The following is a 55,062-nucleotide window of genomic DNA, read 5'->3' on the forward strand; positions in this document are numbered from 1 at the left end:
AAACTAAATATCAACCACTTTTTATTGTGCGAAAATAAAAAAGGATTACGCTTGTACGGTATAAGATAAAGGATAAGAAAAGATGCTTTAAATGACCACTTCGCTGCAAACTAAATATCAACCACTTTTTATTGTGCGAAAATAAAAAAGGATTACGCTTGTACGGTATAAGATAAAGGATAAGAAAAGATGCTTTAAATGACCACGGAGTTGCAAACTAAATATCAACCACTTTTTATTGTGCGAAAATAAAAAAGGATTACGCTTGTAGGAGATGGGATTAAAATAAAATATAGGAAATATGAAAAATATATTTAAAGGTATCTATATTTGGATATAACTATACTTAGTTAAGATTCGAATAATAAACTTAAAGGAGATGATAGCTTTGAATAAGATTAAGGTTATGACCGTTTTTGGAACGAGGCCAGAGGCTATAAAAATGGCACCTTTAGTAAAAGAACTTGAAAGCAGAAAAGAAATTGAAAGTATTGTATGTGTAACAGCTCAACATAGACAAATGTTAGATCAAGTTTTAGATATATTTAATATAACTCCAGACTTTGATTTGAATTTAATGAAAAAAAATCAGACGCTAACATCTATAACAGTTAGTGCATTAGAAGGAATAGATGAGGTAATAAGAAAATCAAAGCCAGATATAGTTTTGGTACATGGAGATACGACAACAACGTTATCTGCTAGTTTAGCAGCATTTTATAATAAATGTGATGTTGGGCATGTTGAGGCAGGACTTAGAACTTATAATAAATATTCTCCATATCCAGAAGAAATAAATAGACAAGTTACAGGTATTATAGCAGATATGCATTTTACTCCAACTAATAAATCAAAAGAAAATTTAATAAAAGAAGGAAAGTGTAGTGATGACATTTATGTAACTGGAAATACGGCTATAGATGCTTTAAAAACAACAATAAAAAAGATTATAACAATAAAATATTAGATAAAATTAAAAGTGATAGAATGATTTTACTTACTGCTCACAGAAGAGAGAACTTGGGCGAAAATATGGAAAATATATTTAAAGCCATAAATAAGATCGTAAGCGAATTTAATGATGTTCAAGTAGTATATCCTGTACATTTAAATCCTAAAGTTAAAACTACTGCTGATGAGATTTTAGGTAATAATGAGCGAATACATTTAATAGAGCCTTTAAACGTTATAGATTTTCATAATTTTATGAGTAAATCTTATTTAATAATGACTGATAGTGGAGGTATCCAAGAAGAAGCTCCCTCTCTTGGAAGACCAGTTTTAGTTCTTAGAGATACAACGGAAAGACCCGAAGGAGTAGAAGCGGGGACATTGAAATTAGTGGGAACAAATTCGAAAGATATATATGATACAGCAAAGGAATTGTTAATAGACAAAAAAAGTTATGAAAAAATGTCTAAAGCTTCAAATCCATATGGAGATGGTCTTGCAAGTAAGTACATCGTTGATAGCATAATAAAAAATACTTGAATAAATAGGTAAAAGTGAATAAAAATAGTAAGTCCAATAAATAATTATAGTATAGACTAAATTGTTTAATTGGAGGAATTTTATGTATAGAGTTGTATTAAAGCGTATTAATACAGATTATCTGAACGAGAACATGATATTTGATTGTCAGTATATTGATTTTGATAGTTCAAAGTATAAGTTTGAAAATATAGTTATGAATAATTTTGTTATAAAAGACTTTGAAGTTAATAATGAAGATATAGCATTGATAAAAATAATGTAATAAGTGTGTAGTTATAACTACACACTTATTACATTATACGGACAATTTTAATAACAGGATTATAGCCGAAAGCATGTTCTTTTATATGGTATAATTACTTTATAAAGGAAGGGATAGTTTATGAATAGTATAGTAAATGATATTTTAAATGATAGAAAAATTAATGATATTAAGGATAAATATATAGAGTTTGCAAATAAAGATTCATATAAAACAAACAATGTTTTATTATTAGTACCAAACAACAAAATTAAATTTAAATATAATAAGTTAATAAACTTAAACATAAGTGAAGAAATAAATATTTCAACATACAACTCATTTTTAATAAAAGAAGTAGTGAAGTTTTGGCCAATTATACAGCAAAAATATAATAATATAATCAATCATAAAGTAAAACCATCTATTATAAATAGTAGTTTGAGCGATTATATTTTAAATAAAATAGTTAAAGAAAAAAGGAATGTAGAGGGCTTTTTTAACGATATAACTGCATCCAACAGAAATATTGCAAGTAGTATTAGCTTTAATATAAATAAGGGATGTCAAAGTTTAATAGATTTAAATGATATAGGTAATAGAATTTATTACTCTAAACATAACCAAAGTAAGATGGATAGATTTTCATACAGTCAAATGCAAGAAATAATAAATGAGTACCTAGATTTATTATTAAAAATTCAACTATGGATAATTCAATAGCAATTTATTTGTATAATGAATTTTTATTAAAAGATGAGGAATATGTAAATAGCTTGAGAAGAAGAGTGAATTATTTAATAGTAGATAGTTTAGAAAACTGTACAGCAAGTGAAGTTGATTTTATAGATATATTGTTAGACAGTGTAAAAGAGTCATATATGTATATAAATCAGACGAAAGACTATGCGGCTTTTAATAATGTAGATATGAAATATATTAAAGACAAATTATTTAGTAAATGCAAGTTTATTAAAAATAGTGAAATAAGTGAAGTTAATATAAGTGAATTACTTAAATTAAATAAAGACATTGAATTAAATCAAAATATGCAACTATATAGTCAGATGTTAATTGAGGCTAGCAATAAAGTTGTAGAATTAATTAACAAGGGTTATAGAGCAAAGGATATAGCTATTATTTCACCAATAAACAATACTATTACGGAGTATGAAATAAAAAATACATTATTAAAAAATAACATAGGATTTTATAGCACAAAACAAGATAAAAGAATAATTGATTATCCTTATGCACATGCATTAATGGTAGCTTCATGTATATTTTATGAATGTGAAGAACTTTTAAATAATGAAGATTATATTAGCTTTATAAGCCTTTTATTAAATACGAATAAAATTAGATCTAAAAAATATTAAGTAAAAAATTAGAGTCGGATAAATATAATGAAATAATAAATTACATAAGAAGTAAGAAGTTAGATGATGTAAATATTTATGAATTTTTAATTAAATTTTATATTGATAAATTATTACAACTTCCAAAAGGAAAAGAAAATGTGAAGATTTGTAAAAAGATAATTCAAGAAAGTGAGAATTTTACAGAGAATATATCTTTATTAGGAATAAATAATAATAAATCAAAGGAAAAAATATTTATAGAGGCACTAAAATCAAGCATAAAAGATTATTATACTTTACTAGAATTAGAAGATTTTAAAGATGAAGACTTAGTTGTATTGACTACTCCATATACTTACATATCTCATAATATGAAAAGTGATATACAAATTTGGTTGGATATAGGTAGTAACATGTGGAGTATGAAATCTGAAAAAGAAATAAGTAATGTACATGTTTTAAAAAAGTCTTTTATTGAAGGAAACATATATACTGATGATGTTGAAGAATTTTATAAAGAGTATTATTTAAACAATACAATATATAATCTTCTTTTAAATACTGAAAAAGTATATGCATATAAAAGTGAATATACAGTAAATGGGTACATACAAGAAGGAAGTTTGTATGGAGTGATTTTAAAGTTAATAGATAAAGGTGATTTTAATGAAAATAAATTATAGAGAAGATCAAACGCCTATAATAAATTATGAAGGTGGAACTATGGCGGTACCAGCAGTACCAGGAGCTGGAAAAACTTTTATAGTTACAAATTTAGTTGCAAAATTAATAAGTCAAGGCAAGCATAGACCAGGGAAAATACTAATACTTACTTATATGAATAGTGCAGTTAATAATTTTAAAGGTAGAATAGCAAAATTATTAGATGAAAAGGATATAGATGATAAAAATTCATATGAAGTAATGACTATTCATAGTTTGGCAGTAAAAATAATAAAAGAAAAGCCCGAGATTGTAATGTTAAGTGATGAATTTAGCATAGTGGACGACTTAAAGAAAAGTATCATATTAAATGAGAGTATAAATAACTTTAAAAATAATGGAGGAGAAAAAACTTTTAATTTTTTTTGTTAAACAACAGAGAGATGAAGAATGGAGAAATAGATGTTTAGAGTCATGGAACCAAGGTTTTTTTGATTTAGTTACAAACTCTATAAGTGAGTTAAAATACAAGGATATTTCACCAGAAGAACTAGAAAATATAATTTTAAATGGACATAAAGGAATATTAAAATGTATTTTACCTATATACAAAGACTATGAAAGAAAGTTGAAAAATAATGGATTATTAGATTATGATGATATTTTGATATTAGCATATAAAGCACTTAGCAGTGATGAAAATTTAAAAATTAAGTTTCAAAAGCGATATTCATATATATTTGAAGATGAATGTCAGGATTCAAATGAACTTCAAGGAAAAATAATAAAACTATTATCCGAAGATAATAATAATTTAGTTCGTGTTGGAGATGTAAACCAAAGTATAAATGGAACATTCTCATCATCAGATCCAATGTTTTTTAAGCAGTTTATGGAAGAAGCTGATAGTTGTTACAAAATGGATATGTCTAACAGAAGTTCTAAAGACATTATCGAATTATCAAATAGACTAGTAAAATTAATTACAAAAGAATTTTATTTAGAAGAGTGTAAAAGTGCGCTAGAAGATATGGAAATAAAAACAGTGCCAGATGGTAAGGGATATAAAGAAAATCCTAAACCCGATAAATATTTATTGAATGCAAAATGGTATGAAACATGGGAAAAAGAAATAGTACAAACTGTAAAGTTTGTAGAGTATATAAAAGCTAATACTCCAGATAAAAGTATAGGTATATTAGTTCCATTTAATAATCAAGTAAGGGAAGTAGCTCAAGTTTTGGAAACTCATAACTTAGAGTTTGATGAACTAGGACCAAACTCATCACATAAAAGGAAGATAATAAATAACATAGGTTATATAATTGATTTTTTATCTCAGTGTGACAGTACAGAAAAATTAATTAATGTTTAGAAAAAGTGTATATAAATTCTGATGATAAAATAGGTAAAGATGAGTTTTTATGTAAATTAAAAAAATATGAAAGTGAAGATATAATATATGACACAGAAACAGTTATAGAAGATATTGTTATAGATAATAGAGATGAAATATATTTAACCTTTAAAAAAGGGATAGAACGTTTAAAAAATATAATAGAGTATGAATCTATAAAAGTAGATGAACTAATATTGATAATTGGTGAAAATATAGAAATATCAGATGAAGAAAAGGCTATGGTAGAGTATATAGCATTTTATGCTAGATACCTAATACTTGATAATCCAAATACAAGTTTATACGATATATCAAAAATACTTCTAGATGATAGAAATAGAGTATTTAATTACATAAGCGAAATAATATATGAAATAAATGGATATGAACCTAAGCCAGGAGGAATTACTGTTTGTACATACCATAAGTCAAAGGGTATGGAATGGGATGTTGTATTTTTACTTGATTTAACAGAATTTAAATTTCCAGCAGATATAAAACAAAAATTCCAGGGAGAGTTATGGTATTTAAAAGATAAATATAAAAATCCAGTAGCTATAGCAAAATCTGAGGTTGAGTCAATAGTAACTGGTGATGCCCCTAAGGATTTTATGTACAAGCATAAAATAGACATAATAAATGAAAAAATAAGATTATTATATGTGGGGATAACAAGGGCAAAAGAAATGTTGATGTTATCAGGACATAGTTATAAAGATAATACAACAAATAAAAAGCAACAACAAAAACCATCTTTTTATTTTAATAGCTTAGGTAGATTTATAAAAGTTAAGAGAGGTGATATTGTTGAATAAAAAATTAGAGAATTTCTTGTTTAGTCAAAACTCTATAAACACTTATAGAAGTTGCCCATTAAAATTCAAATTTAAATATGTAGACAAATTAAATTGGAAACAAGATGATGAAGGAAGTAGAGATTACTATGAAAATCTTAAATTAGGTTCAGATTTCCACTTAATATGTGAGAGGTATTTTAGTAATATACCAACTGGAATAGAATTTTTAAATAATGAAGAATTCAATATATGGTTAGAAAAAATTAAAAGATTAATACCTATAAAAGATGATAATTTATATCTTCCAGAGTATGAGGTTAGATATAGTTTGAATAATTTTAAAATACAGGCTAAATTTGATTTAGTGGTAGTAGATAAGGATAGTATAAGTATCTGGGATTGGAAAACAGAAAATAGAAAGATAGAATATAAAGATGTAGAAAATAGAGTTCAAACTTTAGTTTATTTATTTTTAGCAAGTGAAACTATTGGTAAAATATATAATTTAGATATAGATTATGAAAATATAAAATTAAGTTATTATCAGCCAGAGTATTATAATGAGCCTATAACAATTACATATAGTAATGAAAAACATAACATAAATAAAAAACAATTAGAAAACTATATAGTAAATATATTAAATACAAATTACAATGAAGAAAAATATAAAAATATTAAACATTGCAAGTTTTGTGAGTTTAATAAATTATGCAATAATGAAGCTGTAAACTATAGCACATTGGAGGAAGAAATATATGAGCCTTAGATTTATATTTGGAAGAGGCGGTAGTGGGAAAACAACATATTGTTTAGAAGAAATTTCTAAGCAAGTTCTTGATGATGGAACATCCCCTATAATACTGCTAGTTCCAGAACAATACACATTTGAAAGTGAAAAAAGACTAAGTAATTATTTAAAAAAAGATCCATACCTTAGAGCTAGAGTACTTAGTTTTAAAACATTAAGTAATATAGTATTTTCTCAGGTTGGAGGATTAACAGATATAAATATAAATGCTAGTGGTAGATCTATGATGATTTATAAAGCGTTAGAAGGGGTTAGTGAAGACCTTGAAATATTTTCAAAGGCAGCATCTCAACCTGGATTTATAGGTACTATAGCTGATATGATATCAGAACTTAAGCAATATAGTATTTCTCATGAATCTTTAGAAAATGTAGCTGGAGAAGTACAAAGTGAAACACTTAAACTAAAGCTTCAGGATATAAGTAAGATATATGCTAATTATGAAAACATATTACATGAAAATTATATAGATTCACAAGATTTATTAGCATCGTTAGCGGACAAGATAGAAAGTTGTAATTACTTTGACAATGCAATAATTTACATTGATGAATTTACAGGTTTTACTCCAAATCAATATAGAGTAATAAAGAGTTTATTGCATAAAGCCGCAGAAGTAAATGTAACTTTGACATTAGATAACAACTTAGTTAAGACTTACAATAAGACAGATGTTTTTTCTCGTACTAAATTTACAGAAGAGAAATTAAAAAAATTATGCTTAGAATCAGGAGTTAGAATTAAGCCTGAAATAAGTTTAAATGCAAGTAAAATAAAAAGATTTGAAGGAAACAAAGAATTAGAACACCTTGAAAGGAATTACTATTCATATCCTTATAAAATATATGAAGAGGAAACAGAAAGTATAGCTATAAAAGAGTTTAGTAACTTATACTCAGAAGTAGAGCAAATAGCTAAAGAAATAGTATTTTTAGTTAGAGATAAAAAAGCAAGATATAGAGATATAACGGTAGTAACTAGAGATTTAAATAGGTATGATTTTTTAGTTCAATCTATATTTAATGAATATGAAATACCTAATTTTATAGATAGTAAAAAAGAAGCTAAAAGTAATCCTATTATAGTTTTGATAATAGCAGCATTAGAAATGCAAAATAGGAGATATAACTATGAAACTATGTTTAGATATTTAAAAAGTGGTCTTTTAGGAATAAGTATAGAAGATATTAGTTTAATAGAAAATTATGTTTTAGCAAATGGAATAAAAGGTAAAAGATGGTTTGAAGAAAAATGGAACTATAGAGTATATCATAAATTAAATGAGGATGAGAATGACTATGAAATAGATATAATAAATAGAGTTAATGAGATTAAAGATTTAATAATAAAACCTATAATTAAATTACAAGAAAAACTAAAAGGAAAAATAAAGCAAAAGATATATGTAAATATATATATGAATTTTTATTAGATATAAATATACCTAACACTATACAAATAATGATTGATAAATTTAAAGAAAATAATGAGATAGATTTAGCGAATCAGTATGCTCAGGTTTGGGAGATTGTTGTTGATATACTAGACCAAATAGTAGAGATTATGGGTGAGGATACGATAAACTTAGATAAATTCATAAAAGTAATAAGTATTGGTTTTGATGAGTATGAATTAGCAACAGTACCCCCAAGTCTAGATCAGGTTTTAGTAAGTAGTGTAGACAGAATGAAAAACCCAAATACAAAGCATTTATATTTAATGGGAACTACAGATGGAATTTTCCACTAATATCAAAAGATGATGGAATATTAAATGACAGTGATAGAAAAAATTTAGGAGATAATGGGATAGAGGTTGATATTGACAGTAAAACTAAAACATTTGAAGAACAATTTTTAGTTTATAGAGCTTTAACCTCAACTAAATGTTCATTAACAGTTACATATCCAATTGCTGATCATGAAGGAAAAACACTAAGACCATCGATAATAGTGTCTAGACTTAAAAAGATATTTCCAAATATAAAAAATACAAGCTATTTAAGTGATGTAAAATATTGTTCAAGTGAAGAAATAGTAGAAAATATAACTACTAAAGCACCTGTATTTAATGAACTTATAAAAGCTATAAAAGAATTTGAAGAAGAAAAATATATAGATTCTGTATGGCTAGATGCATACAAATACTTCATACAAAATGATGACTATTACATTAGAGCAAAAAATATAATAGAAGGTTTAAATTATACAAATCAAGTTAAGCAGATAGAAAGTGAAAAAATAAGAGCATTATATGACAATAAAATATTCAGTGTTTCTAGGCTAGAAAAATATGCTCAATGTCCATTTGCTTATTTTATACAATATGGGCTAAAAGCAAAAGAGAGAAAAGAATTTGAGTTTACTCCTCCTGATTTTGGAACATTTGTACACAATATATTAGATAAGTTTTCAAAACAGTTATCTAAAGATAATTTAGACTGGAGAGAAATCACAGATGAATATATAGTAGAAAAAGTCACTATAATAGTGGATGATTTGATAGCTAAGATACCAGGATATATATTACAAAGTTCAGCAAGATATAAGTACTTGGCATATAGATTAAGAAATATGCTTGTATCAGCTATATCTATTATAAGTAATCAAATTAAAAAAGGATCATTTGATCCTGCAGACTATGAAGTAGAGTTTGGAGGAAAGGGTAAATATCCACCTATTAAAATTGTTTTAGAAAATGGAGAAGAGATAAATTTAATAGGGCAAATAGATAGAGTAGATATGTTTGAAGATGGGCAAGAAAAATATATAAGAATTGTAGATTATAAATCTGGGAATAAAGATATGAGTCTTACGGATGTATATCATGGATTACAGCTACAGTTATTAGTTTATCTAGATGCAATATTAGAAAGTGCTAAATATAATGATGGAGATATAAATCCTGCTGCTATACTCTATTTTAAAATAGATGATCCTATTATTAAATCTAATGAAGATAAAGAAGATGACAGCATAAGAGAAGAAATACTGAAGAAGCTTAAAATGAAAGGTCTTGTATTAAAGGATAGCAATATAATTAGAAAGATGGATAATACATTACCTGAAGGAGAAAAAGCAACATCATTAGTTATACCAGCGTCTATAAACAAAGATGGAACTATTTCAAAAAACACATCAGGTGTAAATGAAGAAGAGTTTTCAATACTTAGAAAATATGTAAAACATACAATTAAAGAGTTAAGCAAAAATATGCTTGAAGGAGATATTGGAATAGCCCCATATAAGACTAAAGAATCAACATCTTGTGATTTTTGTAGTTTTGCAACTATATGTTTATTTGATAGTACATTTAAAGACAACAGCTATAGAATTATAAACAAAAAAAGCCAAGATGAAATAATTAATAAAATGAGAGGAGAGGTTGAATAATGAGTTCTCCTAAGTGGACAGACGAACAACAAGCTGTAATAGATAGCAGAAATTGTAATCTTCTAGTAGCAGCTGCTGCAGGTTCAGGGAAAACAGCGGTACTAGTTGAACGTATTATACAGATAATAACAGATACTAAAAAGCCAGTAGATATAGATAAATTATTAGTAGTTACATTTACAAATGCAGCTGCTTCAGAAATGAGAGAGCGTATAGGAGATGCCATAGCTAAGGCATTAGATAAAAATCCTGAAAATAGACATTTACAAAATCAATTAGTTTTATTAAATAGAGCAAGCATTACAACTATACATTCATTCTGTTTAGATGTAATAAAATCAAATTTTCATAAAATAAATATAGATCCTAACTTTAGAATAGGAGATCAAACAGAATGTTCTCTTTTAAAGCAAGAATGTATAGAAGAAATTTTTGAACAATACTATGAATCAAGAGATAAGGGATTTTTAAATTTAGTGGAAAGCTATGCAGAAAAAGAGGAGATAAAGATTTACAAGATATAATATTATCTATATATAACTTCTCAATGGCATCACCATACCCTAAGAAATGGTTAGAAGATTCAGCTGAATTATTTAATATAAATGATGATTTTGATTTTTCAAATTCAATATGGTCAGAATCAATATTAAGTAATGTAAAAATAGAGATAGATGGAATAGCATCTAGTATGAAAAGTGCCATTGAATACGTAGATGGAATTGACGAATTAGAAACTTATAAGGAAAAATTAAATATAGAGTATTCTCAAATATTAAATATATTAAGTGCTTGTAATGAAGGCTGGGATAAGACATATTACTTTATGAGCAATATGCAATTTGAAAACTTCGCAAAAGGAGTTAAAAGATTAGGAAAAGATACCCCTGACTACATAAAAAAAGCAAGAGAAAATGCTAAATCTATAAGAGATAAAAATAAAAAATCATTAGAGAGCATAATAGGATCAACTTTTTATAAAAGTAATGAACAGATTTGTCATGAAATAAAGTATTTATATCCAGTTGTAACTTCTATTTCAAACCTTATAATAGCTTTTGAAGAAAAGTATCAAGAAAAGAAAAGAGAAAAAGGAATTATAGATTTTAATGATATAGAGCATTTTGCATTAGCTATATTAACAGATGAAGATGAAGATGGAAATATAATACCATCAGATGTAGCTAAGATATATGTAGAAAAATTCTCGGAGATATTTATAGATGAATATCAAGATAGTAACTTGGTTCAAGAAGTTTTATTAAGTACTATCGCTAGTATTGAAAATCCAAATCGATTTATGGTTGGAGATGTAAAACAAAGTATATACAGATTTAGACAAGCAAAACCAGAAATATTTTTAGAAAAATATGCAAATTACGATACAGAAGAAGGTACTAAAAATAGAAAGATAATGCTATATAAGAATTTTAGAAGTAGGAAAGAAGTTGTAGATTGTGCAAACTATATTTTTGAAAATATAATGAGTAAAAATATAGGTGAAATCGAATATAGCGAAAAAGAAAGATTAAATTTAGGCGCAAGCTTTAAAGAGTGTGAAGAAGAAAATGTGTTAGTGGGAGGACCTGCTCAAATACATTTAATACAAAAAAATATTAAATCTAAATATGAATCAGATGAATCTGAGGAGAATGAGGAAGAACAAGAAGAAATAGATAACATACAATTAGAAGCTAGAATGTTAGGAAATATAATCAAAAACTTAATGAAACCCAATGAAGATGGGAAGGTAACAAAAGTTTATGATAAAAAATTGATGGATATAGAAATGTAGAATTTAAAGATATAGTAATACTATTGAGAGCAACATCTAGTTGGGCACCTGTATTTGTTGAAGAGTTAATGAATATGGATATACCTACATATGCAGATACAGGTATTGGATATTTTGACACTATAGAGATAAAAACAATACTAGCATTACTTCAAATAATTGATAATCCAATGCAAGATATTCCTTTAATTGCAGTATTGAAGTCACCTATGTTTGGGTTTACACCAGAAGAGCTAATTGATATAAGAATAGAAGATAGACAGAAAAGTTTTTATGAAGCTTTACAAATAGCAGGTAGTAAAGATGGAGATTTAGGTGAAAAAATAAAATATTTCTTAGATAGATTAGATAATTTTAAAAATAAATCACTTTATATGAGTACTGATGAATTTTTATGGTACATATACATAGAAACTGGTTATTATGCATATGTAGGAGCACTACCAGCAGGAACACAAAGACAAGCTAATTTAAAGGTATTATTTGAAAGAGCTAAGCAATTTGAATCAACAAGCTTTAAAGGGATTTTCAATTTTATAAACTTTGTAAAGAAATTAAAGAGATCGAACTCTGATATGGGAAGTGCTAAAACATTAGGAGAAAATGCAAATGTAGTAAGAATCATGAGTATACATAAGAGCAAAGGGCTAGAGTTTCCTATAGTTATATGTGCAGGAATGGGTAAAAATTTCAATACTCAAGATTTTAGAAAAGACATTCTATATCACCATAGGTTAGGGTTTGGCCCTCAGCTAGTAGATTATGAGAGAAGAATATCATATCCTAGTATAGCGAAAGAAGCATTAAAAACAACTATAAACATGGAAAACTTATCAGAAGAAATGAGAGTTTTATATGTTGCATTTACACGACCTAAAGAGAAGTTAATCATAACAGGTTCGGTAAGAGATATAGAGAGCAGCATAAAAAAATGGTCTGAAGATCTAGATAATGAGGGACCTGTTTCAGAATATCAAATTTTAAAAGGGAAGAACTTTTTAGATTGGATAATGCCTGCAGTTATAAAGCATAAAGATTTAGATAAACTACGCAGTATAATTGAATTAGATGCTAATTACCTAAATAATCATGAATCAAATTGGGAAACTAGAATATGGGAAAGATCAGATATATTAATAGAAAAGACTGCTAATGATGAAGAGGAAAGTATAGATATAATTTTATCTAATTTAGATATTAGCGAAAATAAAAGTGAATTCTATGAAGATATTAAATATAAGCTAGACTATAAATATCCATTCATGGAATCTGTTAATAGAGCAGGAACTATATCTGTTACTGAAATCAAACGATTAGAAAATAAAGAAGAAATTGATTATAGTGCTCAAGAATTAATTGAAAAGCAAACTGAAATAAAAACTCCATTATTTATACAAGAAGATGTAAGTAAGAATAAATTAACTGGAGCTCAAAAAGGTACTATAATGCATTTATTCATGCAGATTGTTGATTTAACTAAAGTAAGCAATTTAAATAAAATTAATGAAGAAATTAATTTAGCTGTAAAAAAGAAAGTATTAACACAAACTCAGGCAGATACTATAAATCCATATAAAGTATTAAAGTTTTTTAAATCTAATTTAGGAAAGAGAATGTTAAGTTCTTATTATTTAAAAAGAGAACAAGCTTTCTATTTACAAATAAGCATGAGTGATATATTCAAAAATGATGATAGAGTAGAAATTATAGAAAATGAAGATAAACTTATGGTAAGAGGGATAATAGATGCTTACTTTGAAGAAAATGATGAACTTGTTATAGTAGATTATAAAACTGACTTTGTAAATGAAGAAAATAAAGATAGTATTACAGAAAAATATACTAAACAGCTTGAAATATACAGTAGGGCGTTGAGTACATTAACAGGCAAGAAAGTTAAAGAAGCATATATATACTTATTTGGAACTGAGGAAGAAGTTTTATATAAGTTTGATTAATAAAAAAGGTGCGATGTTTATTAAATACCATCGCACCTTTTTTATTAGGGGAGAGATATAAAATTATATTTTTCGTATACTATAATTATTTACAAATTTAAGATTTATATACGGAAAAAATAAAAAATTCGCTTCGCTCATGTCGCCAACGACTTCGTACGTTGCTCAAAAATCTTTTTACGCTCAAAAAATATAAGATTGATATAACTAAGTTTCATAAGTTATCCATAGATTTTTAGTAATCATAATTTTAATAAGCGTAAAAAAATCACCTATACAAGGGGGGTATAGGTGATAATGGGGGGATAAAAATTATTTATTTTCCGATCATATTTTAATTATTAACAACCATTTGATTATTATTCATAGTTATTAAGTTTTTTATTAAGAAAGGATATTAACTTCCTTTCTTAATTTTAATATATTCATAAAAAGAATATTTGTTACTATTTTCAACATAAATTAATAAATTTCTTATTATTTAGTTTTTATATTTAGTTAAATTAAAGTTAGCAGCAAATTCTTCAAATCCAACTCTATCTATATATGCTCCCAAACGCTCTTTGTTATTTGCATTGTCTGAATATAAGTTAACTATATCATCTACCAAATCTAATACTTTTTCATCAGGTATACCCATGACAAGTCTATCTCCTAATCTAGGAATTGTACCACCCTTTCCGCCTACAAAAACAGTCCAGCCTTTTGGAGTACCCATTAATCCAATATCTCTAGTATGATTGTCGGCACAACTATTAGGACATCCACTAACACCTATTTTTAACTTATTTGGTAAATTCATTCCATGATATCTATCATCTAATTTTAAACCTATACTTACTGAGTCCTTAAAACCTCTTTTACAAAAAGATGTTCCAGGACATGTTTTAATACTTCTAACACATAAGCCTATAGCAGCTCCAGGTTTCATACCTAAATCTTGCCATACAGAATCAATATCATTCTCTTCAAGTCCAACTAGCGCTATACGTTGAGCAGCTGTTATTTTTATAGCTTGAACATTATACTTATCTGCAACATCAGCAAGTTTTCTAAGTTGGTCAGAAGTTATCAAACCAGCAGGAACATGAGGAGCAATTGCATAAGTTTTTTTTATCTCTTTGAAGGACTGCACCTTTATCTAATAAATCTTTCATAATTACCTCCTAAATATGTATTTAAAAATATTATATGGATATATATAAAAAATATAAGATATATGATATTTTTTAATTTAATGAACAATATATATAAGTGAAGGTTGTTATTTATATTAATGAATGAGCTTATCCTTTATGTAAGTTTTTCCTGGTGAAATTTCCAAATTTTAAAATACTATGATATAATTATTGTAATAAATAAAAAGTATAAATTTAGGAGTGTGGTAAAGATTGGATTCGACCGGTGGTAATACTATTATTCAAATAGTGATGCTAGTAATTTTACTAATAGGATCAGGTTTCTTTTCAGCATCAGAAACAGCTCTGATGTCTCTTAGTAGAATTAGAATTAGACATATGCAAGAAGAAGGAGTAAAGGGAGCAAAATTAGTTGGGAAATTAACTGAAGATTCAGGTAAACTTTTAAGTTCAATATTAGTAGGGAACAATGTTGTTAATATAGCGGCAACATCTATATCAACATCATTATTTATAACTTTACTAGGAACACAGGGGGTTGCTGTAGCAACTGCGTTTATGACTATATTAGTTTTAATTTTTGGAGAGATAACACCAAAGACAATAGCAGCTAATAACTCAGAGAAAATAGCTATATTAGTTTCAAAACCCATAAAAATAATTATATTAATTTTAACGCCAGTAGTATGGGTATTTAACATAATTACAAATATAATTTTTAAATTATTTGGAATTAAGTCTAAATCAGGTCAACCATACATAACAGAAGAAGAATTAAGAACTATGGTAAATGTAAGTCAAGAAGAAGGCGTTTTAGAAATAGAAGAGAGACAAATAATAAACAATGTATTTCAATTTGGGGATATGCAGGCTAAAGAAGCTATGGTTCAAAGACTTGATATGGTGTGTATAAATGCAGACGATGGATACAAGGAAATAATAAGCTTATTCAAAGAAGAACAATTTAGTAGAATGCCTGTATATGAAGAGTCTGCAGATGATATAATTGGAATAGTTAATATAAAAGATATTATATTTTTAGATGAAGATGAAATAGCTAAATTTGATATAAGAAATTATGTAAGAGAAGCATTTTTTACTTACGAATTCAAAAAGATAACAGAGTTACTTGAAGAAATGAAAAAAGATAAAAGTCAAATGGCCATAGTTGTGGATGAATATGGTGGGACTGCAGGACTTATAACAATAGAAGACTTAGTAGAAGAAATTGTTGGTGAAATAGAAGATGAGTACGACGAAGATGAATCGGATATTGAAGTAATAAAAGAAGATGAATATATAATAGATGGTAGTAAAAAATCTCAGAGGTAAATGAACTTATAGGAACAAATTTAGAGTCAGAAGAATTTGATTCTATTGGTGGGTTTATAATTGGACACTTAAAAAGACTTCCAGAGGAACACGAAGTTATTGAAGTTGAGGGTGTTAAACTTTGTATAGAAAGTTTAGATAAAAATAGAATAAAGAAAATAAGAGTATTTACATAAGGTGCTATTTAGGCACCTTATTTTTATATATAAAGAATTTATATACAAATTTAACAATTTATTACAAAGGCTTTATTTGATAAATTTCAAAGAAAGTATTATAATTAAAACGTATTCATTTAATTACAATAGGGTGGATTAAAGAAACGAATTAGAATATATGGAGGGACTTTAAAGTGAAAGAAAAAGTACTTGAAAGATTTTTAAAATATGTGGCATTTGATACAACTGCAGACCCAAAAAACTCAAATTGTCCATCAAGCGAAGGACAAAGAGTATTCGCTAAATATTTAGTTGAAGAATTAAAAGGATTAGGGCTTGAAGATGCAAATGTTGATGAAAATAGCTATGTAATGGCTACATTAAAAGGGAATGTAGAAGGAGTTCCTACTATAGGATTTATATCTCACTTAGATACAGCTCCAGATGTAACTGGAAAAGATGTAAAGCCTAGAATAATAGAAAACTATGATGGAAAAGATATAGTTTTAAATGAAGAATTAAATGTAGTTACATCAACTAAAGATTATCCAGAAATGAAAACTTTAGCTGGACAAGATATAATAGTTACAGATGGTACTACTTTACTAGGAGCAGATGATAAAGCTGGGATAGCTGAAATTGTAACTGCAATAGAATACTTAGTAAATAATCCAGAAATAAAACACGGGGATATAAAAATAGGATTTACTCCAGATGAAGAAGTAGGTAGAGGAGCAGATTTATTTGAAGTTGAAAAATTTGGAGCAAAATATGCATACACTATAGATGGTGGTATACTTGGAGAGCTTCAATATGAAAACTTCAATGCAGCTGCAGCCACTATAACTATACAAGGTAGAAATGTACATCCAGGTAGTGCAAAAAATAAATTAGTTAATGCATTACATATAGCAGCAGAAATATCTGAGATGTTCCCTGCTAGCGAAAGACCAGAAACTACTGAAGGATATGAAGGTTTCTATCATTAAATGATATAAATGGTAATGTTGAAAGTGCTACTATGATATATATAATAAGAGATCATGATAAAGCTAAGTTTGAAGAAAGAAAAGCATTCATGACATCTGCAATAGAGAAAATAAACGAGAAGTATGAAGGAAGAGTAAAATTAGATTTAAATGACCAATACTACAATATGAAAGAAAAAGTAGAACCAGTTAAATTTGTAGTAGATATAGTTGAAGAAGCTATGAAAGAAACTGAAATAGCACCTTTAATAGTACCTATAAGAGGTGGAACTGATGGAGCTAGATTATCATTCATGGGATTACCTTGTCCAAACATATTTACTGGAGGATTAAACTTCCACAGTAAAAATGAATGTATATCAGTTCAAGCTATGGAAAAAGGAGCTAACTTAATAGTTAAGATAGCTGAAAAATACACTGAAGTAAAATAATAAACAATTAATAGAAATGAACTCTATAATAGCATAGAGTTCATTTTTTATTTATTATAAATTTATAATTTCATTTGAATTTATATCAATTAGATTTATATCTAAATCTAATTCATGAGAACTTTCTAGCATATCTATAATTGCAACTGAATGAGAACCATCTTTTGGAATAGAAGTACTTCCAGGATTTATAACTATAAGATTTTCATCAATAAAAAGTTCTTTTACATGAGTATGGCCAAGTATTAAAATATCAGCACCCATAGATTTTGCCTTTTTTATAGTTTCTTCTTTAGAATCTACATATCCATGATTTATTAATATTCTAGCTTCTCCAAACTGACTTAAAACATAAGGTCCTTGTATAGGATGGTTTATAACCATTTGGTCTACATCTGCATCACAATTCCCGCGAGCTATAAGTATATTATCTAATTCATTTATTTTAGATATAACACCCTTAGGGTTGTATCCATCAGGTAAATCATTTCTAGGACCATGGTATAAAACATCTCCAGCATGAAGTATAATATCACATTCAGATAAAGTATCTAAAGCTTTTTCAAAATAAAGTAAGCTACCATGTGTATCGCTCATTACGCCTATTTTCATAAAATTAACCTCCTAAATATTATAAAAATTTTTCAGAGACTCTGCTCCAAAATTCATAGTTATCGAGTCTAACTAATTTAACAAATACGTCTGATGTAGTAATTGATATGCTTGTTATTCTTTCGAATCTATGCTCGACGCCATCAACGACTATTAATAAAGCATCCTCAAATCTATACTCTGGCAAAATTCCAATTAATGCATCATGAGGAAATATAATACTAGAAGTAAAGCACCTATATGCATTAGTATTTATAGGGTGTAGAGGAGTTAATTGCATAAGTTTTAAGCTAGGATCAACTATACTACCACCAGCAGCATAGTTATAAGCTGTTGAACCAGTTGGTGTAGAAATTAATAGCCCATCTCCACTAAAGTTTTGAATATCTTTATTATTGACATTTAAGTTAAGATGTATAGTTCTAGATTTATCTCCTTTTATGACAACATCATTGACCGCAAACATATCTATACAGCTTCCTTTTGTACATATAGTTGCTTGTACAAGAGGTATATCTTGTAGTATAAAGTTACCTTTTTTATAATCATCAATAAATTTATCAATAAAATTAGGATATACATCAGTAAAAAAACCTAGATGACCAGTATTTATACCTAAAATAGGTATTTCAGGAAAATCGAAGTCATGAACAGTTTTTAAAAAAGAACCATCACCACCAATTGATATTATAAGATCAGCAGCACTATCAAAATTATAGCTTACATTAAAGCCAGCACAAATTAGTTTTTCAGTTAGTACATCTCTTGTTTTAATAGATAGATCTAATGAATTTGAGTTTATTATTATCGTTCTTTTCATATCCCCACCTCTTTACATTTGTATTATAACATAATTTAAAAATTAATTGATAACTTAGTAAAATATGTAATGGATAAATAAAAAGTCTTATCTATTCTGCAAAAATAGTATAAAATAGATAATGTTATTATAATTGAAAGTAGGTGTAAATTTGTTCAAAAAAGAAGAACAAAGATATGATGTTATATCTTACACAAGTGAGGAAAATGCAACTTTAAAAGAAATATTATTAGATAAGTTGAACTTCTCAGTAAGATCTTTATCAAAAATGAAAAGAAACCAAAGTGTTTTAGTAAATGGTACGTTTAAAAAGCCAAGTACTACTATAGAAAAAGGTGACCTAATAGAGGTTAAAATAGAAGAAGATATGGCAAATTTTATGCCTCAAGATTTAAATTTGGAAGTAATTTATGATGATTTTGACTTAATAATGGTGAATAAGCCTCCATTTATAGTTGTACACCCAACAAAGAGTCACAATATAAATACAATTGCAAATGGAATTACAGATTATATAATTAAACGAAATGAAAAAGTTAAAATAAGATTTGTAAACAGATTAGATATGAATACATCAGGATTAGTAATAGTAGCTAAAAATGCATATGCTCATTATAATTTATCTAAAGATATGAGTGATGATAAGGTAATAAAAAAATATATAACCATTGTAAAGGGAATTGTAAAAGATGATTTTGGGACTATAAATGAGCCTATATATAAACCTGGTGAAGATAGTATAAAAAGAGTCATTGATGATAGAGGGCAAGAATCAGTGACTCATTATAAAGTTTTAGAAAGATTAAATGATGCCACTGTACTAGAAATTAAACTAGAAACGGGTAGAACTCATCAAATAAGAGTTCATATGAGCCATATTGGTCATGGTATAATTGGAGATGAGCTATATGGATATGTAGATGAAGAATTAATAAATAGACAAGCTTTACACGCTTATAGTCTAGAGTTTAATCAGCCAAGAACAAAAGAAAGTTTAAAATTCAAAGCGGAAATTCCACAAGATATGAAAGAGTTAATAGAAAAATTAAGATAGAGGTGAAATTATGATAATACATAAGTTTATAGTACATGTACTAGATAAAAATAGTGAAGTTCCTATATTAAATGATTTTGAGGGTAAAATTAGTCAAGAAGTTGATAAATTTTTCCAAAAAATAATCAAAAGGGTTAGTAAAGATGATGATTTAAGAAAAGGTATATTTAAAGATTACGAAAACAACATAGTTAAAAATTGTTGTGAGCAAATAATATATGATGAAAATACATTTCTAGAAAATTCAAAAGAGATAGCTGCATATTTATTTGATACAATGAAAATAAATGCAGAGTTAGAGTCATGTGATTTAGCTATATGCTTATATACTGTGAAAGATGAAAAGTATGTAGGTATATTAAAATTAGATTACAAAAGATTATATACTCATTCTATAGAGTTTGTAGATGATAAATTCAATATACAAATGGTTCCAAATGAAATAGGAATACCAGAGACACAAAGACAAAAGCAATGTGCAATAGTAGGCTTAACAGGAATGAATGATGAATATCACTTAAGACTTTTAGATAAGGATGCAGAAAAGGAAGAGTTAGAATCTAAATTTATAAGTGAATTTTTAAATGCTGAGAAAATTGTTGATGATAAACATAAAACTAAGGTATTTAAAAATAGTGCAGAAACGTGGATAACTAATGCACTAGCTAATGATATAAAACAAGCAGAAGACGTAAGAAGTGTATTAAACTATACTTTAAAAGAAAAAGAAGAAATAGATTTAAATGATTTTGTAGAAAAAACAATTGATAATACAGATTTAAAAGAAAGCTTTAAAGAGCATATGGAAGATAAAGGTTTAGAAGAATCTTTTAGTATTGATAAGCAGTGGGTAGAAAAAAATTAAAGAAAAGAAGTATAAAGACTGATACTGGATTTGATGTAAGAGGGGAACTAAGTAATTTTGAAGATCCGATGAAATATAGTATAAAACAAAATCCAGATGGAAGTATTGATATAACGATAAAAAATGTTAAGTTTTATGAGGAAAATAAGTAAAAAACCGAGTTTAAAAACTCGGCTTTTTTTATTTATGCTCTTCTATAAAAGAGCAAATATCACCTATACAAGTGAATTTTTCAGCAGCTTCATCAGGAATTTCTATTCCAAATTCATCTTCTAAAGCCATTATAACTTCAACAGCATCTAAAGAATCAGCCTCCAAATCTTCAGTTAAAGATGTATTTAAAGTGATACTATCTAGATTATCAATACCTAGTTGATCAGCGATTATTTCCCTAACTCTTTCAAACATGATAAACCTCCTAATAAATAAATTCATAATTTAATTGTAGTTTAATATAAGAAGTGAAATTTTTCAATATTAAATTATATAAATTTTAGAATAATATAGTAAAACAAGCATATATATTTTATAAAGAAAACATAGGAGGAATGATTATGAAATATATAGGTTTATTAGCATCATCTGTATGCGTTGTAGTTGTGTTACTAATAAACTCATATTACAGTATCATAAACTTAGATATCCAAAAGATAAGTTCGTATGTAGTAGAAAGTAATATGATTCTAGAAGATATTATAACTAAAGAAGAGCGTGATTTAAAAGATAATAAAGAGTACATAGATAGACTTCAAAATTTAAAAAAATGTATAGAGGACACAAAGACATCTTTTTTACAAGTAAATATAAGGATTATAGAATTAAATCAGTAGAAAATATGATTGAAAGTATATCTAATGATAAGAAAAATAATGAACATTTAAATATGGTGAAAAAATATAATGAACTATCAGAAAAAGAGCTGGATAGTATATTAGAGAAAAATTTTTTCGAAGTAACATACTTATATACCCTAGCATATGAATAATTAAGAGAAACTATAGGTTTCTCAACATTGAAAAGGGGGTAACCATATGTCAAAACTAGATAACCTTTTAAGAAGTTTTGGATGTGGATGCAATTCATCCTTTGGAGGTTCAAGTTTATTAATAATAGCTGTTGTTGTATTCTTATTATTATGTACTGACCTACTTGACAACTTTTTCTGCGATGATAATTCATGGATATGGATAATACTTGTAATACTTTTATTATTCAATTTTGATGATGGATGTTGCTAAAAGAAGCTCCGATGGGAGCTTTTTTTAATTACTAAATATATAAAAAGAAATTTATATAAATAAAATTGTATAGTAACCGTTTTTTTAATTCCCATAGTATAAATTAAGTGCATAATACATTTGAGAAAAGACTTCTGAAACTTTAATATGGGTTAGCTAAAAGGGGATAAAATTTTAGCAATCCAAAAAACAGGGGGTATATATGGGCAGTTTAAGTAGAATATTTGGATCAGGTGGATTCTTTAGTGGAGGCGCATGGTGGATAATAGTATTATTCTTCCTATTTTTAGCTTTCCAAGAATGTTGGGCAGAGATATGCATAACTGACTGGATTCCATTTTTAATATTACTTCTTATTGTTTGTTCATGTGGAATGGATGGATGCGGAGAGGACTTCGACTGTGGTTGTTAATTAAAAGGGGGGAAGGCTACCTATATTAGGTAGCCTTTTTAGTATTTAAAGCAATTAAAAAAATACTAGTAAAAAATTATAAAATTATTATCAAAAAGTAAAGCCTATGCATAGTATATGTTAAGAGCGAAAGCTCAAATAATTAATCAGCAACAGGAGGTAACACAATGTTAGATAGACTATTTGGTGAAGATGGATGTTTTGGAGGAGCATGGTGGATAATCGTACTATTCTTCTTATTCTTAGCATTTGGTGACTGCTGGGAAGAACTAGATATATGTGCATGGATACCATTCTTAATAGTTTTATTAATATTATGTAGTTGTGGTGGATGCTTCTAACTTACACGAAACAAAATAGACAACATTAAAAATAGACAACAGGAGGTAACAAAATGTTAGACAGATTATTTGGAAATGAAGACTTTGGATGTGGATGGATAATAATAGTATTATTCTTCTTATTTTTAGCATTTGGTGATTGTTGGGAAGAATTAGACATATGTGCATGGATACCATTCTTAATAGTTTTATTAATATTATGCTGTTGTGGAGATTTCTTCTAATAATCAACTAAAACAACAAATATACAAAGATAAAAAATAAAAGTAACCAATATAAAGATAAATTCATATTATATAAAATAGCTAGCTAATAAAAATTAACTAGCGATATAACTAAATGAGTTCAATTAGGAGGTAAAATTATGTTAGACAGATTTTTCGGCGGTGAATGTGGAGGTTTCGGCGGAGGAGCATGGTGGATAATAGTATTATTCTTCCTATTCTTAGCATTTGGAGAAACTTGGGCAGAGATAGACGTATGTGCATGGATACCATTCTTAATATTATTATTAATAACTTGTTCATGTGCAGGATTCTTTGAAAATGATGGATGTGGATGCTAATAATTCTTGAGTAATCAAATACAAAAATAACACGCCAGTAATTAACTGGCGTGTTATTTTTTGTCGAAATATATTTAAATTGTTTAAAAGTTATGATAAAATTAATTTTTACAAAGACTTAAGAATAGATTTCATAAAATATAGTAAAAATTAAGATAAGGAGGAATGCTAAATGAAAACTAATGTAACAATAAAAGATGTAGCTAAAAAAGCGGGCGTTTCTATATCTACAGTATCTAGAGTAATAAATGATTCAAAACCAGTTACGGATGAAGTTAAACAAAAAGTATTAGACGTAATAAAAGAGACTGGTTATGTTCCAAATCCGTTGGCTAGAAGTTTAGTGACAAAGAAAAGTCAGTTAATAGGAGTTATCGTACCAGAGGTTTCAGATTCTTTTGTAAGTGAACTGGTAAACGGTATAGAGGAAGTTGCTAAAATGTATGATTATGACATATTATTAGCAAATACATACTCTGATAAAGAACAAGAATTAAAGAGCTTAAATTTATTAAGAGCTAAACAGGTAGAAGGTATCGTTATGATGTCTTGGAAAGTAGATGAAGAGCATTTAGAGTATATACAAAATTGTAGAATGCCTGCTGTATATGTAAGTAAAACTGCTAGAAACTACGATGTATATTCAGTAAGCATAAGTAATACTGATGCAACATATGATATGACTAAATATCTTATAGATAAGGGTCATAAAAATATATCTTTCATAATGACAAGTGAAGATGACACTGTTTTAGAAGCGGAAAGATATTTAGGATTTGAAAAAGCTATGAATGACAATAACATAGAAATAGACAAATCCCTAGTAAAGAATGCTGGAACTACATATAAGTACGGGTATGATAGCATGAAAGAAATACTAGATGAAGGTAAAAAACCTGATGCTGTATTTGTTACAGGGGATGAAGCAGCTATAGGAGCTCTTAACGCAATATGTGATGCAGGATATAAAGTACCTGAAGACATATCTGTTGCAGGATTTAATGATGCAAAAATAGCAGCTATGTATAGACCTAAATTAACTACAGTACATCAACCATTATATGATATGGGTGCTGTTGCAATAAGAATGGTAATAAAAATGATTGATAAGGAACCTTTAGAAAATAAAAAGGTAGAACTTCCATACAGAATAGTTGAAAGAGAAAGTGTAATAGACAGAAACTAATAAAAAAGCATGTTATCTAAAAGATAATATGCTTTTTTATTTTAATGAATTGTATATTATTTTTATTTATAAATACAAAGTAATATATAAATAAAAAATAATATATAATTAAATGAAAGGACTTTTGAAAAATATGTAGAAGCTATTAAATTACAAGACTAAAACCGTATTTCATAATTTTATTATATATATAGGGGGATTTTTGTATGAATAAAATAATTATAGACGGTAGAGACCTTACTATAGAAGATGTAGTAAATGTATCTCGAAATGGATATAAAGTTGAGTTAGGGGAAGAAGCGTTAAAAAAAGTTAAAGTAGCAAGAGCTTTAGTTGATAAATTTGTAGATGAACAAAAGGTTGTATATGGAATAACTACAGGATTTGGAAAATTTTCAGATGTAACCATATCAAAAGAAGAAACTCATAACTTGCAAAGGAATCTAATTATAAGTCATGCTTGTGGAGTAGGAAAACCTTTTGAAGAAGATATAGTAAGAGCTATAATGCTTTTGAGGGTAAATAATTTATCAAAAGGATACTCTGGTGTAAGGATTGAAACTTTAAATACATTAGTAAACATGCTGAACAATAACGTCTGTCCAGTAATTCCTGAAAAAGGATCACTAGGAGCATCTGGAGACTTAGCTCCTTTATCACATATGGTACTTACTATGATAGGTGAGGGAGAGGCATTTTATGAAGGACAAAAAATTCCATCAGCAGAAGCTATGAAACTCGCTGGAGTAGATGTTTTACCGGAGTTATCATCCAAAGAAGGGTTAGCTCTTATAAATGGAACACAAGTTATGACTGCGGTAGGAGCACTTACAACGTATGATGCAATGAACTTATTAAAGCTTTCGGATGTTGCATTATCGTTAACTATGGAATCGTTAAATGGAATTACATGTGCTATGGATGAAAGAGTACATTTAGTAAGAGCGCATAGAGGGCAAATCAACACTGCAAGAAATATACTAGAAATATTAAATGGAAGTGAGATGACAACAAAACAAGGTGATTTAAGAGTTCAAGATGCATATTCGATTAGATGTTCACCTCAAATCCATGGAGCAAGTAAAGATGCAATTGAATACGTAAAAAATAAAATTAATATAGAAATCAATTCAGTAACGGACAACCCAATAATATTCCCAGAACAAGAAGATGTAATATCAGGTGGAAACTTCCATGGGCAACCAATGGCTTTAAGCTTTGACTTCTTGGGAATAGCTTTATCAGAGATAGCTAACATATCAGAACGAAGACTTGAAAGATTAGTAAACCCAGCTTTAAGTAATGGATTACCAGCATTTTTAACTAAAAATGGTGGAGTTAATTCAGGATTTATGATAGTGCAATATAGTGCAGCATCATTAGTTTCAGAAAATAAAGTATTAGCACATCCAGCTAGTGTAGATTCAATACCATCATCAGCAAATCAAGAAGACCATGTTTCTATGGGAACAATAGCAGCGAGAAAAGCAAAAGAAATAATGGAAAATACAAGAAATGTATTAGCTATGGAGTTATTAGCAGCAGCTCAGGCTATAGATTTAAGAGGTAAAAAGAAATTAGGTGTTGGGACAGATGCCGCATATAATGTTATAAGAAATCATACTAAATTTATAGATGAAGATTTAGTTATGTATAAAGAAATAAATAAATGTGAAGATATTATCAAAGAAAACTTAGTAGTAGAAGCTGTAGAAAAAGCTTTAAACAGTGAGCTTTTAATAAATGAAGAGGTTGCTTTAAGTGAAATATAAAACTGTATAAGGGAGTAGATGTTATGGTTACTTTAGAAAAAGTTATGAATGTTACAAATGAAGAAATTAAAGATGCAATGACTATAAAATTAGATTATATACCAAGTGAAATACCACAATTTATAGATGGGATAAGAAGGGCTCCAAAAAGAGAGGCAAAATTATCTCAATCAGATATAAAATTAGCATTAAACAATGCATTAAGATATATACCAGAAGAATATCATGAAAAATTAGCTCCAGAATTTTTAAATGAATTAATGACTACTGGAAGAATTTATGGATATAGATTTAGACCAGAAGGTAACATAAAAGCAAAAACAATAGATGAATATAAAGGAAAATGTACTGAAGCTAGAGCATTCCAAGTAATGATAGACAATAACTTGGACTTTGATATAGCGTTATATCCATATGAGTTAGTTACTTATGGTGAAACAGGTCAAGTATTCCAAAACTGGATGCAGTACAATTTGATTAAAAAATATTTAGAAGTAATGAATCAAGATCAAACACTAGTAATACAGTCAGGGCATCCTGTAGGATTATTTAAATCTAAACCAGATGCACCTAGAGTAATAATAAGTAATGGTTTAATGATAGGAATGTTTGATAATCAAGAGGAATGGAAAAGAGCAGCAGCTATAGGTGTATCTAATTATGGTCAAATGACAGCTGGAGGATGGATGTATATAGGCCCACAAGGTATAGTTCATGGTACTTACTCAACATTATTAAATGCTGGAAGATTAATACTTGGAATACCAGAAAAAGATGATTTAGCTGGAAAGCTATTTGTAACTTCAGGACTTGGAGGAATGAGTGGAGCTCAAGGAAAAGCTGTAGAAATCGCTGGAGGAGTAGGTATAATAGCTGAAGTTGATTATTCAAGAATAGAAACTAGATACACTCAAGGATGGGTAAGTAAAGTTGCTAAAACATGTGAAGAGGCATTTATGTTAGCTAAAGAATGTATAGATAAAAAAGAAGCTTGTGCAATAGCTTATAATGGGAACATAGTGGACTTATTAGAATATGCAGTAGAAAAAGATATACATATAGATTTATTATCAGATCAAACATCTTGTCATGCCGTTTATGATGGAGGCTATTGTCCTCAAGGTATAACTTTTGAAGAAAGAACAAAACTTTTAGCTAAGGATAAAGATAAGTTTGTACAATTAGTAGATGAAACTCTAAAGGCTCACTTTAAAGTTATTCAAAAATTAACAAATAAAGGAAGTTATTTCTTTGATTACGGAAATAGTTTTATGAAAGCTATTTATGATGCTGGATGCCAAGAGATATCTAAAAATGGAGTAGATGAAAAAGATGGATTTATATTCCCATCATATGTTGAAGATATATTAGGGCCTCAACTTTTTGACTATGGATATGGTCCATTTAGATGGGTATGTTTAAGTGGTAAAAAAGAAGATTTAATAAAAACTGATAAGGCGGCTATGGACTGTATAGACCCGAACAGGAGATATCAAGATAGAGATAACTGGATATGGATAAGAGATGCTGAAAAAATGGTTTAGTTGTAGGATCTCAGGCTAGAATACTTTATCAAGATGCTATGGGAAGAACTAATATAGCTCTTAAGTTCAATGAAATGGTAAGAAAAGGAGAGATAGGACCTGTTATGCTAGGTAGAGACCATCATGATGTGTCAGGAACAGATTCTCCATTTAGAGAAACATCTAACATAAAAGATGGAAGTAATATAATGGCAGATATGGCTACTCATTGCTTTGCGGGTAATGCAGCTAGAGGAATGAGTTTAATAGCTCTACATAATGGTGGTGGAGTAGGAATAGGAAAATCTATAAATGGTGGATTTGGAATGGTTCTTGATGGATCTCATAGAGTAGATGAAATATTAAGAACAGCTATGCCTTGGGATGTTATGGGAGGAGTTGCTAGACGTGCTTGGGCTAGAAATGAAAATTCTATAACAACGGTTATGGAATACAACAAAATGTGTTATGGTCAAGACCATATAACACTACCATATATAGTAGATGAAGATTTAATAAATCAGGTTATAGAGGCAAGTAAATAATAAGGTTAAAATTTTAAGTTACTGCGCTTATTGCGCTAGCGTAGTAACTTAAAATTTATATATAACATAACTATTAAAATTAGAATATAGGGGGAGAATTAATATGGCTATAGTGCAATGTGTACCTAATTTTAGTGAAGGTAGGGATTTAGAAAAAATTGAAAAGATAGTATCACCACTTAGAGGAAAAGAGGGCGTTAAGCTTTTAAACTATGAAGCAGACAAGGATTACAATAGAGTAGTAGTTACTGTTATAGGTGAGCCTAAGGCAGTTAAAAATGCAGTGTTAGAGTCTATAGGAGTAGCTAAAGATGTAATAGATATGAATACTCATAAAGGACAACATTCTAGATTTGGAGCTACAGATGTTTGCCCATTTATACCTATAAAAGGTATGACAATGGATGAAGCTGTAGAGCTTGCGAAAGAGTTAGGTGAAGATGTTGCAAGATTATATGATATACCAGTGTTTTTGTATGAATGTGCAGCTTCAAAACCTGAAAGGGAAAATCTAGCTAAGGTAAGAAAAGGAGAGTATGAAGGATTAGATGCTAAGTTTGAAGATTCTAATTGGGCACCTGATTTTGGACAAGCTAAAAAGCATCCCAATGCAGGTGCTATAGCTATAGGAGCTAGAAAACCTTTAATAGCTTATAATATAAACTTAGATACTCCAAATATAGATATAGCATCAAGCATAGCAAAAACTATAAGACACTCAAGTGGAGGATATAGATTTATAAAAGCTGGTCCTGTAGAGATACCAGAAAGAGGAATAACTCAGGTTACTATGAATTTAACTGATTATTCTAAAACTGCTATGTATAGAGCTTTTGAAGCTGTAAAAATGGAAGCTAAAAGATATGGGGTTAATGTAATGGGAAGTGAAATAGTAGGGCTTTGTCCTATGGAAGCTTTAGTTGACTGTGCTTCTTATTATTTAGGACTTGAAAATTTCTCTTTAGATAAAGTTCTAGAGACTAGTTTAATGGAGTAGAATATATGGTTGCGGATATAATTATTAAAAATATAGGAAAACTAGCTACTATGAAAGGTAATGAGCCTTTTATAGGAAAAGCGATGAATGATATAGAAATAATAGAAAATGCATATGTTGCGATAAAAGATGGTAGATTTTGTGATATAGGAATAGATGATGGTTATAAACATCTAATAAATCAAAATACAGAAATTAAAGATGCAGAAGGAAAACTAGTAACTCCAGGGCTTATAGATGCACACACACATCTAGTTCATGGAGGAAGTAGAGAGAATGAATTTGCAAAAAAACTTGCAGGAGTGCCTTATTTAGAAATATTAAAAAGTGGAGGAGGAATATTAAGTACAGTAAAAAGCACTAAAAGTTCTACATTTAAAGAACTATATGAAAAAGCATATAAAAGCTTAGATAGAATGTTAGAGTTTGGGGTAACTACGGTAGAAGCAAAAAGTGGATATGGGTTAGAAATAGGTACAGAAATAAAACAATTAGAGGTAGCTAAAGCTTTAGGCGAAAAACATCCTATAGATTTAGTTAGTACGTTTTTGGGTGCTCACGCGATTCCTGTTGAATATAAAAAAAATCCAGATGAATTTGTGGATATTTTGATAAATGAAATGATGCCAAAAGTTAAGGAGCTAGATTTGGCTGAATTTTGCGATGTATTTTGCGAGGATGAAGTATTTGATATAAAACAGACTAGAAAAATATTTAAAAGAGCAAACGAACTAGGGTACAAGTTAAAAATACACGCGGATGAAATAGTTTCTTTAGGTGGAGCTGAACTTTCAGCTGAAATGGGATGTATATCAGCTGATCACTTAATGGCAGCTAGTGATAATGGGATAATGTTAATGGCTGATAAAGGTGTTATTGCCAATATCCTTCCAGGTACATCTTTTAACCTAAACAAAAATTATGCTGATGCTAGAAAAATGATAAACTCTGGAGTTGCAGTGTCTTTATCTAGCGATTATAATCCAGGAAGTTGTCCTAGTGAAAATCTTCAGTTTGTAATGCAGTTAGGTTGTCTAGGGCTTAAAATGACTCCTAATGAGGTTTTAAGTGGTGTTACAATAAATGCTGCATGTGCAATAGATAGACAAAGTGAAATTGGATCAATTGAAATAGGAAAAAAAGCTGATTTAGTAATATTTGACGCTCCAAATATAGAGTACTTAATGTATCATTTTGGTATAAACCATACACATTGTGTATATAAAAATGGAGAGCTTGTTGTGAATAATAAACAAATACTAAATAAAGAAACTGAGAGCATTTTAAGTTAGTTATTAGTAAAAATCTTTAAGGGAGGATTTTAATATGAAATTAGTTGAAATGACGGTAGAAGATTTTTCAAAAGAAGTAGATTCAAACTCTCCTGCGCCAGGTGGAGGTTCAGTTTCAGCACTAGCATCAAATATAGGTGTAAGTTTAGCTAGGATGATGGCAAACTTAAGTTTTGGAAAGAAAAAATATGAGAGTTTGGATGAAGAGATAAGAAAAGAATTTACAGAAAGATTTAATAAGCTAGGAGATATAAGAGAAGAATTATTAATGTTAGTAGACAAAGATACTGAATCATTTGATGCATATATGAAAGCATTAAAAATGCCTAAAGAAACAGACGAAGAAAAAATGGTTAGAAAAGAATCTATAAAACGTGCAACTGAATTTTCTATAGAGGTACCTTTTAAAACGGCATCGATATCTTTAGAATCTCTAGAACTGTTAAGTTTTATGGCTAAGTATGGAAATCAAAATGCAATTACAGATATAGGAGTAGGAACGCTTCTTATATACACAGGTATAGAAGGTGCTATACTTAATGTTAAAGTGAATCTACTTGGATTAGATGATGAGGCTATGATAAGTGAGTATACTAAAAATTGTAATAGTATATTAAATAAAGCTTGTGAGATTAAAGATGAGATACTTGGAAATATACATAATGATCTAAATCCAATTAAAAGCGTAAAAAATGTAACCTAATATAGGTTACATTTTTTACTTATATATTTATTCGTCTTGTTTTTTACTTTTTTTACAATTTTTTTAACTTTTTTACTTGGAGAGCTTTCTTCAGTTGTTTTTCAGATTTACCAGACTTACCAGATTTAGATTTTTTCTTGCTATCAGATTTGTTTGAATTAGAATTCTTAGAATTCTTAGAGTTTTTAGAATCTTTACTTGGTTGGTCTGAAGACTTAGATTTTTCAATTTTTTACTATTTATCTTATCTTGAGCTTCAGCAGCAGAAATTTTAGTCATTATGCTATCTATTTTTTCTTTGATTATCATCTAAAAAAGTTTTAAACTTTTCAACAACCTCTTCTTTTCCTTGAAGAGTTTGCCTATTTTAATAAGTTCATCCATAAGTTCATCTTCTGATTTATCTTTATATCCATCTGCTATTTCTTCGATTTTGCCTTTATCAATATTTTTTCCTTTGCGAATTTTCCATAGCTTCTTTATCTATTTTTTCATAAAAGCACCTCTTTCAATAATATATATTTGATTATGTTCATATTATTTATATATAGAAGTATCTAATAAATTATGATTAATAATATGAAAAATAAAAAATACCTATAAATAATATATATGCGAATTTATAAAAAAAGTAACAATAATAGTAAATAAAACATAGTTTATATATTAGGAGTAGTATATAGTAAGGGGTGACAAAGGTGAACAGTTTACTATTTATATTAGGGATGGTAGCTTTAAGTAATGGAAGTATATCATTGTCAGACAATAAAACTGGTAGTTTAGATATAAATCAAGAAATGGCAAGTATGAGGTCAAAATTAAATAAGAAAAATAATAAAATCAAATTAAAAAACAAATTAAGACCCAAAAATATTGAAGATGAAGAAATAGACATAGAAGAAGATGAAGATGATTTTGTTGATGAATCTGATTATATAGATCCAGTAGCTAGTTTTAACATAAATGATCTTGATAAAGGAATGAAAATGTTAGAATTAAGTGATGATGATTTAGATAGAGGGTTGGAAATAATAACTAGAACTAAAAAATATATGGATAAAGATGAAAGAAAAGTATTAATAAAAATAGAGAGCGTTTTAGATTTAGTAAGAGGAATAAAAAAACTTAGTAGTGTTGATTTGGTTGATAATGAAGATGAATCAGATTTCTTTAGAAGCATGGAAGAAGAAGATAAAAAAATATGATGATTAAAGAAATAATAGAAGTTTTCCAGAAAGCAAAAAAGAATCTGTAGAGAGAGCCATAGATATGAAAAAGAAAATTGAGCTATTTGCAGAACTGTTCTTACCTGATGATATAGGAGAAGAAAATAGTTCTGGATTTAGTTTAAGTTCATTAGCTAGCATAAATAATATAGGCAGTTTAAATAACTTGAAACTTTTAGGAAATCTTTTAAGAAGTGATAATAAACAGAGCAATTATACAAAAAATAATAAATATGATTATATAAATAAAGAAGAAAATGAGGAAGAAGAGGAAGAAAATGATTTTGAAGATCTATTAGATGAAGATGAAAACTATGAAACAGATGACTATATAGACTATGATTATGTAAGGATAGATAAATAAAAGTAGAAAAAGAACGAAAAATTTATAAATTTGCTAACGAAAAATGCTTTTAAAAATTTGAAATTTATTATATAATAAAAATATGAAATCCTGGGGCATGCGACAGTGCCTATTTAAATTCAACCGACAAAGTTTGAACGGGAGTATGAGTTTAGCGGTGGATAAAATGCCCCTTCATAATTATGGGGGACTTTAAAAACTGCTAGTAGTACACCCACCTGGGAGATTCTCGGGTATGAATTTAAAGGGCCATCGGTGTTTCGGGGTAAAAAAGTATTGTGATTTTCACAATACTTTTTTTATTATTATTAATTGTAGAAGTTACCTAATATTCCAAATGGGTCTTTACTTACAAAAACATTAGTAGATATATAATCCTTATCAGGCATATAATTAGATTTGAAACAAGCTCTTATAAACTTATCATTTATGCTAAATTCATCCTCATATGATTCACTCCAATTACACCCTAAATCATCAGAATAGGAAGTATATAAAATATTTTTATAAACATAAGATATGAATATTGAAGAGTTATATTTTAATATAGATGGATATAAATATAAAGATCCATCTGTTATGAATTTATTAACATTTTCATCAAATGAATTGTTATTTAGATATCCATTTAAGTATTTAATATTATATTTAAATTCATTGCTTTCACAAAATGTTATGTGATAGAAGTTAAGTTTATCTTTTAGAACAGATAAATAAATTTTATTTTCTAAAGAATTAGTTATACATATTGGATCATTCCAACTTAGGTTACTTAAATTAAAACTGCTGCAATAAACCTGTGGAAATTCATCATTCTCCTTGAAATAAAAAATTGTTGGAACTTTTTCATTAAAATAAATTGTAAAATTATCCAATACAGGCAAGTTTATAAAATCAACTTTATTTTCAAACCATTGTTTACCATTATTATAATGGTGGAATAAGATAGTAGTGGCACAATCTTTGTTAGTTAGATAGTAAAATATATGTATTGTATTATTTATAAATTTTATGCATGGAAACGTAATAGTATAATTTTCATAGTCATAATCTATTGTATGTAGAGTTAAAAATTTACTACTATCATTATTTAGTTTTAAAATGTTTATTTTAAAATCTGAAAAAATTCCATATACATTGTCATTTGAATCTATATCAAAATAATAACTAGAAAAATCAATAGGAACAAGTGTTATACTTTCAGAATGAACCATTGAATCGCTATTTTTAAAATATTTATAGCTTAGTCCATTTTCGCTTTTTATAAGTATCATATCTTTATTAGATTTTCTTATAACATATGAACATTCATTAAAAAATCCCATAACTACCTCCTAAAATATATATTCTATAAATATATATTAATTCAGCAGTAAATTATTCTAATAAGAATTAATTAATAAAAGACTAATTAAGTAACAATTAGCAAAATACATGCATATTATTAATTAGGCATAAACAAGAGCCTACATTTTAATAAGACAATCAAAGGGGAGGCCAAAACTGAATGAAGGATTTAATGAGAGCCAAAAAAGTAGTTAACAAAAGAGTAATACAGCCTAATCAGAATATAGATTCAGGAAGAAGCTATATAGAAAGAATGAAATAGAAGAGGAACTAAGAGGATGTAAACCACAATGCCATCCATATATACAATGTGATTGTAATAATGAATGCAATAATGATTGCAATCATCATAATCATAATTGTGGATGTAATCCAGGATGCTGTGATTGCAAAGATGAAGATTGTACAGACAATTGCTTCCCAAACCCTTGTCCAGAAGAGTGTAGTCATCCTTTAGTACCACCTAAATTTTCAACATCACAAGCAGTATTGTATCCAATAGAAACTAACAGAATATATGACACTATAATGTTTAGAGTATTTACAGATGGTAAAATGACGAATGGAGAAGATTTGAACTTTGACTATGAATTAGGTAGTTTACGTGGACCATTACCAAACTCTACTCAAACTAATGCTACAATAGAAAAAGTTTGTATAAATTATACAAGCATAAAAATTAATCCAGGAACAACATCTTTAGAAAATTTAAGCATTGATGAAGTTGATAAACATGGTAAAAAATGTAAATCAGTTTTTGAATACAATGTTTGTGGTCAATTAAATAGATGCTGCAACGATAAGTGTTTGGGACAAAATGTAATGTATAAACAAAAAGGGTTAAATGTGCTAGTTAAAGATTTAGAAATAGAATTAATAGGTAGATTTGGATGTTCTGAGTTTACTGCTATAGCTACACCAGTTGGTAAGTGCCATAAAGGCGATGAATCAAATGATGTAGTATTCTATTTTAATACTTTATCAAGCGACTTAGTAGTTCCAGCAGATGGAAGAGGATTTACGCTAAGACAAGATTTCCAAACTCAATTAACAGTTGATTGTATAGGAAAAGCAATAATAACTCAACACATAGTAAATAACAAACCTTGTTATGAGTTGCAAATTCCTAATGGCATAGACTTAGTATTATGCTTACAAAATATAGTTAGTGTATTAATAGAAGAACAAATAGTAGTTTTAGGTGGACCTACAAGAATAAAACCTAGATTAGTAGATACATTTGGTAATGTTTGTGACTTCTCTCAATTCAATGGAAATTGTGAAGAAAAATATGACCACTGCCATAATGATAATAAGTGCTAATTAAAAAATATATACACTAAGACTTAAAATAAAAAGAGCATTGATAAAATCAATGCTCTTTTTATTTTTAATATTTTATAGTATCACAGTATTTAAATAGAATGTTACTAGTTTTTATATTTGAAAAGTGAGACCAGTCTTTTTTATTATCATTATAAACCATGGATTCTAAGTCTATTTTGTTTTTTGACTTAACGTAGTATGAACATATAATATGGTTATTTGACACGTTAATAGTATAAAGAGGCAATCTACTTTTAAAAGCATTTTTAATATCGAATTCTATAAGTTCATTATTATAAAAGCTATAGTTTAAATGATATATATTATGATAATGTTTGTTTATAGACTTAGAAAAAAACACATTTATAGAGTCATTTAATAAGTACATCGAAAGTTTAGAAACTTTTTTCGAACTAACATTTAATTTAAATGATGATATTAAGTTTAATGAATTATTAGTGTAAGTGTAATAATAAAAGTAGTTTTTTAAGTCGATAAAGCAAATATGAATGTCGTTATAATTATCGATTAGAGCTGAGTATAAATAGACATTATTTGAAATACCTTCAATTTTGTTTGTATAGTTTTTTATGTATAAACAATTATTTTTATTGAAAATAGATACAGCCAAATTCGCATCTTTATTTAGAATAATCATAAAAGTAACCACCTTAGTATAATGATTTTAAAGATTTAAATAAAACATGAGAATTAAATGCAAAAGTTATGATAGGAACTACTGTAAGAATTAATATATAGCCCCATAAGCCCACATCTGGGATTGGAAGTATAAAGTATAGGCAAAGTGTTTGTATAATCATAGAGGTGATTCCTATAACGCTAGCAATAAACTCTTTTCCAATAGAATGAAGAATACCAGAAATAACATGATTTAAACTTAAGAATAAAGGGACTAAGCACATGTATTTTAAATAAAATCCTGCAACCTTATTTTTAAATGTATATAAGCAAATTTTTTCTCCAAATAAATAAAACATTAAAGAACATAGAAATCCCATAACAAGAGTGAGAATTAAAGCAAATAATATTTTGCTTTTTATAGATTTAATATTTTTTCTGCTTACATCCAATGATATGCTAGGTATTATATTTACAACTAACGCAGAAACTAGCATAAATGGAAGATAAACAAAAGGAAATACCATACCTGCAATAGTTCCATAGATTCCTAAAGCTGTCGTATATGTAATTCCGGAAAGGGCTAGCCTAGATGGAATAATCATAGAACTAATAGAATTTAGAACTATATTAGACATACGATTACAGGTAATAGGTATTGACATTCTAACTGTATCATATGAGGATTTCATAAACTCTTTTATATCTATAGTGTACCTATTGTCTATATATGGTTTGCGAGCTAATCCTAGTGTCATGAATGCTAAACTTATACACTCACCTATTGATATACCTATTATTGCAGATAAACAGATCAAAGTTGGATCATTAAAGTTTTTTACTATCAAATAAACAAAAATAATTTTTGAAATTTGTTCTAAAACTTGAGAGATAGCAGGTATATCAACTTGTTTTATTCCATAATAGTATCCTCTGACAATATTTGAAAGTGTTATAGCTATTATTGATGGACAAAGAGCAAGTATAAATATAGAACTATTATTGCTATGTAATAATTTGAGAGATAAAGATTGAGAACTAATTGACACAAACAAAGCAATAATTGATGCTATGAAAAATGATATATATATTGCCGATATAAAAAGTGAATTTGTACTATGTTTATCATTAAATGCTTTTTTTCTTGCAACTAAGCAACTAAGAGCAGTAGGTATACCTGTTGTGGTAAGAGCTATACAAATCATTAAAAAGTTAAATACCATGTGATATATTCCTAAGTGAACTTCGGATAAATTATTTGACAAAAATATCTTATATAAAAAACCTATTATTCTAACTATGAAATTAGATAAAAAAAGTACTAAAGTTGAATATACAAGATTAGGAATCTTCAAATATATCACCTCCTATCTTAAGTTATATTCAATAATTAATATAAAAATGAAAAAAATAACTCGTATCTAAAAAGATAGAGTTATTTTTTACTTATCAATCTAAGTATATTTTTATTTATTTAAAATGTTTTTTAAACTTATGAACTGAGGCTTCATTTTATCAAAAGTTGATATGTATTTAAATCCAAGTTCATCAAGTTTATTGTATATATAATCAAACTTATAAGCTACTTGAGATGGGATATGAGAATCAGAGCCAGTAGTTATTATTTCCCCTCCAAGTTCTTTATACATTTTTAGTATATAGTTTGAAGGAGTTAAGTCTTTTAGGCCATATCTAAAACATGACGTATTTATTTCGATACCTTTTCCACTATGAATAACTTCTTTTAAAATTGATTCTAATATATCAGAAAAAAGTTTATCATCAAGTTCTTCATTGTAATCTCCATATCTTTTAATTAAATCAAGATGTCCTAAAACAGAATAATCTTTATAATTTTTAACTATATAATATAAAAGTTCATAATATTTTTCATAAGCTTCATATTGAGATTTATTGTTAAAGAAAGTCCCATTGTACAAATCAATCTTATCTATTGCATGCATTGAACAAATAACAAAATCAAATGGATAGTTTTTTATATCATTTGAACACTTTTCTATAATATGAGGTTGCACTCCCATTTCAATTCCTTTTTTTATAGTAATTTGATTTTTAAATTTATCTTTAAGATTATCGATACTTTTTAAGTAAGATATATAGTCTGTTTCAAATGGAACATCACTTATTATGTCGTAATCAACATGATCAGTAAAACAGATTTCCTTTAAGCCTAAATCAATAGATTTTTTGACCATATTTTCCATAGGTGTTTGACTATCTCCGGAAAAGTTTGAATGCATATGATAATCGTAGTACATAATTAGTATCCCCTTTTTTTATAAATTTTGGTATTATATATACATAATAATATCAAATATAGTTATAGGCATCAATAAACACATGTACAACAATATCATTTGAAGTGGTGATTAAATGGATAAATATAAGTTAGTAATAGAAGACAATGGTCCAAAGTATTTACAAATTTATAATCATATAAAAACAATGATTATAAATAATGAAATAGAAGTAAATAAAAAGCTTCCACCTATAAGATCTATAGCAAAGTTATTAAATGTTAATAACACTACAATAGTAAAGGCATATGAATTATTAGAAAAAGAAGGATATGTATATAAAATTATTGGTAGTGGGACATTTGTGTCAGACACTAGAGTAAAAGCTAATAGTGATGAAAACACATCTATGGAAGGAATAATTAGATTTGACAATGGGAATCCTTCAATAGATATGTTTCCAGTAGAAGAGTTTAAAAAATCCATAAATATAGCTCTTGAAAAAGAAGGAAATTCAATGTTTGAATATGATGATGGATTAGGATTTATAAAGTTAAGGTCTAAACTCGTAGAATACTTAAAAACTCTAAATATAAATACTAATAAAGATAATATACAAATTATATCTGGAGCTCAGCAAGGCATAGATATAGTTTGTAAAGGTTTAATAAATTACTCAGATTTAGTATTTGTTGAAGAACCAACTTATAGAGGAGCTCTTGAGGTTTTTAAAAATAGAGGGTCAAAAATTATAAGTATACCGATGTTAGAAGATGGAATAGATATAGGTATACTTAAGTTAAAACTTGAAAAATAAGACCTAAGATTCTTTATACAATGCCTAATTATCAAAATCCAACTGGAATCTCTTACTCAGAATATAAAAAGAAAAAGTTAATTGAACTAGCTGAAAAATATGATTTTTATATATTAGAGGACGATTTTATGAGTGATTTGAAGTTTGAATCAACAGAGCATTTTCCTCTTAGAAGTTATGATGATAAGGGAAGGGTAATTTATATAAAAAGTTTCTCTAAATTGCTTATGCCAGGGATTAGAATCGGGTTAGTAGAAATGCCTAATGAAATTTTAAATAAAATACTATGGGCAAAATATTCGTCAGACATATCAACATCAGGTATAATTCAAAGGTCTATGTATTATTATATGGAAAATTTTAACTGGAACAACTACATAAAGAATGTAGAGGATGCTTATTATAAAAAATTTAGATTAGCACTAGAACTTATACAAAATAAATTAGCTAATAAACTTAAAATAAAAGTACCTACAGGAGGGATAAATTTCTTTCTAGAATTACCAAGAGGATATTCATCAAAAGCATTCAGTAAGTACTTAAGAAAAAAGGAGTAGCTATTTTATCAGGTGGCCATTTCTTTGACACATCTATAGACGATAGATTTTTTAGAATAAATATTGCACAAACAAGCTTAGATGAAATACAAAAGGGAATAGATATAATATCGGATAATATAGATGAATTTTTAAAATGCTACAAAAACATAGAAGAATTTAAAGAAAATAAATTATTTTTTTAGGAGTGAATAATATGAATAACGAATTTGATAAAAAGAAATTAAACAGAATAAATGAATTAGCAAAAAAACATAAAGGTGAAGGTTTAACTGAAGATGAACATAAAGAAAGAGAAGGATTAAGAAAAGAATATTTAGAACATTTTAGAGGTCATTTTAGATCAAGATTAGAAAACATAAAAGTAGTTTCACCAGAGGAATATGAAGAGGCGATGAAAAACAAAAAGAACTAGAAAAATTTAACATTTGACAAATATAAGTGTGCTATAATTATCACGAGGGTATTTTAATAAAGAAAGGGAGTATTAAGTATGAATTTAAGACATGAATTTAAAAATGCATGGGAACAAATTAAAGAAAACAAAGAACTTGATGCTGTGATGAATTACTCAAATGAATATATGAAGTTCCTAGATGTTGGTAAAACAGAAAGAACTTCAGCAAGAGAGATAATAAGACAAGCTAAAGAACATGGTTTTATATCAATAAACGATGCGATGTCATCAGGATGTTTAACTGCAGGTACTAAAGTATATGCAGAAAATAAAGATAAAGGCGTTGCTTTATTTGTAATTGGACAAGAAGAATTACAAAAAGGAATGAGAATTGTTGGGGGACATATAGATTCTCCAAGATTAGATTTAAAACCAAATCCATTATATGAAGATGGAAATTTAGCTCTTTTCAAAACTCACTATTATGGTGGAATAAAAAAATATCAATGGACAGCATTACCACTTGCAATACATGGTGTAGTTATACTACAAGATGGAACTAAAGTTGATATATGTATAGGTGAAGATGATAATGATCCAGTATTTTGCATAACAGATCTATTAATACATTTAGCAGGAGATCAAATGCAAAAAAAATTAGCTGATGGAGTAACTGGAGAAGGATTAAACCTTTTAGTAGGTCATATGCCATTAGAAGGTGAAGAAAAAGATGCAGTTGAAGCTAATGTACTAAAATTATTAAATGAAAAATATAACATGACTCAAAAAGATTTCTTAACAGCTGAGATAGAAATTGTTCCAGCTGGGAAAGCTAGACATTTAGGATTCGATAAAGGGATGGTTATAGCTTATGGTCATGATGATAGAGTTTGTTCATATGCAGCTGTAAAATCTATATTTGATATTGAAAATCCAAAATATACTGCAGTAGCATTATGTGTAGATAAAGAAGAAGTTGGATCTCAAGGAAATACAGGAATGCAATCTAAATTCTTTGAAAATGCAGTAGCAGAACTTATAAACTTACAAGGAGATTATTGCGATCTTAAAGTAAGAAGAGCTATGGCAAATTCAAAAGTTTTATCAGCTGATGTTTCAGCAGGATTTGATCCAACATATCCAGATGTTTTAGATAAGAGAAATGCATGTTTTATGGGACATGGTTTAGCTTTAACTAAATATACAGGAGCAAGAGGTAAAGGTGGATGTAATGATGCTAATGCTGAATTTGCTTCAGAAGTAAGAAGAATATTTGATAAAGCTAATGTTGTTTGGCAAATATCAGAACTTGGTAAAGTTGACCAAGGTGGCGGTGGAACTATCGCTTACATATTAGCTGAATATGGTGCAGAAGTAATAGATTGTGGAGTTGGTGTATTAAACATGCATGCTCCATATGAAATAGTATCTAAAGCAGATATATATGAAATGTATAAAGGATATAAAGCTTTTTATGAAATAGAAGCTTAATATAAAAAAAGATAAGTGATTAATCACTTATCTTTTTTATATGTTCTAAATTAAAATAGTCACACACTCCATCTAAAAATTTATATTCAAGAGGAGTAAAAGCTTTTTTCTTCGAGTATATAAAATAAAATTTTCTATAAAAGTTCATGTTTTTAATTTTATAAAAGTTTAACTTGTTTGAGTTTATATCTTCAATAATTGAAGTATAAGAAACAAAAGAAACTCCAAGCCCTAACTTAACCATTTCTTTTATTGATTCATTGGATTCAACATAAGCAATTGTATCTAAGCTATTAATAGATATTTTGTTTGATTTTAATTTATTAATAACAATACTTTGAGTCCCAGAACCGTCTTTTCTCATTATAAAATTTAAATTATAAAGTTTTTCTATATCAATAAAACCATTTTCATTTTCGATAATCAAACTTTTAGGAGCAATCAAAACTAGCTCATCATCTATTAAATCTATATATTCAATTTGTTTATTATTTACCTTAGAACCTACAAATCCAAAACTTATACGTTCATTTAAAATTTCTGATATAGCATCTTGAGAATCATAACGACTTATACTAAATTTAACATTTGGATAATTAGTATAAAAACTTTTAAAAAGTCAGGAAGTATATATGTTTCAGGTATAGAACTACATGCAAGGTCTATGACCCCTTCGATTTTCCCACTATATTCTTTTATATCATAAACAGCTTTTTTACAATTATTTAAAATATAGATGGCATGTTCATATAATATTTCGCCTGCCTTTGTAAGAGTAATTACTTTATTATTTCTATTAACTAGTACTGTATCAAGGCTTTTTTCAAGATTTTGAATATGGGCACTAACTGTAGGTTGTGTAAGAAAAAGCTCTTTAGCAGCTTTAGAAAAGCTATTATATTTAGCTACAGCTACAAAAACTTCAAGTTGTTTTAAGTCCATAATAATATCCTCCCCCTAAATATGTCCTTAAATATTATAACACACAAAAAAGTATCTAGGATAAAATAAAAATTAAATGTCAATATACGGAATAAGTCTTACAAAAATATTACAATATACCTTTTTAGGTTATTTAATGTAAATAAATAATATATAATTAAATATAAGTAAATTTAGGAGGATTGGTGTATGAAAAAAAGTTTGCTAATTAGCACAATGCTAATAGTCATACTAATGTTCTCAGGATGCAGTATGAAAAGTGAAAAAAAAAGTAGATAAGGCTACTCAACAAAAAAACATGACTAAAATCCAAAATGATGTTAGTGAAGTTATGGGGAAAAATTATGAATATGTTATGGATAATATAGGGGATCCATACATGACAACTTATTATATAAATACAGATAAATACGGAGAATATGAAAATTTAGATAAAGAGGGGATTTTAAAAAATCTAAATATTGAAATGGTATATCCAAAAGATGGGTATGAAAGTAGTGCTTTATATGTAGATATAAGCAAAGATAAAGTTGTTAACGTAGAAAGTGATGAATTTGTGGGAATGTCTTCCGGGTTTGAAGATTTACCAAAAGAAGCGAAATCAGCTAATGTAATAATTGAATTTTACAATGACCAAGCGTTTATCGATGCGAGTAAAGTTGATTTTAAATCAATAAAGACTTATATAGGAAAAAACATCGATGAATTAATAAGAGATACTAGTTTAGATATGCCAAATGCGGTTGCATATAGCAAGAACAAAGAAAAAATGATAAATTATTATATATTAGAAATTAAAAATAATAAAACGACTTTTGTTGTATCAGTAACTGAAGATAAGGGGAAAATATTAGATATAACACAGGTTTCGGATGCTTCATTAATAAAAGAATTAATAAATATGTCAAACTAAAAAATACTCTCTATAGTTTTAATATAGAGAGTATTTTTCTTTGTTTGCTTATAGTATATATAACAAAATAATGTAAATAATAAATTAGTGAGTATAAAACTAAATTACATAATGTAAGTATATATAGGAGGCTTAATTTATGAGTAAACAAATAATTACTATAGATGGAAATACTGCAGCAGCACATGTTGCGTATGCATTTACAGATGTTGCGGCTATATTCCCTATAACTCCATCGTCAACAATGGCTGAAGTCGTAGATGAGTGGGCTGCACAAGGAAGAAAAAATATATTTGGGCAAAAAGTTAGTGTTGTAGAAATGCAGTCAGAAGCAGGAGCAGCAGGGGCATTTCATGGGTCATTACAGTCAGGAGCCCTAACAACAACATTTACAGCATCTCAGGGGTTGCTACTTATGATTCCGAATATGTATAAGGTGTCAGGAGAGTTGCTTCCAGGAGTATTTCATGTAAGTGCAAGAGCTATTGCATCTCAGGCTTTATCTATATTTGGAGACCATCAAGATGTTATGGCAGCAAGACAAACAGGATGTATACTATTAGCGTCAAGTTCTGTTCAAGAAGTTGCAGATATAGCACCAGTTGCTCATTTAGCTGCTATAAAAGGAAGACTTCCAGTTATACATTTCTTTGATGGATTTAGAACATCACACGAAATACAAAAAATAGAAGTTTTAGATTATGAAGACTATGCTAAACTAATAGATCAAAAATCACTACAAGAATTTAGAGAAAGAGCGTTATCTCCAAATCATCCAGTTACAAGAGGTACGGCTCAAAATCCAGATATATATTTCCAAACTAGAGAAGCCTCTAACAAATATTATGAAAATATTGTACCTATAGTTGAAGAGTATATGAATGAAATGAATAAACTTACTGGAAGAAACCATGGTTTATTTGATTACTTTGGTCCAGAAGATGCAAAACACATAATAGTTGCAATGGGATCAGTAACAGAGACTATAGAAGAAACTATAACTTATCTAAATGGACAAGGTGAAAAATATGGATTAGTAAAAGTTCATTTATATAGACCATTCTCTATAAAACATTTTATGGATGCAATACCATCAAGTGTAGAAAGAATTTGTGTTTTAGATAGAACAAAAGAACCAGGATCTATAGGCGAACCATTATACTTAGATGTTAAATCAGCATTCTATGAAAATGAAAAAACACCTATGATAATTGGAGGAATATATGGACTTGGATCTAAAGATACGACACCAGCAGATATAAAAGCTGTATATGAAAATTTAAAATCTAGCAATCCTAAAAATCAATTTACAGTAGGTATAGTAGATGATGTAACTAATAAATCTATAGATGTGGATAGGAATTTCAAAATAAGTCAAGAAGGAACTATAAGATGCAAGTTCTGGGGATTAGGATCAGATGGTACAGTTGGAGCTAATAAACAAGCTATAAAAATAATAGGTAATAATACTGATATGTTTGCTCAAGCATACTTTGCATATGATTCAAAAAAATCTGGTGGTATCACAATGTCTCACTTAAGATTTGGTAAAACGCCTATAAAATCAACTTATCTTATAGATGAAGCTGATTATATTGCTTGTCACAATCAATCTTATGTAACAGAGTATGATTTATTAAAAGGGCTTAAAAAAGGTGGAGTATTTGTACTTAACTGTATATGGAGTAAAGATGAATTAGAACATCATTTACCAGCTAGAATTAAAAAATATATAGCTGAAAATAATATAGAATTTTATACTGTAAATGCAACTAAAATTGCACAGGAAATAGGTCTTGGCAATAGAATAAATATGATAATGCAATCTGCATTTTTCAAATTAGCAAAAATAATACCAGAACAAGATGCTATAGATCATTTAAAAGATTCTATAAAAAAAGCATACGGCAAAAAAGGTGAAAAAATAGTAAATATGAACTATGAAGCAGTTGAAAAAGGTATGGGTTCGATAGTAAAAATAGATATACCGCAAGATTGGAAAACTGCTAAAGATAGAATTGAAGATAGAAATGAGCCAGAATTTATAACAAACATATTAAGACCAATGAATGCACAAGAAGGTGATAATTTACCAGTAAGTGCATTTAACGGAATAGAAGATGGAACATTCCCTAATGGTACAGCAGCATATGAAAAACGTGGAGTCGGAATAAATGTACCTGAATGGATATTAGAAAATTGTATTCAATGTAATCAATGTGCTTATGTTTGTCCACATGCAACTATAAGACCATTTTTATTAAATGAAGAAGAAAGTAACAAAGCTCCTAATAGTTTTGGGACTAAAAAAGCTATAGGTAAAGGATTTGAAGGATTACAATATAGAATGCAAGTCGATACTATGGATTGTACTGGATGTGGGAACTGTGCAGATATATGTCCGGCTAAAGAAAAAGCATTAGTTATGAAACCTCTTGAGTCTCAAACTGAATCAGAAATACCAAATTGGGATTGCAGTATCACAAGTTTCTGATAAAGGGGATATAATGAGCCCAAATAGCGTTAAGGGAAGTCAATTTAGACAACCACTTATAGAATTTTCTGGAGCATGTGCAGGATGTGGAGAAACTCCATATATCAAGTTAGTAACTCAACTATTTGGAGATAGAATGATGATAGCAAATGCAACAGGATGTTCATCTATTTGGGGAGGATCAGCTCCATCGACTCCGTATACTATAAACCATGAAGGGAAAGGACCTGCTTGGGCAAACTCTTTATTTGAAGACAATGCTGAATATGGATATGGTATGTATTTAGGAGTTAAACAAATAAGAAATAGAATAGAAACTTTAATGACAGAACTAGTTGGAATGAATATTGAGGAAGAAAGTAAAAAAGCATTTAACTATTGGTTAGAAAGTAAAAATAATGGATCAGAATCAGCTTGTGCATCAGAAGGTGTAAAAAAGCTATAAATAATATTAAAGAATCAGATGAAAAAATCTCTTGTTTAATAAGTCAAATAAAAGAATTAGAAGATTATCTTGTAAAAAGATCTCAATGGATACTTGGAGGAGATGGATGGGCATATGATATCGGATATGGTGGATTAGATCATGTTCTAGCGTCAGGTGAAGATGTGAATGTTTAGTATTTGATACAGAAATTTATTCAAATACTGGAGGTCAAGCTTCAAAATCAACTCCAGTTGCAGCTATGGCTAAATTTGCAGCTGCAGGTAAGAGAACTAAGAAAAAAGATTTAGGTAGAATGGCAATGACATATGGTAATGTCTATGTGGCACAAGTTTCATTAGGTGCAGATAAAAATCAATTAGTGAAAGCTATAATAGAAGCTGAAAATTATAATGGACCATCACTTATAATATGCTATGCACCATGTATATCTCATGGATTAAAAGAAGGTATGGGTAGAACTATTGCAAATGAAGAACAAGCTGTTAAATGTGGATATTGGCATTTATATAGATTTAATCCGCAATTAAAGGATGAAGGTAAAAATCCATTTACATTAGACTCTAAAGAACCAACAGAAAGTTTTAAAGATTTCTTAATGGGACAAGTTAGATATTCAGCTATAGCTAAACAATTCCCAGATATAGCTCAAGAGTTATTTGACATGACAGAAGAAAATGCAAAAGAAAGATATGAAATATATAAGTTATTATCACAACAAATGTAACTAAAAAAGAGAGAATTTTATTCTCTCTTTTTTCTTATTGAGTTTTTATAGAATAATAATATATTAATTTGCAAACTATATATTAGAAGACACTTTAAGGAGGACATTAAAATGGCGAATAAACCATTAGTGAGTAATGCAAAGCAGGCTTTAAATGAAATGAAATTGGAAATAGCTAATGAATTAGGTCCATTGAATCTTAATGTAGAACAAAGTAATATTTCATTTAATAAATGAAGACATACCTGGGAGTTTAGGAGCAGTTATGTCTAAAAATTAGTTCAATGGGAGAAGAGATTCTGTTAAGAGAATACAATAATAAAAAATAATATTAAATTTTAAATTTAAATTATAAAATTTATTTAAGGTTATTTTAAGCTTTAGGATTTATAATAATCTCATAATAAAATAAAAAACTATCAAAATACTTCCCTTAAAAATCACTTACATAATGTAAGTGATTTTTTATTTTTCAAATAAAAAAGCTTCAACAAAATAGTTGAAGCCCTTCTAAATACTTATTGGTGCCGGTTGTGGGACTTGAACCCACACGGTATTGCTACCAACGGATTTTGAGTCCGCCCCGTCTGCCGATTCCAGCAAACCGGCTCGTTATGATTCTATTATAGCAGTAATAAAAAACGTTTTGCAATATATTTAGCCTTAATATACATTCAATAATATGGTAATATTAAATATAATACGAATTGGTAATAATAGAGAGGATAAATAATTAGGAGTGATAAATTTGGAAAAAACGTTAATTATAATAGATGGAAATTCAATTGTTAATAGGGCTTTTTATGCATTGCCTGATTTAACTAATAAAAAAGGACTACATACAAATGCAATATTTGGTTTTACAAATATGCTATTTAAGTTGATAGATACATACAAACCTACACATGTTAGTGTTGCATTTGATAAAAAAGCTCCGACTTTTAGACACTTAGAGTATAAGGAATACAAAGCCGGAAGAAAAAAAATGCCAGATGAATTAAGACAACAGATGGAGCCATTAAAAAATTTATTAGATGCATTTAATATAAATCGTTTAGAAATTGAAGGATATGAAGCTGATGATATAATAGGTACTGTATCTTTAAAAGCAGAGCAAGAGGGATATAAGGTTTATATAGTAACAGGAGATAAAGATGCAATTCAATTAGCTTCAAAGACCACAACTACGCTTATAACTAAAAAAGGAGTAGGAGAAGTTGAAGAATATGATTTAAATGAAGTTAAGAAAAGATATGAAATGACACCTACTCAATTTATAGATTTAAAAGGCCTTATGGGAGATAAGTCGGATAATATACCTGGGGTTCCTGGAATTGGAGAGGTTACAGGTATTAAACTTATAAAAGAATTTGGAAGTATTGAAAATATAATAGAAAATATTGATTCAGTAAAAGGAAGTCCTAGGAAAAAATAGAAGAAAATAAAGAGCTTGCTACAATGAGTAAAAAGTTGGCTACTATAATTAGAGATGTTCCAATTGATTTTGATTTAGAAAAACTTGAGTTTGGAAATTATGATAAGTCAAAATTAATAGAAGTATTTAATGAACTTGACTTCAACAGCTTAATATCTAGGTTAGATTCAAACGCAGAAGAATCAAAAGTAATAGTAAACAAACTTGAAGATGTTAAAGCGTTTATAAATAAATCAAGAAATAGCAAAAAGCTAATATTAAAAACTATATCTAAAAGCGGAAATATTCTTGAAAAAAATATAATGAAAATTTATTTAAGTGTTGACGGAGAAGAATTATTATATGCTGAGGAAAGTCAAATAGATGAACTAAAAGAACTATTAGCAGATGAAGATTTAAGAATTTATGGATATAACTTAAAAGAAGATTATATAGCTCTAAGAGCTTATGGAATATCTTTAAGCAATATTTACTTTGATATAGCTATAGCAGAGTACTTAATAGATTCTAGTAGCTCTAACTATACCTATGATTTAATTGCGATGAACTATTTTGGACAAAAAATAAAATCATCTGAAGAATTGTTAGGGAAAGGCGTTAAAGCGAAAAAATATGAGGATCTAGAAAAAGAAGAATTAGACAATACAATTGGAAGTATAATTCAATTAGTTGAAAAAGTAAGCCCTAAAATGGAAGAGAAATTAGTTAATATGGATATGGATGGTCTATTTTATCATGTAGAGATGCCTTTAGTAGAAGTTTTAGGATATATGGAATTTGAAGGTGTTATGGTAGATAAAGATAAATTAATAGAATTAGGTGAAGAATTTAAAATATCCATAGATAAACTAGAAAAAGACATATACAATCTTGCAGGAGAAGAGTTTAACATTAATTCTCCAAAACAGTTAGGTGTTATTTTATTTGAAAAATTAGAGCTTCCAGTCATTAAAAAGACTAAAACAGGATATTCAACTAACGCTGAAGTATTAGAACAATTAAGTGATAAACATGAAATTATAGACAAGATAACTGAATATAGACAAATTGTAAAATTAAAATCCACTTATGTAGAGGGTCTTATAAATATAATAAATCCTATAAGTAATAGAATACATTCATCATTTAACCAAACGATAACAACAACTGGAAGGATTTCATCTACAGAACCCAACTTACAAAACATACCTGTAAGGTTAGAATTAGGTAGAAATATAAGAAAAGTATTCATAGCAGATAACGGTTTTAAATTAGTGGATGCAGACTACTCACAAATCGAATTAAGGGTTTTAGCGCATATGAGTCAAGACGAGCATATGATAGATGCATTCAATCATAACGTAGACATTCACACTAAAACTGCATCACAAGTATTTGGTATCGATATAAATAATGTAACAAGTGAGCAAAGAAGTGCCGCGAAAGCAGTAAACTTTGGTATAGTATATGGTATAAGTGATTTTGGATTAGCTAAAAATTTACATATACCAGTTAAGGAAGCAAAAAACTATATTGATAGTTATTTGAACACTTATGAAGACATAAAATCGTATATGGATAATACAATTGAAGAAGCGAAAGAAGATGGATACGTAAAAACTATTTTAAATAGAAGAAGATATATACCGGAAATAAAATCTTCTAATATAATACTTAAAAATTTAGGGAAAAGATTGGCTATGAATGCACCAATACAAGGAAGTGCTGCTGACATAATAAAAATAGCTATGGTTAATGTTTATAAAAAATTAGAAGAAAAAGGTTTAAAATCCAAATTAGTTCTTCAAGTTCACGATGAACTTATAATTGAATGTGTTGAAGCTGAATTAGAAGAAGTATCTAAGATTGTAAAAGATGAAATGGAACATGCTGTATCTATGGATGTTAATTTAGATGTAGATTTAAATACCGGAGATTCTTGGTATGAAACAAAGTAGGTGATAAGATGTTGGTAATTGGACTAACAGGAAATATAGGTTGTGGGAAAAGCAGCTTGTCAAAAATTCTAGAACAGAACTATTTTGATATAATTGATGCGGATTTAATATCTAGAGAAATTATGAATAATAGTGATTTACTAAAAAAGGTATTTGCTACTTTTGGTGATGATATAAAAAGAAATGATGGGACTTTGGATAGAAAAAAGCTTGGTGAAATAGTTTTTAATGATGATAAAAAGTTAATTAAATTAAATTCATTGACTCATCCAGCTATAAAAAAGAGATAATAAAAATAAATAATATAAAATTGAACAATAAAGATATTGCCATAGTTGATGCAGCTTTACTAATAGAGGGAAAATTTTTAGACTTAGTAGATAAGTTAGTTGTTATTACATGTGATGAAAATGTTCAATTAGAAAGAATAATTAAAAGAGATCACATTACAAAGAATGAAGCTATGAGTCGTATAAATTCACAAATGAGTCAATCTGAAAAAATTAAGTTTGGAGATTATATAATCGATAATTCAGGAGATAGGAATAAGTTAATCTATGATGCAAGTAAACTAATAACACATATAAAGGAGAAATGGTGTGAATAAAAAAAGATATATAACTATATTTATAATCTTTATGTTATTAGTTTTAGGAGTAATATCAATAAGACAAAAATTGGTGTTAAAATTATTACATCCGAGATTATACGAAGAATATGTAGACATATATTCTAAAGAGTTTTCGATAGATGAAAACTTAGTATATAGTATAATGAAAGTAGAAAGCAAATTTAACAAAAACGCTATATCCAATAAGAAGGCTAAAGGATTGATGCAAATAAGTGATATAACTCAAAAATGGGCACAAGATGAGTTGAAATTAGGTAAAGTTGATATATTTGATCCTGAAACTAATATAAAGATAGGTTGTTGGTATCTGAGTAAGTTATATAAAGAATTTAATGATTTAGATTTAGTTATAGCTGCTTATAACGGAGGATCAGGGAATGTAAATAAATGGTTGAATGATGAAGCTTATAGTAAGGATGGTAATAAATTACATGAAATACCATTTAATGAAACTAAAAACTACTTAGGCAAGGTTAAAGAAAACTATATTATTTACAAGTCATTGTATGGAGAGGAAGAAGCTAATGAAAAGAATTAAAGTAGTGGCGGTTATTATGACCATTATGCTTGCTGTTTCTGGGTGCGGCAAAGGTGATAGTAACAAAGACAAAAACGAAAAGCAAAATGTAAGTGAAAATAATAATTTAGAATATATACATTTATCTATGGTAAATCCTAAAACTATAAATCCTATACATAATAATGATCAATCTGTTGGATATATTTTGGATTTAGTATATGATAGCTTATTTACAATAGATAGTAACTATAATGCTGTTCCACAATTAGTAGATGAGTACTCTATGTCATCTGATGGCAAAAGCATAAATATAAAATTAAAAGATGCTAACTGGCACAATGGGAAGCCTGTTACATCTGATGATGTAGAATTTACTATAGACTCGATAAAGAGATCAGAAAATAGTTCATATAAGTCTTTAGTTGAAAATATATCATCAGTAACTTCTACAGATAATAAAAATTTAACTATACATTTTAATCAACCATATGCATTTTCTATAGATAATTTAATATTTCCTATAGTTAGTAAATCGGAGCTAAGTGGATTAAATGCAACAGAATTAAACGATTATAAAAATAACATGGTTGGAAGTGGAGCATATAAAATATCTAAGTATAATAAAAGATCTAATATGGTATTAACACTCAATCAGGATTACTATGATAAAGAAAAATAAAGGATGCAAAAGAGATTAATGTAATGCTTGTACCAGATGAGGCAGCTCAAGTTTCTATGACTTTAGCTTTATCAAGTGATATAACTAAAGTTGGAATTAGTGATTTAAGTGAATTCCAAGAAGATGAATTTAAAATTACTAATTATGAAGGAAGAGGATATGAATATATGATATTTAATTATAGTAATCCTATAATGAATGATATCAATTTTAGAAAAGCAATTTCATATGCTATAGACAAAAATAAAATTTTATCAGAGGCTTATTTAGGAAATGTATCAGAGGTTAACTTCCCGTTACATTCTAAGTCTAAATACTATGATTCAAGTATAAAATCAATAGGATACAATGTTGAAAAAGCTAAAGAAAGTTTAGGTAAAATAGACATAGATAAAGTTAATTCTAATGCTGCAGGCAAAGATGATGTTTCTAAAAATGAAGAGGACAGCAAGAAAGAAGAAACGTCTAAAAAGAAGAAACTAATAAAAAAGAAAATGAAGCTAATAAAGAATCAAAAGAAGCTAAAAAAGCAAGAGAAGAAAAAGAAAAAAATGAGAGATTAAAAGAATCAATTAAAAATTTAAATTTAAAAATTGTTGTAAATAAAGAAAATAGTGAAAGAGTTAAAGCGGCCCATTTAATAAGAGAAAATCTAAATGAGATGGGAATAAAATCTACTGTAGAAGAACTTGAAGGTGATGCATTAGCTCAAGCCTTAGATAAGAAAGAATATGACTTAGCATTAGTTGGCTGGGAATTATCATCAGTTCCAGATGCTACAGATATAATAAACTATAGTGGATACACTAATGAAAAATTAACAAATTACTTAAATTCGTTAAAAAATTCAAAGAGTATAGATGATACAAAGAGTATATATAAATCTATTCAAAAATATGTTAATGACAATGTAGCATTTGTAAGCTTAGGTATAACAGATGATTATTTAGTAACAAATAAAAGAATAACAGGAAATTTAAAGCCTAATGACTTTGATATATATGAAGGTATATACAACCTAGGTTTTAAAGAATGATATATAGGGGTATATAGGAATTAAAGATTTTAAAAAATACAGAGGTGATAACATATGAGAAAAAAATTATTAGTAGATGGAATGAGTTGTATGAATTGTGTGAGACATCTTAAAGAAGCTCTACAAGAAGATATAAAAGGATTAGAAGTGATAGATGTAAGCTTAGAAAATAAATGCGCTTTAGTCGAAGCAAATGATACTGTATCTGATGACATGATAAAAGCTGTAATAGATGATTTAGGATATGAGTTAAAAGGAATAGAATAAATAAAAATACCAGTAGGAAACTACTGGTATTTTTTTACACTTAAGAAGATTATGTTTATTTTAAGTTTTTAAAAACTGTATCTACTATGTCGATAGCTTATCAGCAGTAATATCATCTTTATCTAATGATGGATTAAGTTCAACTAAATCCATTGATTTAACTAAACCTGACTCTAAAAGTTTAATTAGAAGATGCTTAGATTCATCAACTGTAAAACCATTTTCAAACCTAGTTCCAGTACCAGGTACATATTGAGAGTCTATAAAATCTAAATCAAAACTAATATTTATTGCTTCTATTTTTTTACTATGTAAGCTAGATAAAATATCAATTACTATAGAATCTAATCCTTTGCTAGCTAAATCTTCAGGAGAGTACATATTCATATTTGTATTTTGAATGAACTCTTTTTCTTTTAATTTATCAGGACCTAATTGAGGTCCTAATTTATCACAACCATAAAATGTAGGTACTCCTATAACATTTATATTCATGACTAATCCTCCTATATATCCAATATATACCAATATTATATTTTACAATAATGTATTTTAGTAAATCAAAGTTAATAAAAAGTTTGATTTACTAAAATACATTAAGCGTAAAAAAAAAGACTTCTATTGGGGGAAATAATAGAAGTCTAAATTGGGGAGATTGAGTATGTTTGATTTACATTAATATTATTGCCAAATAAGAAAAATATACATAAATATTAAAATAAAATTATA

The 55,062-nt window shown here is 27.9% G+C and carries 53 protein-coding genes, 1 tRNA gene, 1 other RNA gene and 8 pseudogenes; 51 read left to right on the plus strand and 12 right to left on the minus strand.

Going from position 1 to position 55,062, the window contains the following annotated elements:
* The first annotated feature begins 388 nt into the window (after nucleotides 1-388).
* From wecB to LEQ07_RS21555, 15 genes and pseudogenes are all read left to right on the plus strand, one after another.
* Nucleotides 389-1,491 (plus strand): annotated as a pseudogene (wecB, locus tag LEQ07_RS12245) (non-hydrolyzing UDP-N-acetylglucosamine 2-epimerase).
* Between the two features lie 82 nt (nucleotides 1,492-1,573).
* Nucleotides 1,574-1,756, plus strand: a complete 183-nt coding sequence (locus LEQ07_RS12250) for a hypothetical protein (protein ID WP_035114690.1) — start codon at nucleotides 1,574-1,576, stop codon at nucleotides 1,754-1,756.
* Nucleotides 1,757-1,876: 120 nt separating this feature from the next.
* Nucleotides 1,877-2,458 (plus strand): hypothetical protein, encoded by a 582-nt coding sequence (locus LEQ07_RS12255; protein ID WP_263330849.1) that lies wholly within the window; start codon nucleotides 1,877-1,879, stop codon nucleotides 2,456-2,458.
* On the plus strand, nucleotides 2,443-3,114 hold the full coding sequence (locus LEQ07_RS12260; protein WP_263330851.1) for a hypothetical protein: 672 nt from the start codon (nucleotides 2,443-2,445) through the stop codon (nucleotides 3,112-3,114). The genes LEQ07_RS12255 and LEQ07_RS12260 overlap by 16 nt, the downstream gene beginning before the upstream one ends.
* A gap of 140 nt (nucleotides 3,115-3,254) precedes the next feature.
* Nucleotides 3,255-3,779 carry a hypothetical protein gene (locus tag LEQ07_RS12265; RefSeq protein ID WP_263330853.1) on the plus strand — a complete coding sequence of 175 codons (525 nt, stop codon included), beginning with the start codon at nucleotides 3,255-3,257 and terminating at the stop codon, nucleotides 3,777-3,779.
* A complete protein-coding gene (locus LEQ07_RS12270) occupies nucleotides 3,763-4,191 on the plus strand; it encodes a UvrD-helicase domain-containing protein (RefSeq protein ID WP_263330855.1) in 429 nt (142 codons plus the stop codon). The genes LEQ07_RS12265 and LEQ07_RS12270 overlap by 17 nt, the downstream gene beginning before the upstream one ends.
* Complete coding sequence (locus LEQ07_RS12275; RefSeq protein WP_263330856.1) at nucleotides 4,157-5,134, plus strand: UvrD-helicase domain-containing protein; 978 nt, start codon at nucleotides 4,157-4,159, stop codon at nucleotides 5,132-5,134. The genes LEQ07_RS12270 and LEQ07_RS12275 overlap by 35 nt, the downstream gene beginning before the upstream one ends.
* A gap of 5 nt (nucleotides 5,135-5,139) precedes the next feature.
* Nucleotides 5,140-5,973: a 3'-5' exonuclease gene (locus LEQ07_RS12280; protein ID WP_263330858.1), complete on the plus strand. Its 834-nt coding sequence runs from the start codon at nucleotides 5,140-5,142 to the stop codon at nucleotides 5,971-5,973.
* A complete protein-coding gene (locus LEQ07_RS12285; protein WP_263330859.1) occupies nucleotides 5,966-6,724 on the plus strand; it encodes a PD-(D/E)XK nuclease family protein in 759 nt (252 codons plus the stop codon). Before LEQ07_RS12280 ends, LEQ07_RS12285 begins: the two co-directional genes overlap by 8 nt.
* The gene (locus LEQ07_RS12290; protein ID WP_263330860.1) at nucleotides 6,714-8,198 is read left to right on the plus strand and encodes an exodeoxyribonuclease V subunit gamma; all 1,485 of its coding nucleotides are present in this window, start codon (nucleotides 6,714-6,716) and stop codon (nucleotides 8,196-8,198) included. The genes LEQ07_RS12285 and LEQ07_RS12290 overlap by 11 nt, the downstream gene beginning before the upstream one ends.
* A gap of 29 nt (nucleotides 8,199-8,227) precedes the next feature.
* Complete coding sequence (locus tag LEQ07_RS12295; protein WP_263330861.1) at nucleotides 8,228-8,515, plus strand: hypothetical protein; 288 nt, start codon at nucleotides 8,228-8,230, stop codon at nucleotides 8,513-8,515.
* A 203-nt stretch (nucleotides 8,516-8,718) separates the two neighbouring features.
* On the plus strand, nucleotides 8,719-10,158 hold the full coding sequence (locus LEQ07_RS12300) for a PD-(D/E)XK nuclease family protein (protein ID WP_263330862.1): 1,440 nt from the start codon (nucleotides 8,719-8,721) through the stop codon (nucleotides 10,156-10,158).
* On the plus strand, nucleotides 10,158-10,682 hold the full coding sequence (locus tag LEQ07_RS21545) for a UvrD-helicase domain-containing protein (protein ID WP_332843153.1): 525 nt from the start codon (nucleotides 10,158-10,160) through the stop codon (nucleotides 10,680-10,682). The genes LEQ07_RS12300 and LEQ07_RS21545 overlap by 1 nt, the downstream gene beginning before the upstream one ends.
* A gap of 23 nt (nucleotides 10,683-10,705) precedes the next feature.
* Complete coding sequence (locus LEQ07_RS21550; RefSeq protein ID WP_332843154.1) at nucleotides 10,706-11,953, plus strand: UvrD-helicase domain-containing protein; 1,248 nt, start codon at nucleotides 10,706-10,708, stop codon at nucleotides 11,951-11,953.
* A 23-nt stretch (nucleotides 11,954-11,976) separates the two neighbouring features.
* Complete coding sequence (locus LEQ07_RS21555; RefSeq protein WP_332843155.1) at nucleotides 11,977-13,911, plus strand: 3'-5' exonuclease; 1,935 nt, start codon at nucleotides 11,977-11,979, stop codon at nucleotides 13,909-13,911.
* A gap of 481 nt (nucleotides 13,912-14,392) precedes the next feature.
* Here LEQ07_RS21555 and LEQ07_RS12310 read toward each other — a convergent pair whose 3' ends face one another.
* The gene (locus LEQ07_RS12310) at nucleotides 14,393-15,046 is read right to left on the minus strand and encodes a hypothetical protein (protein ID WP_332843156.1); all 654 of its coding nucleotides are present in this window, start codon (nucleotides 15,044-15,046) and stop codon (nucleotides 14,393-14,395) included.
* Nucleotides 15,047-15,341: 295 nt separating this feature from the next.
* Between LEQ07_RS12310 and LEQ07_RS12315 the strand changes: the two are divergent.
* A pseudogene (locus LEQ07_RS12315) lies at nucleotides 15,342-16,558 on the plus strand (HlyC/CorC family transporter).
* A 176-nt stretch (nucleotides 16,559-16,734) separates the two neighbouring features.
* Nucleotides 16,735-17,960: pseudogene (gene pepT / locus LEQ07_RS22610) on the plus strand (peptidase T).
* A 54-nt stretch (nucleotides 17,961-18,014) separates the two neighbouring features.
* Here pepT and yfcE read toward each other — a convergent pair.
* Both yfcE and LEQ07_RS12330 read right to left on the minus strand, forming a co-directional pair.
* Complete coding sequence (gene yfcE, locus LEQ07_RS12325) at nucleotides 18,015-18,572, minus strand: phosphodiesterase (RefSeq protein WP_046822565.1); 558 nt, start codon at nucleotides 18,570-18,572, stop codon at nucleotides 18,015-18,017.
* A 19-nt stretch (nucleotides 18,573-18,591) separates the two neighbouring features.
* Nucleotides 18,592-19,392 (minus strand): NAD(+)/NADH kinase, encoded by an 801-nt coding sequence (locus LEQ07_RS12330; protein ID WP_263330863.1) that lies wholly within the window; start codon nucleotides 19,390-19,392, stop codon nucleotides 18,592-18,594.
* Nucleotides 19,393-19,543: 151 nt separating this feature from the next.
* Between LEQ07_RS12330 and LEQ07_RS12335 the strand changes: the two genes are divergently transcribed.
* Nucleotides 19,544-20,446, plus strand: a complete 903-nt coding sequence (locus LEQ07_RS12335; protein ID WP_046822567.1) for an RluA family pseudouridine synthase — start codon at nucleotides 19,544-19,546, stop codon at nucleotides 20,444-20,446.
* Nucleotides 20,447-20,456: 10 nt separating this feature from the next.
* Nucleotides 20,457-21,463 (plus strand): annotated as a pseudogene (locus tag LEQ07_RS12340) (nucleoid-associated protein).
* Between the two features lie 28 nt (nucleotides 21,464-21,491).
* Here LEQ07_RS12340 and acpP read toward each other — a convergent pair.
* Nucleotides 21,492-21,719 (minus strand): acyl carrier protein, encoded by a 228-nt coding sequence (gene acpP / locus LEQ07_RS12345; protein ID WP_021432008.1) that lies wholly within the window; start codon nucleotides 21,717-21,719, stop codon nucleotides 21,492-21,494.
* 146 nt (nucleotides 21,720-21,865) lie between these two features.
* Here acpP and LEQ07_RS12350 point away from each other — a divergent pair, with 146 nt between their 5' ends.
* From LEQ07_RS12350 to ssrS, 16 genes and pseudogenes are all read left to right on the plus strand, one after another.
* Nucleotides 21,866-22,141 (plus strand): hypothetical protein, encoded by a 276-nt coding sequence (locus tag LEQ07_RS12350; protein WP_263330864.1) that lies wholly within the window; start codon nucleotides 21,866-21,868, stop codon nucleotides 22,139-22,141.
* Nucleotides 22,142-22,146: 5 nt separating this feature from the next.
* Complete coding sequence (locus LEQ07_RS12355; RefSeq protein WP_263330865.1) at nucleotides 22,147-22,296, plus strand: hypothetical protein; 150 nt, start codon at nucleotides 22,147-22,149, stop codon at nucleotides 22,294-22,296.
* A gap of 46 nt (nucleotides 22,297-22,342) precedes the next feature.
* Nucleotides 22,343-22,549, plus strand: a complete 207-nt coding sequence (locus tag LEQ07_RS12360) for a hypothetical protein (RefSeq protein WP_021428628.1) — start codon at nucleotides 22,343-22,345, stop codon at nucleotides 22,547-22,549.
* A 202-nt stretch (nucleotides 22,550-22,751) separates the two neighbouring features.
* Nucleotides 22,752-22,961 carry a hypothetical protein gene (locus tag LEQ07_RS12365; protein WP_263330866.1) on the plus strand — a complete coding sequence of 70 codons (210 nt, stop codon included), beginning with the start codon at nucleotides 22,752-22,754 and terminating at the stop codon, nucleotides 22,959-22,961.
* 167 nt (nucleotides 22,962-23,128) lie between these two features.
* Complete coding sequence (locus LEQ07_RS12370; RefSeq protein ID WP_021428642.1) at nucleotides 23,129-23,302, plus strand: hypothetical protein; 174 nt, start codon at nucleotides 23,129-23,131, stop codon at nucleotides 23,300-23,302.
* 53 nt (nucleotides 23,303-23,355) lie between these two features.
* Complete coding sequence (locus tag LEQ07_RS12375) at nucleotides 23,356-23,526, plus strand: hypothetical protein (protein WP_152650780.1); 171 nt, start codon at nucleotides 23,356-23,358, stop codon at nucleotides 23,524-23,526.
* A gap of 140 nt (nucleotides 23,527-23,666) precedes the next feature.
* Nucleotides 23,667-23,867, plus strand: coding sequence for a hypothetical protein (locus LEQ07_RS12380; protein ID WP_263330867.1), 201 nt, complete (start codon nucleotides 23,667-23,669; stop codon nucleotides 23,865-23,867).
* Nucleotides 23,868-24,039: 172 nt separating this feature from the next.
* Nucleotides 24,040-25,053 carry a LacI family DNA-binding transcriptional regulator gene (locus LEQ07_RS12385; protein ID WP_046822572.1) on the plus strand — a complete coding sequence of 338 codons (1,014 nt, stop codon included), beginning with the start codon at nucleotides 24,040-24,042 and terminating at the stop codon, nucleotides 25,051-25,053.
* Nucleotides 25,054-25,259: 206 nt separating this feature from the next.
* On the plus strand, nucleotides 25,260-26,825 hold the full coding sequence (gene hutH / locus LEQ07_RS12390; RefSeq protein WP_263330869.1) for a histidine ammonia-lyase: 1,566 nt from the start codon (nucleotides 25,260-25,262) through the stop codon (nucleotides 26,823-26,825).
* A 44-nt stretch (nucleotides 26,826-26,869) separates the two neighbouring features.
* Nucleotides 26,870-28,893 (plus strand): annotated as a pseudogene (locus tag LEQ07_RS12395) (urocanate hydratase).
* A 103-nt stretch (nucleotides 28,894-28,996) separates the two neighbouring features.
* Nucleotides 28,997-29,890, plus strand: coding sequence for a glutamate formimidoyltransferase (ftcD, locus tag LEQ07_RS12400; RefSeq protein ID WP_046824352.1), 894 nt, complete (start codon nucleotides 28,997-28,999; stop codon nucleotides 29,888-29,890).
* 5 nt (nucleotides 29,891-29,895) lie between these two features.
* A complete protein-coding gene (gene hutI, locus LEQ07_RS12405) occupies nucleotides 29,896-31,182 on the plus strand; it encodes an imidazolonepropionase (protein ID WP_046824353.1) in 1,287 nt (428 codons plus the stop codon).
* Nucleotides 31,183-31,216: 34 nt separating this feature from the next.
* The gene (locus LEQ07_RS12410) at nucleotides 31,217-31,885 is read left to right on the plus strand and encodes a cyclodeaminase/cyclohydrolase family protein (RefSeq protein ID WP_263330872.1); all 669 of its coding nucleotides are present in this window, start codon (nucleotides 31,217-31,219) and stop codon (nucleotides 31,883-31,885) included.
* 698 nt (nucleotides 31,886-32,583) lie between these two features.
* Nucleotides 32,584-33,090: a hypothetical protein gene (locus LEQ07_RS20170; protein ID WP_317852077.1), complete on the plus strand. Its 507-nt coding sequence runs from the start codon at nucleotides 32,584-32,586 to the stop codon at nucleotides 33,088-33,090.
* Between the two features lie 64 nt (nucleotides 33,091-33,154).
* Nucleotides 33,155-33,475, plus strand: a complete 321-nt coding sequence (locus LEQ07_RS20175) for a hypothetical protein (protein WP_317852078.1) — start codon at nucleotides 33,155-33,157, stop codon at nucleotides 33,473-33,475.
* An 84-nt stretch (nucleotides 33,476-33,559) separates the two neighbouring features.
* Nucleotides 33,560-33,746, plus strand: a non-coding RNA gene (gene ssrS / locus LEQ07_RS12420) — 6S RNA.
* Between the two features lie 37 nt (nucleotides 33,747-33,783).
* Here the strand turns inward: ssrS and LEQ07_RS12425 are convergent.
* On the minus strand, nucleotides 33,784-34,800 hold the full coding sequence (locus LEQ07_RS12425) for a hypothetical protein (protein ID WP_046821472.1): 1,017 nt from the start codon (nucleotides 34,798-34,800) through the stop codon (nucleotides 33,784-33,786).
* A gap of 511 nt (nucleotides 34,801-35,311) precedes the next feature.
* On the opposite strand from LEQ07_RS12425, the gene LEQ07_RS12430 reads away from it, so the two are divergent.
* Nucleotides 35,312-36,145 (plus strand): hypothetical protein, encoded by an 834-nt coding sequence (locus LEQ07_RS12430; RefSeq protein ID WP_263330874.1) that lies wholly within the window; start codon nucleotides 35,312-35,314, stop codon nucleotides 36,143-36,145.
* A 67-nt stretch (nucleotides 36,146-36,212) separates the two neighbouring features.
* On the opposite strand, the gene LEQ07_RS12435 is transcribed toward LEQ07_RS12430, so the two are convergent.
* The 3 genes from LEQ07_RS12435 to LEQ07_RS12445 form a co-directional block, all read right to left on the minus strand.
* Complete coding sequence (locus LEQ07_RS12435; RefSeq protein WP_263330876.1) at nucleotides 36,213-36,806, minus strand: hypothetical protein; 594 nt, start codon at nucleotides 36,804-36,806, stop codon at nucleotides 36,213-36,215.
* 13 nt (nucleotides 36,807-36,819) lie between these two features.
* Complete coding sequence (locus LEQ07_RS12440) at nucleotides 36,820-38,151, minus strand: oligosaccharide flippase family protein (protein WP_152650737.1); 1,332 nt, start codon at nucleotides 38,149-38,151, stop codon at nucleotides 36,820-36,822.
* A 102-nt stretch (nucleotides 38,152-38,253) separates the two neighbouring features.
* Complete coding sequence (locus LEQ07_RS12445; protein ID WP_046821468.1) at nucleotides 38,254-39,066, minus strand: histidinol-phosphatase HisJ family protein; 813 nt, start codon at nucleotides 39,064-39,066, stop codon at nucleotides 38,254-38,256.
* A gap of 115 nt (nucleotides 39,067-39,181) precedes the next feature.
* Here LEQ07_RS12445 and LEQ07_RS20180 point away from each other — a divergent pair, with 115 nt between their 5' ends.
* The 4 genes from LEQ07_RS20180 to LEQ07_RS12460 all read left to right on the plus strand — a co-directional run bounded on the left by LEQ07_RS20180 (nucleotide 39,182) and on the right by LEQ07_RS12460 (nucleotide 42,307).
* Nucleotides 39,182-39,862, plus strand: coding sequence for an aminotransferase-like domain-containing protein (locus tag LEQ07_RS20180; protein ID WP_317852079.1), 681 nt, complete (start codon nucleotides 39,182-39,184; stop codon nucleotides 39,860-39,862).
* Nucleotides 39,863-39,882: 20 nt separating this feature from the next.
* On the plus strand, nucleotides 39,883-40,419 hold the full coding sequence (locus LEQ07_RS20185; protein ID WP_317852080.1) for a PLP-dependent aminotransferase family protein: 537 nt from the start codon (nucleotides 39,883-39,885) through the stop codon (nucleotides 40,417-40,419).
* A 196-nt stretch (nucleotides 40,420-40,615) separates the two neighbouring features.
* Nucleotides 40,616-40,834 (plus strand): DUF896 domain-containing protein, encoded by a 219-nt coding sequence (locus LEQ07_RS12455; protein ID WP_021428585.1) that lies wholly within the window; start codon nucleotides 40,616-40,618, stop codon nucleotides 40,832-40,834.
* 78 nt (nucleotides 40,835-40,912) lie between these two features.
* A complete protein-coding gene (locus LEQ07_RS12460; protein ID WP_046821466.1) occupies nucleotides 40,913-42,307 on the plus strand; it encodes an aminopeptidase in 1,395 nt (464 codons plus the stop codon).
* A gap of 19 nt (nucleotides 42,308-42,326) precedes the next feature.
* Here the strand turns inward: LEQ07_RS12460 and LEQ07_RS12465 are convergent, their stop codons facing one another.
* Both LEQ07_RS12465 and LEQ07_RS12470 read right to left on the minus strand, forming a co-directional pair.
* On the minus strand, nucleotides 42,327-42,881 hold the full coding sequence (locus LEQ07_RS12465) for a LysR substrate-binding domain-containing protein (protein WP_263330891.1): 555 nt from the start codon (nucleotides 42,879-42,881) through the stop codon (nucleotides 42,327-42,329).
* Complete coding sequence (locus LEQ07_RS12470; protein ID WP_263330878.1) at nucleotides 42,878-43,249, minus strand: LysR family transcriptional regulator; 372 nt, start codon at nucleotides 43,247-43,249, stop codon at nucleotides 42,878-42,880. The genes LEQ07_RS12465 and LEQ07_RS12470 overlap by 4 nt, the downstream gene beginning before the upstream one ends.
* Nucleotides 43,250-43,508: 259 nt before the next feature.
* Between LEQ07_RS12470 and LEQ07_RS12475 the strand changes: the two genes are divergently transcribed.
* The 3 genes and pseudogenes from LEQ07_RS12475 (at nucleotide 43,509) to LEQ07_RS12485 (ending at nucleotide 48,065) form a co-directional block, all read left to right on the plus strand.
* Nucleotides 43,509-44,162, plus strand: coding sequence for a hypothetical protein (locus LEQ07_RS12475; protein WP_263330880.1), 654 nt, complete (start codon nucleotides 43,509-43,511; stop codon nucleotides 44,160-44,162).
* A 139-nt stretch (nucleotides 44,163-44,301) separates the two neighbouring features.
* Nucleotides 44,302-47,828 (plus strand): annotated as a pseudogene (gene nifJ, locus LEQ07_RS12480) (pyruvate:ferredoxin (flavodoxin) oxidoreductase).
* Between the two features lie 111 nt (nucleotides 47,829-47,939).
* Nucleotides 47,940-48,065 (plus strand): alpha/beta-type small acid-soluble spore protein, encoded by a 126-nt coding sequence (locus tag LEQ07_RS12485; RefSeq protein ID WP_263330881.1) that lies wholly within the window; start codon nucleotides 47,940-47,942, stop codon nucleotides 48,063-48,065.
* Nucleotides 48,066-48,350: 285 nt separating this feature from the next.
* On the opposite strand, the gene LEQ07_RS12490 is transcribed toward LEQ07_RS12485, so the two are convergent.
* A tRNA-Leu gene (locus tag LEQ07_RS12490) sits at nucleotides 48,351-48,437 on the minus strand.
* A 139-nt stretch (nucleotides 48,438-48,576) separates the two neighbouring features.
* On the opposite strand from LEQ07_RS12490, the pseudogene polA reads away from it, so the two are divergent.
* The 8 genes and pseudogenes from polA (at nucleotide 48,577) to LEQ07_RS12530 (ending at nucleotide 54,333) form a co-directional block, all read left to right on the plus strand.
* Nucleotides 48,577-51,200: pseudogene (polA, locus tag LEQ07_RS12495) on the plus strand (DNA polymerase I).
* Between the two features lie 8 nt (nucleotides 51,201-51,208).
* Entirely contained in the window at nucleotides 51,209-51,490 is a 282-nt protein-coding gene (gene coaE, locus LEQ07_RS12500; RefSeq protein WP_263330882.1) for a dephospho-CoA kinase, read from the plus strand.
* Nucleotides 51,491-51,510: 20 nt separating this feature from the next.
* Entirely contained in the window at nucleotides 51,511-51,807 is a 297-nt protein-coding gene (locus tag LEQ07_RS12505; protein WP_263330883.1) for a dephospho-CoA kinase, read from the plus strand.
* Nucleotides 51,800-52,369, plus strand: a complete 570-nt coding sequence (locus LEQ07_RS12510) for a lytic transglycosylase domain-containing protein (protein ID WP_052951942.1) — start codon at nucleotides 51,800-51,802, stop codon at nucleotides 52,367-52,369. The genes LEQ07_RS12505 and LEQ07_RS12510 overlap by 8 nt, the downstream gene beginning before the upstream one ends.
* The gene (locus LEQ07_RS12515; protein ID WP_263330884.1) at nucleotides 52,356-53,030 is read left to right on the plus strand and encodes an ABC transporter substrate-binding protein; all 675 of its coding nucleotides are present in this window, start codon (nucleotides 52,356-52,358) and stop codon (nucleotides 53,028-53,030) included. Before LEQ07_RS12510 ends, LEQ07_RS12515 begins: the two co-directional genes overlap by 14 nt.
* Before the next feature lie 56 nt (nucleotides 53,031-53,086).
* Nucleotides 53,087-53,593 (plus strand): ABC transporter substrate-binding protein, encoded by a 507-nt coding sequence (locus LEQ07_RS12520; protein WP_334307509.1) that lies wholly within the window; start codon nucleotides 53,087-53,089, stop codon nucleotides 53,591-53,593.
* Nucleotides 53,584-54,066 (plus strand): annotated as a pseudogene (locus LEQ07_RS12525) (ABC transporter substrate-binding protein); the annotation flags it as partial. The gene LEQ07_RS12520 and the pseudogene LEQ07_RS12525, both read left to right, overlap by 10 nt.
* 54 nt (nucleotides 54,067-54,120) lie before the next feature.
* Nucleotides 54,121-54,333, plus strand: coding sequence for a heavy-metal-associated domain-containing protein (locus tag LEQ07_RS12530; RefSeq protein WP_046821725.1), 213 nt, complete (start codon nucleotides 54,121-54,123; stop codon nucleotides 54,331-54,333).
* Between the two features lie 84 nt (nucleotides 54,334-54,417).
* On the opposite strand, the gene LEQ07_RS12535 is transcribed toward LEQ07_RS12530, so the two are convergent.
* Complete coding sequence (locus LEQ07_RS12535; protein ID WP_263330889.1) at nucleotides 54,418-54,828, minus strand: arginase family protein; 411 nt, start codon at nucleotides 54,826-54,828, stop codon at nucleotides 54,418-54,420.
* Between the last annotated feature and the right edge of the window lie 234 nt (nucleotides 54,829-55,062).

The sequence above is a fragment of the Paraclostridium sp. AKS73 genome (genome assembly GCF_025671395.1).
GTDB classification, from domain to species: Bacteria; Bacillota; Clostridia; order Peptostreptococcales; family Peptostreptococcaceae; genus Paraclostridium; species Paraclostridium benzoelyticum.

What these genes read in the sequence shown, in the direction of transcription:
- yfcE (WP_046822565.1), bottom strand. Translation starts at nt 18,572, where the DNA reads ATGAAAATAGGCGTAATGAGCGATACACATGGTAGCTTACTTTATTTT.
- LEQ07_RS12520 (WP_334307509.1), top strand. Translation starts at nt 53,087, where the DNA reads ATGACTTTAGCTTTATCAAGTGATATAACTAAAGTTGGAATTAGTGAT.
- LEQ07_RS12255 (WP_263330849.1), top strand. Translation starts at nt 1,877, where the DNA reads ATGAATAGTATAGTAAATGATATTTTAAATGATAGAAAAATTAATGAT.
- LEQ07_RS12365 (WP_263330866.1), top strand. Translation starts at nt 22,752, where the DNA reads ATGGGCAGTTTAAGTAGAATATTTGGATCAGGTGGATTCTTTAGTGGA.
- LEQ07_RS12485 (WP_263330881.1), top strand. Translation starts at nt 47,940, where the DNA reads ATGGCGAATAAACCATTAGTGAGTAATGCAAAGCAGGCTTTAAATGAA.
- coaE (WP_263330882.1), top strand. Translation starts at nt 51,209, where the DNA reads ATGTTGGTAATTGGACTAACAGGAAATATAGGTTGTGGGAAAAGCAGC.
- LEQ07_RS12435 (WP_263330876.1), bottom strand. Translation starts at nt 36,806, where the DNA reads ATGATTATTCTAAATAAAGATGCGAATTTGGCTGTATCTATTTTCAAT.
- LEQ07_RS12535 (WP_263330889.1), bottom strand. Translation starts at nt 54,828, where the DNA reads ATGAATATAAATGTTATAGGAGTACCTACATTTTATGGTTGTGATAAA.
- hutI (WP_046824353.1), top strand. Translation starts at nt 29,896, where the DNA reads ATGGTTGCGGATATAATTATTAAAAATATAGGAAAACTAGCTACTATG.
- LEQ07_RS20185 (WP_317852080.1), top strand. Translation starts at nt 39,883, where the DNA reads ATGCCTAATTATCAAAATCCAACTGGAATCTCTTACTCAGAATATAAA.
- LEQ07_RS12330 (WP_263330863.1), bottom strand. Translation starts at nt 19,392, where the DNA reads ATGAAAAGAACGATAATAATAAACTCAAATTCATTAGATCTATCTATT.
- LEQ07_RS12270 (WP_263330855.1), top strand. Translation starts at nt 3,763, where the DNA reads ATGAAAATAAATTATAGAGAAGATCAAACGCCTATAATAAATTATGAA.
- LEQ07_RS12385 (WP_046822572.1), top strand. Translation starts at nt 24,040, where the DNA reads ATGAAAACTAATGTAACAATAAAAGATGTAGCTAAAAAAGCGGGCGTT.
- LEQ07_RS21550 (WP_332843154.1), top strand. Translation starts at nt 10,706, where the DNA reads ATGGCATCACCATACCCTAAGAAATGGTTAGAAGATTCAGCTGAATTA.
- LEQ07_RS12250 (WP_035114690.1), top strand. Translation starts at nt 1,574, where the DNA reads ATGTATAGAGTTGTATTAAAGCGTATTAATACAGATTATCTGAACGAG.
- ftcD (WP_046824352.1), top strand. Translation starts at nt 28,997, where the DNA reads ATGGCTATAGTGCAATGTGTACCTAATTTTAGTGAAGGTAGGGATTTA.
- LEQ07_RS12445 (WP_046821468.1), bottom strand. Translation starts at nt 39,066, where the DNA reads ATGTACTACGATTATCATATGCATTCAAACTTTTCCGGAGATAGTCAA.
- LEQ07_RS12530 (WP_046821725.1), top strand. Translation starts at nt 54,121, where the DNA reads ATGAGAAAAAAATTATTAGTAGATGGAATGAGTTGTATGAATTGTGTG.
- LEQ07_RS12350 (WP_263330864.1), top strand. Translation starts at nt 21,866, where the DNA reads ATGAAATATATAGGTTTATTAGCATCATCTGTATGCGTTGTAGTTGTG.
- LEQ07_RS12380 (WP_263330867.1), top strand. Translation starts at nt 23,667, where the DNA reads ATGTTAGACAGATTTTTCGGCGGTGAATGTGGAGGTTTCGGCGGAGGA.
- acpP (WP_021432008.1), bottom strand. Translation starts at nt 21,719, where the DNA reads ATGTTTGAAAGAGTTAGGGAAATAATCGCTGATCAACTAGGTATTGAT.
- LEQ07_RS20175 (WP_317852078.1), top strand. Translation starts at nt 33,155, where the DNA reads ATGAAAAAGAAAATTGAGCTATTTGCAGAACTGTTCTTACCTGATGAT.
- LEQ07_RS12375 (WP_152650780.1), top strand. Translation starts at nt 23,356, where the DNA reads ATGTTAGACAGATTATTTGGAAATGAAGACTTTGGATGTGGATGGATA.
- LEQ07_RS12470 (WP_263330878.1), bottom strand. Translation starts at nt 43,249, where the DNA reads ATGGACTTAAAACAACTTGAAGTTTTTGTAGCTGTAGCTAAATATAAT.
- LEQ07_RS12425 (WP_046821472.1), bottom strand. Translation starts at nt 34,800, where the DNA reads ATGGGATTTTTTAATGAATGTTCATATGTTATAAGAAAATCTAATAAA.
- LEQ07_RS21545 (WP_332843153.1), top strand. Translation starts at nt 10,158, where the DNA reads ATGAGTTCTCCTAAGTGGACAGACGAACAACAAGCTGTAATAGATAGC.
- LEQ07_RS12290 (WP_263330860.1), top strand. Translation starts at nt 6,714, where the DNA reads ATGAGCCTTAGATTTATATTTGGAAGAGGCGGTAGTGGGAAAACAACA.
- LEQ07_RS12515 (WP_263330884.1), top strand. Translation starts at nt 52,356, where the DNA reads ATGAAAAGAATTAAAGTAGTGGCGGTTATTATGACCATTATGCTTGCT.
- LEQ07_RS20180 (WP_317852079.1), top strand. Translation starts at nt 39,182, where the DNA reads ATGGATAAATATAAGTTAGTAATAGAAGACAATGGTCCAAAGTATTTA.
- LEQ07_RS12275 (WP_263330856.1), top strand. Translation starts at nt 4,157, where the DNA reads ATGGAGGAGAAAAAACTTTTAATTTTTTTTGTTAAACAACAGAGAGAT.
- LEQ07_RS12410 (WP_263330872.1), top strand. Translation starts at nt 31,217, where the DNA reads ATGAAATTAGTTGAAATGACGGTAGAAGATTTTTCAAAAGAAGTAGAT.
- LEQ07_RS12455 (WP_021428585.1), top strand. Translation starts at nt 40,616, where the DNA reads ATGAATAACGAATTTGATAAAAAGAAATTAAACAGAATAAATGAATTA.
- LEQ07_RS12295 (WP_263330861.1), top strand. Translation starts at nt 8,228, where the DNA reads ATGATTGATAAATTTAAAGAAAATAATGAGATAGATTTAGCGAATCAG.
- LEQ07_RS12360 (WP_021428628.1), top strand. Translation starts at nt 22,343, where the DNA reads ATGTCAAAACTAGATAACCTTTTAAGAAGTTTTGGATGTGGATGCAAT.
- LEQ07_RS12370 (WP_021428642.1), top strand. Translation starts at nt 23,129, where the DNA reads ATGTTAGATAGACTATTTGGTGAAGATGGATGTTTTGGAGGAGCATGG.
- LEQ07_RS12460 (WP_046821466.1), top strand. Translation starts at nt 40,913, where the DNA reads ATGAATTTAAGACATGAATTTAAAAATGCATGGGAACAAATTAAAGAA.
- hutH (WP_263330869.1), top strand. Translation starts at nt 25,260, where the DNA reads ATGAATAAAATAATTATAGACGGTAGAGACCTTACTATAGAAGATGTA.
- LEQ07_RS12355 (WP_263330865.1), top strand. Translation starts at nt 22,147, where the DNA reads ATGATTGAAAGTATATCTAATGATAAGAAAAATAATGAACATTTAAAT.
- LEQ07_RS12260 (WP_263330851.1), top strand. Translation starts at nt 2,443, where the DNA reads ATGGATAATTCAATAGCAATTTATTTGTATAATGAATTTTTATTAAAA.